The sequence below is a fragment of the Chryseobacterium sp. c4a genome (genome assembly GCF_009900745.1).
Taxonomy (GTDB): Bacteria; Bacteroidota; Bacteroidia; order Flavobacteriales; family Weeksellaceae; genus Chryseobacterium.
Genome location: NZ_WXVU01000016.1, coordinates 57672 through 115050 on the forward strand (window position 1 = coordinate 57672; position 57379 = coordinate 115050).

Below are 57379 nucleotides of genomic sequence, written 5' to 3' on the forward strand. Positions count from 1 at the left end.
TCCCGGAGGCTCACAAGTATTCAATGGATTTAGACCAGAAAATGCTGTGAACAAAAACAGACAGTCATTAGCAGCTTATGCAGATGTGGAACTTAACTTCACCCATTGGCTTTTGGTAGATGCTGCGGCGAGATATGAGAACTATTCAGATTTTGGATCTACATTTAATTATAAACTCGCTTCAAGAATTAAAGTAGCTCCTAATTTTAATGTAAGATTTGCAGGATCTACAGGATTCAGAGCACCATCTATTCACCAGATTTACTATAATGTAACTTCTACCTTATTTACCGGAGGACAACTTCTTGAAGTAGGAACATACAGCAATGACTCTGTATTGGCGGAAAAGCTCAATATACCGAAACTAAAACAAGAGACTTCTAAATCTGCAAGTGTAGGATTTACCTATAAAATTCCATCTGTCAACTTAACATTTACCGCTGACGGATATTTTACTAAAATTGATAACAGAATCATCTTGACCGATCAGTTCTTAAGAAAAGATGTTCCTGTCGAAGCTCAAATAGAGTTTGATAAATTAAACGTGAATGGAGCTCAGTTTTTCACCAATGCCATTGATACGGAAACAAAAGGTTTGGATGTTGTTATCGCTCATAATGCAAGATTTTCAGGCGTAAAACTGGATAATAGTTTTGCCATCAACCTGAATCAAACGAGACAGGTAGGAGAAATTCACTCTGCAGGATTGTTAAAATCTCCAACCCTTGAAAAAGTATATTTTTCTGAAAAATCAAGAGTATATCTGGAAGAAGCAGTACCTAGAGTAAAAGCGAGTTTATCACATACTCTAACATGGAAAGGGGCTACATTCTATCTTAGAAATACCTATTTCGGAAAAGTGACCGGAGCAGATGTTCTTGATGCAAACGGAGATGGAATCATTGGATTTGATGAGCACCAAACAATAGGAGATAAAATTATTACTGATATTTCAGCAGCCTACCAGTTTACAAAGAATGTAGGATTAACTTTAGGAGTAAACAACCTGTTTGATATTTATCCTACCAAAAACTTACCTGCGTCAAGTAATAACGATCAGTTTATTTACTCTCGTTCCACTTCACAATTTGGACAGAACGGGCGTTATGTTTTCGCAAGACTTAATTTCAATTTTTAATTATAATTGATCCTTATAAAAAAACGGAACCAAATTTCAGGTTCCGTTTTTTATTATGGTAAATATTAACTTCTGAATTATTTATAAAATAATACCAAAACACCGGTAGGATTTCAATAGCTTCCTTACTTCCAGACTTTCAAATCATAAGCCGCTTCCCAGAAGTGATATTCCATTCTGGATGCAGTAATAAAGGCTTCTGTCATCCTTCTTCTGGTTTCTTCGGTACTGTTTTCAGCTATTTTATCACAGATAGCAATTGCCTGATCCACTGCTGCTGAAAACTCTTCTCCAGCATACGTTGCAATCCACTTTTCATAAGGGTTATCAACTGTATTTTGGATCTCATAAATGTAATTTCCAACTTCACGATAAATCCAGAAACAAGGGAGAACTGCTGCAACCGCAATTTCTACAGATTCCAGTGCTGCGGTACTTCTTAAGAAGTGAATATAATGATGACACGCTGGCTGTAAAATACCTTTATCAGTGAGCCCAAAGTCTTTGAAATAAGATTCGTGAAGAGCATTTTCAACAACGATGGTATTTTCAGCAAAACGCATAAAAGTAAGGACATCCTGAAGCTCAGTAATTTTGGCTGCTATAAGGGAAAGCGTTCTTCCAAAGTGCTCCAGATATAAAGAATCCTGAGCCATATAAAAACGGAATTTTTCCTGTGGCAGACTCCCTTCTGATAATTCTTTGATAAAAGGCATATCCAAAATAGATTGATAGCATTCTTGTATATCGTTCCAGGTTGATTCAGACCATTTCATTTTTGATAAGTTTTTGAGGGTTAAAAAAATGATTCAGCGGCCCGTTTCCATGTCCTGTTTGTACATCTATTCCGTTTTCTATAGCCTGATAGATATATTGCTGCCCAAGAGCAACAGCTTCATATAAGGTTTTTCCCTGAGCAATATAGGCTGCAATGGCAGACGAAAGCGTACAGCCTGAACCATGCGTATTATTAGTATTAAATTTCAATGTTTCGAAAGAATGAAAATTCTCCTGTTCATCATAGAATAGGGAGGTAATAGTTGAGGTTTCCTGATGTCCGCCTTTAAGAAGAATCGTTTTACATCCTAATTTTTTGATTTTGATTCCGGCGGTATATAGATCTTCCAGTGTTTCAACTTTTATATCTGCTAAAATTGCTGCTTCATCCATATTGGGAGTGATGACATCAGCAATAGGAAAAAGCATTTCAGTGAGTGCGGTAATGGTTTCTTCTTCAATCAAACGATGGCCGCTGGTGGCAACCATTACAGGATCAAAGACAACAGGAATTTTGGGGTACTCCGCCAATGTGGAAACAATGGTTTCTACCAGCTGCGGGGTATGAACCATACCAATTTTTATAGCATCTGGAACAATATCGTCCAGAATCGCTTTTATTTGATCAGCAACTGCTTCTACAGGAATAGGATATATCTTTCGTACTCCCTGAGTATTTTGTACAGGTAAAGCCGTTAATACTGATGTTGAAAAACAACCTAAAGCAGAAGCCGTTTTAATATCAGCCTGAATCCCGGCACCGCCGCTTCCATCAAAGCCGGCAATAGTTAAGACTGAAGGGTATTTGTATTTTTTCATTTTACAATTTCATTTTTTAATTCATAAGCAGCTTTCTGAGAATCAGCAGCACTGCATATAGCGGAAACTACTGCAAGACAATTTGCTCCTGCATTGATAACTGCTCTTGCATTGCCTAGATGAATATTGCCTATGGCTACTAAAGGTTTATCTGTAAGTTGTCTGATTTGGGAAATTCCTTCCAAGCCCCATTCTACAATAGTATCCGTTTTAGTATTGGTTTTAAAAACAGGGCTTATTCCCAGGTAGTCGGAAACTGCAGTTTGCTCGTTATTGAGCTGAGCGAGATATTCTATAGAGTAACCGATTATTTTACTGCCAATCAATGGTCGTTGTCTCAGATCCTGAGGAGTTGCATCGCTGTTGCCCACGTGTATTCCTGCTGAGTTTACTTTTTCGGCAACGATGACATTATCATTGATGATAAGAGGAATACCATATTTATCTGTAATTTCAATAAGTCGCAAGGCTTTTTGAAGAAATGCTTCAGTACTGTCATTTTTTTCACGAAGCTGTATTATATCCACCCCTCCTAATATGGCCTGTTCTGCAACTTCCAGAAAGTTTTTTCCCTTACAGTCGGCTTCAGAAATTACTAGATATAATGAGTAGGGGAAAGTAGCTGCATTCATGATTTTTCTATTTTCAAATGACCTGTAAATTCTTCTTCGGTAATATTGTACAGCTTATCAATCAAGTTGACCTGAAGACTGCCTGGGCCTTTACTTTCAAGAATAGCCAGTTCACCTGCAATCCCCAATAATGCCATAGCAGCAGCAGTTCCGGCTACTTTGTCTTCCGTAACTCCGATGAATGCACCAATTAGTGCAGTAGCAGAACATCCCAGACCTGTTACTTTGGTCATGAGAGGATGTCCGTTTTTGATTTGTATAGACTGATTTTTGCTTAGGATAATATCTGTTGCACCCGAAATGCATACAATCGTGTTGTATTGATCAACCAGGGTTTGTGCGGCTTCAACAGCATCACTACTGTCTGCGGTGCTGTCTACGCCTTTGGTTACTGTTGTATTGGTTTTAGCCAACGCAATAATCTCAGAGGCATTACCTCTGATTACAGTAGGATGAAATTGTAAAAGTTGGTGTAACGTCTGATCACGAAAAGAGGTAGCTCCTGCACCTACCGGATCCAAAACCCATGGTTTATGGATGGCATCTGCCGTTTCAGCGGCCATCATCATAGATTCAGCCCGGGATTCATCAAGGGTACCAATATTAATCACCAATGAATGGGCAATATTGATTATTTCTTTGATTTCAGAGCGGGCATGGGCCATAATCGGAGACGCTCCTGCAGCCAAAAGAGCATTAGCAGTATTGTTCATCACTACATAGTTGGTGATATTATGAACAAGAGGAGACTTTTGTCGTACAAGTTGAACTTGTTCCCAAAGATTTTTTTCCATTGTTATGATTAAAGATAAAAAATAGCTTTAGGAAAAAATCCGAGACAAAAGACATAAGGAAATCATGTCATTTTGCTTTTCCCTACGTCGGTGTAAGCCGTATCAGGTTCAAAGGGACTCTCTCAATTCTTTTCAGAATACCCCTAAAGCAAAACAAATGTATAAAAATTATCAGAGGAAGCAAAAACCTTTAACAGATTTTGCTGAAAGCATATTACCGCTCTACCAATTCTTTTACAGGTTCTCCGTAATAGTCAATTTTTGTGGTATTGATCTGAAGAAGCTGATACCATTTTCTGAAAGCTCCTATGAAAACAATCAACATCAATACCATTGCCGTTACGGCAAGAGCAGCCAGTAAATATTGTTCTTTTGGAATATAAATGCTAGTGACCTGAATATATCCCGCCCAAAACGTGATGATTGCCATAAAAACACCTGGAATTGCTGAACAAAGTGCATATTTCCCTCTGTTCATTCTAATGAGCATGGTAGTGCATACAATCAGTCCACAAGCTGCCAATAACTGGTTACTGATCCCAAATAATGGCCAGATGCTGCTCACATTTCCGGTATACACCAGATAGCCCCAGGCAAAAGTAAATAATAAGCTGCTGATGATAATTCCGGGAACCCAGTTTTTATCATTAAATTTAGGTACAACAGATCCTAACATCTCTTGTAGGAAAAAACGACCCACTCTGGTTCCGGCATCAATCGCCGTAAGAATGAATACCGCTTCAAACATAATCGCAAAATTATACCAGTAGGCAGTCAGTTGATCCATATAAGGGATTTTGTTGAAAATATGAGCCATTCCCACAGCCAGAGAAACAGCACCGCCTGTTCTTCCATAAAGATCAATACCTATTTTTTGAGAATAGTAATCAATGTCTACTCCATGTAATGAAGGGTGTGTGGCAAGGAATGAATCATAAGCCTCTTTCGGAGTGTTGATGGCAAAGTAATCACCAGGCATTAAAGTGCAGGCAGCAATCAAGGCCATAAGGGCAACAAAACCTTCTACCAGCATAGCACCATAGCCTACAAAAAGAATTTCTCTTTCTTTATTGAGCATTTTCGGAGTAGTTCCCGTAGCAATTACAGCATGAAACCCAGAAATAGCTCCACAGGCAATCACAATAAAAATAAAAGGAAGTACAGGGCCACCAATGACAGGGCCACCACCATTTACAAATGCTGTTATGGCAGGCATCTGTACCGTAGGATGGATGACAATGACACCAATAGCAAGCATAATAATCGTCCCGATTTTAAGGTAAGTAGAAAGATAATCTCTCGGAACTAAAAGAAGCCAGACTGGTAATACAGAAGCCAGAAAACCATAAAGAGGAATAGCAATGGAAATGGTTTTAATATCCCATGAAAATAGATTATTCATTGTAGGATTCTGCATCAAACTATGGCCGCCGATAATTCCGGCAATTAATAGAATCCCTCCGAGGATACTGGCAAAAAGAACACTGTTTTGTCTATAACGCATAATCAATCCCATGATGATCGCAATAGGCATTGTAATGATTACTGTAAATAGCGACCAGGAGGCTTCGTGCATTGCATTAATACAAGCAAGTGATAACCCCGCCAATGTAAGAATTAAGATAAATAAGATGGCAAAACCGGCTACAGTGCCAGTTGTTTTCCCAATTTCTTTGGAAGCAATAGTGGCAAGGCTTTGCCCTTTATGCCGAACAGAAGCAAACAAAACAACCATATCATGCACTCCGCCACCTAATACACACCCAATTAAAATCCAAAGAGCACCGGGCAAATATCCGAATTGAGCAGCTAAAACAGGCCCTACAAGAGGCCCCGCAGCAGCGATAGCAGCAAAATGATGCCCAAAAAGTACATTTTTATTGGTAGCAACATAATCTTTGCCATCTGCGAATTCTACAGCAGGCGTGGTATGATGATCATTAAGTTTAAGTACTTTGTTGGCGATGAAAATACCATAAAATCGATATGCTATGGCAAAAATAAGTACAGATGCAAATATAAGAGTAAGCGCATTGATATTGTTCAAGAAATCCATATCCTTTAGTTTTTTTTAATTAATAATTCAAAACATTGGCTTTTTTATTGAAAATAAATTAAATATAAGCCAAGGTAATTATTTTTAAAATAAAAACGGATGATATGTATATCAATCTAGCAGATTTGTCACTTTATTTTTGATGGTATTTCTGATGATGGGCATTGAGGTTATTTCAGGAGATCCTATGTATAGTTTTATTTTTTTTGAGAAACAATAAAATCTACTGTTTGATCTACCATTTTATCAAGAGCAGCTTTATCTGTTGTGGAAAAACTGTGCACTCCATTATCAATGATAATTAATGAGGTTTCTACTTTGGCTCTTTTAAGTCTTCTGTATAATTTTTTAGATTGGCTTAGCGGAACGATTTTATCATTATTCCCTTGAACAATTAAGGTAGGAACACCTGTTTCGGTATACGTTGAAGGAGAGATGGTTTTTAGATAATCGATAGCTCTATCCTGATCTTTTTTCAAATCATATCCTGAGATACCTTTTACCAGTCCTTGTTGTAGGTTTACAATCTTTTTTGAAACCATTCCTACCAGAGCCACCGGAATTGTTCCCAGTCTGGTATGGAAAAGTTTGTTCAGATCAACAGGCCCATAATGATCCACTACATAATTTACTTTTGCTGAATAGGATGAAAGATCAGCACTTCCTTTGAATGTGTCATCTGGCGTATAGGCAGCTACGAGAGACAAGTGTGCTCCGGCTGATGCTCCGAAGAGACCAATATTGCTAGTGTCAAAGTTGTATTTTTCAGCATTTTTTCTTACCCATCGTACGGCATCTTTGGTATCTTCCAATGGAAGAGGAAAGTGAGTGTTGTCATTCAGGAGGGTATAATTGATACTGATCACTGCATATTGCTTTTCCATCAGTTTGGCGATCGTTGTTTCAAGATAATTGTCAGCGTAAACGGCTTTACTGCCTTCTATCCATCCGCCTCCGTGAACATAAATTAATACAGGAAGCTTACCGGAAAAATTCTTGGGTGTATACAAATCCAGAGCAAGAGAATCTCCTTTTTTACCTCTTTTATAGACGATATTCTCAGCTACGGTTGCTATTTCCGGTAGAAGTGTACTTTTTACCCGCTTAACTTTTTCAGGAGATTGAGAAAATGATTGGGAAAATACAATTGGAGAAGAACTTAAAAAGACAATAAAAAACAGGCTTATAAAAAACCTGTTCGTTGATATGGAGTTAAATAATTTCATACTATTTTTTTTGAGGGAATTTTATTTTACTAACTCCTCAAAAAGTTTACCAAAAGTAATATTTAAGTCTTTAGATTTTCCCGGATGAGGTCTGGAAGTTTGTACAACAGCACTTCTCACAGCAGTAAGCCAACGGAAACGCTCCGGAATATCGAGCAGGGCAATAGGGCCGCCATCTTTTTCGCCATTTGCTATTTTTTGGAAGCTTTCCAGATTTTGAATGATGTCATCATAATCCAGTTTACTGTGCATAAGTTTGAATTTATCAGGACATAAATAAAATTCTATTTTGATAAATTTTTCCTTTTTGGAAAACATGACCAGTCCGATATTGAAAAATTCTTCTCTCTCAACTTTTGGTACCAAGCGTATTACCGCGTATTCGTATATTTTATCCTCTTGCATTTTTAGCTTCGTTTAAAAAGATTTGAGAATTTTCGAATCGGGTCTTCAGGAACTGGAAATAAATTTCACGGATCTCGTCAGGAGTTTCATCCGCATCATTCCAGTGTAACCAATCTTCAGGAATAGCATTCACAATTTCTCTGAAAAGGTTTTCATTCAGTACCTCATGAGCAAACTTATCTGCTTCGTCCAACTTATTGGCTTTAGGAAGCAGAACATGGTCTTTCACATACTTGAATGGTGTTTTTGCCGCAGCATCAAAATTTTGCCATGAGTGGTGAAAGTAGAAAGAAGCTCCATTGTCTATAATCCAAAGTTCCTTATGCCACATCAGCATATTGGTATTTTTGAATGTTCGGTCAATATTCGTAATGAAGGTATCCAGCCATACTACTTTTGAAGCCAGTAGAGGATCAACTTTCACACTTGGATCATAAGTGATAGAACCTGATAAATAATGTAATCCAAGATTTAAACCTTCAGAAGATTTTAGCAGATCCTGTATTTCTTCATCAGCTTCTGTTCTGCCAAAATCCGCGTCAAGATTAATCAATACAAGTTCAGGAATTTTTAATCCCAGAGCTTCCGTAATCTTTCCGCCTATAAATTCAGAGATCAACATCTTAACTCCATGACCTGCGCCACGGAATTTTAAGACATATTTAAAATCATCATCAGCTTCTGCCAGAGCGGGAAGAGAACCTCCCTCTCTCAATGGCAGAATATAACGCATTACCGTTACTGTTCTTAAATTCTGCATGAAGCAAAAATAAGGTTATTTTTTTATAATTTTTTTAGTGAATTCCTTTTCTCCCACTTTATACTTTAAAAAATAAATTCCGGTAAATAAATGATGAAGCTGGACGGTATATCCTGCATCAGTTGTGTTCATCTGATAAGGTACTGTTCTTCCGCTGGCATCAGTAAGGGATAGAATTTCTGTTTTCTTTTTGGTAACAATGGTAATAAAGTTCTGAGTAGGATTAGGATAAATCTGAACAGCATCTTCAATATTGGTTTCCTTTGTGCTCAGATTGTTTAGAGTTATCAGTTTTGTTTTAGTAGTATTAGTGTTACATGAGTTACTGGTTAGTTTTACCTGATAGTTTCCTGTAGTAGTGTAGATGTGTTCAGGATTTTCCTGAGTGGAGGTTGTACCATCCCCGAAATCCCATAAATAAGTGGTAGCATTTTTTGTTTTATTAGTAAACTTAACAGTAGAGGTTCCGGTTATTTGATAGATGAATCTGCTGTGTACATCATTGGAAGGAATATTCCAGGTGTCCATTGAATTATAAACAACGGTTTTTACTGTATTTTTTATAAACTGTGCCTGCTCTGAAGTAAGTGTTCCATTGTAAGGAATAAGCGTAGGGTCTTTCTTAAATATAACAGTATAGAATGTATATGCTGCTACCATAGAACCTATATAGCTTGGATGTGATTTGTCGTGATCATAAAGTTCCATAGTCGGATCTTGTTGTCTGATCATGCGCCAAACTTTTCCTACCGGAGAAAGTATTCCTTCATTATCTTTTGCCATTTCTGTATAGTGACGAGAAATAAGATCATCCATTCCTTCATAGGTGCAAACCCCAGGTTGTACAGCACAACGTGAATCATCTCCGTTTTTTCGTCCCCAGGTCATATAAAAAATTACATTAGCACATCCGTTCATATTTTTTATATAGTCTGAAAGTTGGGTAGCATAAGGATATACCATAGTTTGAACCTGTTGATCAGTAAAAGAAGGCAACTGGCTTTGTTCCTGTAATACTACATAGTCCCAATTTCCTTGCATAAGCGTAGCTATTGTAGTACTGTTTACATGCTGTTGAAAAGTAGAACCGCCGGGGGTTTGGCTATTATGATCCAAGGTATCTCCTGTAGACTGAGCCATATTCTGAATCAAAATAGGTAAGTCGTTATAATAAGTATAACTGTTTCCAATAAAAAATACTTTCTTGCTGAGCTGTCCAAAGACTGCAGAAAAGGCAATTAAAAATAAAAAAAGTAAAGTTTTTTTCATAAATTTCTAATTAAATTAAGATTCTAAATATAGAGAATAATAAATAAAAGCCACTTATTTTATGAATTTGACTAGTGAAAAGAATATTTATTTAGAAAATAAAGAGAAAAAAGGTTTTCTTGCTGATGTTTTTTACAAAGACACTCAGGAAAAACTGCCCTTGGTCATTTTTGTTCATGGGTATAAAGGCTATAAAGATTGGGGTGCATGGGATTTAATGGCTGAAAAGTTTGTTCAAGCAGGCTTTTTCTTCGTAAAGTTTAATTTTTCCCATAATGGAACCACGGTAGATGATCCTGAGAATTTTGCTGATTTGGAGGCTTTTGGGAATAATAATTATTCTAAAGAATTATCTGATCTTGGAGTTGTTATTGATCATTTTATTCAGGATCCGCATGTAGATGGGGAAAAGGTTACTTTGATAGGACATAGCAGAGGAGGAGGGATTTCCATTATTAAAACTTTTGAGGACGAAAGAATTAACGGGTTGATTACATTGGCAAGTGTAGATACTTTAGATCGTTTTCCAAAAGGTGATTTTCTTGAAAACTGGAAAAAGGAAGGAGTATATTATGCTTTAAATGGACGTACCAAACAAGAGATGCCTCATTATTATCAGTTCTATGAGGACTATGAAAAAGATATCCATCGGTTTGATGTAGAAAGAGCGACCGAAATGGCTAAAGCCTACATGCTGATTATCCATGGAACAGATGATGAAGCTGTAGAAGTAAAGAACGCAGAGCATCTTCATATCCTAAATCCTAATTCGGAACTGTTTCTTGTTGAAAATGGGAATCATACTTTTGGAGCAAAAGAGCCGTGGACAGACTCTGATTTACCCAAGGATCTTAATATTGTAACAGAAAAATGCATTGATTTTTTGATCCAAAATATAAAATAGGAAACTGTTATGATAATATTCCAGAATAGAGAATTTAAAATAAAATCCTTTGGAATTACGTTATACTACATTAATCACATACTAAATATCATTATGAAAAAAGTTATTATGGGCGCATTAGCGCTAGCATTAGCAGGAACTGTTGTTTCTTGTAAAAAAGAAGCCAAAACAGAATCTTCTGTAAGCAAAGACTCTCTAGCTACGGTACAACCAAAAGATTCAACTGTGGCACCAAAGACAGATTCAGCATCGGTTGCAGCTCCTTCAAAGACTGCTGCGGTTGAAATTATTACCAAAAATGATGGAAAGTATCCTCATGATGTCAAATTATTTGAAGACAAGAGCCTAGCTGAAAGATTGAAAAAAGTGGTAGGAAAAGATTATGATGAAATGATAAAAAACTTCAATGTAGAAAGTCCTATTGTATCTGAAGGCGGAATCTATAAACTTCATGGATGTAAACAGCATGATTGCCCTGGCTATGCTACTTCCGTTTACTATGATTCCAAAAATGATAACCTAAATGTTTCCATCGATAAAAACGGTAAAGTAACTGAGTTTGCAGAAAAAGGAAAAATTACTGTTTCGAAAACATTAGATGCTAAATAGATATTTAAATTATGTCGAGTAATTAGCAGCTTTAATGATAACAAAAGAGGAGTGAATTTTTCACTCCTTTCTGTTATAGTATATATAGATTTTTATAGCATTTACTTACTTAACCAAAATCTTCCAGGCTTCTTCAATTTTACTTTCAAGTAATAGTTTTTGTGCATCCTGATGAGTATTTTCATCGGAATGGTACTCTCCCAAAGGCAGTACTTCAACATTAGCCAGCATTCCCAGATCATTGCCGGTAAATACTTTACTATATTTAATAGCTTCAGGTAAAAGATCAAACCCGATTCCTTTGGTTACCAAAGGTTTTGGAACTTCAAAAAGACTGTTTTCATTACTTCTGGAATACCAGTTGCTGCCTAAACGTGCTACCATATCCAGTTTTTGCTGATCTAAATTTCCGGCTTCATTCAGGTATTCTTCTCTGATATGAATCTTCTGAACTTCGCAGATTACCAAATTTCCTGCTCCGCCCTGATCTCCCAATGATTTTACTTCTAAAACTTTACATTCAAAGTTCACAGGGCATTCTTCAATGAGTTTAGGTTTTACAAGATCTGCATCTTTCATCGTAAGACCAGATTTCACAAATTCGTTTACTCCGGTTTCATATTCTGTAGAAGCCAAAGAAATCTGCTGTACAATAGGGAAGTTTACTGTTCCGATGACAACTTCCGGAACTTCCAGTACATTTTCAAGTGTATGTTTCGTGGTATTGTCACGCACTCTCCTCGATGGTGAAAAGATCAGAATCGGAGGAACTGTACTGAACATATTGAAAAAACTGAATGGAGATAAATTGCTGTTACCATCTTTATCCACCGTAGAAGCTAAAGCAATAGGACGTGGTGAAACGGCGGTCTGCATAATGGTCTGAAGCTGTACAGAGGTTATTTCAGAGGGGATTACTGTTTTCATATTTAAACTTAAGTATTCAATGTTGTTAAAAAAGATGCTTCGACTACACTTAACATGACAAATCTGATACTAACTGCTATTTTACAGCGTATTTCTAGCGATGTCATGCTGAACGAAGTCGAAGCATCTAATGGTTAAATTTTGATCTTAAAGTGTTGGGATAATTTTACCAGAAACTTCACCGAAACCTACTCTTACACCATCCTTTTCAGCCCAGGCCTTCATGGTAACGGTATCATTGTCTTCAATGAATTTTCTTTCTTCACCATTGCTTAATGATAAAGGATTCTGGCCTCTCCATGTTAATTCCATCATAGAGCCGAAAGATTTTGGATCACTTCCTGAGATGGTTCCACTTGCATACATATCACCCACTTCTACGTTACAACCGTTTATGGTGTGATGAGCAAGCTGCTGAAGCATATTCCAGTACATGTACTTGTAGTTGCTTTCGCAGATCAGATTGTGTTCCCCATTTTCAGGTTGAATATACACTTCAAGATTGATATCGTAGTTTTTGTCACCTTCAAATTTTAAGTAATCTAAAACTTCAGGATCCTGTGTAGGAGAAGCTGTTCTGAATGGTTCTAAAGCTTCAAGGGTAACTACCCATGGCGAAATTGAAGAGCCAAAGTTCTTCGCAAGGAATGGCCCTAGTGGAACATATTCCCATGCCTGAATATCTCTTGCAGACCAGTCATTGAATACAACCATTCCGAAGATAGCATCTTCAGCATCTTTAGTAGAAATACTTTCTCCCATCTCCGTGTTTTTGTTGACGATAAAAGCCATTTCCAATTCAAAATCCAATTGTTTACAAGGCCCAAAAACAGGCTTATCTGCATCAGCAGGTTTCGTCTGACCTTTTGGACGGTTGATTTCCGTTCCTGAAACAACGATAGAGGAAGCTCTTCCATGATACCCTACCGGTAAGTGTTTCCAGTTTGGTAATAAAGCATTGGCAGGATCACGGAACATTTTTCCTACATTGGTAGCATGTTCAATACTGCTGTAGAAATCTGTATAATTCGGAATGTGAACCGGCATCATCATTTTTACTTTATCAAGGTCGTAGAATGCTTCTTCAATTGTTTTTTGGTCTTTTGATAATGCAGAACCTTCCTGTAGTAATGTTTGGATTTTTGTACGAACGGCATTGGTAACAGGTTTACCTAGTTCGATAAATTCGTTGATGGTATAAGCTTCAAAAACATTGTCATCCAGACCTTCAATGTCTTCAAAATAGCCAAGGTCGTAAAGGGTTGCAAGATCAATAACCTGATCTCCGATTCTTGTGCAGCATCCGATATATTCTTTGTTGAATACTGCCACTCCGAAAGGAATATTGTGTATAGAAAAATCCGAATTTGAGGAATAGTCTACAAATGATTTCATAAGTTTAGATTTTAGTTAGATTCAAATATCATCCTGAGAAACTTTCCCCAGGATATTTATTTTGCCTTTTTTGAGTAGGAAGCTTCATCAATCCATCGATCTCTGGTATTGACATCAATAAGATAGAGAATATTGTCCTGTTGGGTAAGCAAAAGTGTTTTTGTAACAGGCATCGGGATTTTTTTACCCTCAAGTACATCTGCCCGTAAGGAAACGATGTTCTTTTTTCTGACAATATCGCCGGTAAAGACGTTGGAACTGCTTTCACCAGTTGCTTTATCGTCAAAAACCTCTACATAAGTTGCATTATTCCCTTTGATAACAATAAAATCTCTTTCCGTGTGGTCTGCTTCATCTTTAATGAAAACAAACTTCTTGTTATCGATATCTACCTTTTCAAGATTCTGATTAATGCCTCTTCTTGCTTCAAGTCTGTCCAGAATTGCGTTCAGTGATCCGTATTGTGCTTTTACACCTAAGGTTCCAAAGAATAAAATTCCAATTAAAAGTTTTCTCATTATGCTGTGTTTTATAAAAAAGTTTTGCCAGAATTCGGTATCCTGACAAAACTTAATATTTTTAAAATGTAAAATTAAAGATTACCTCTTCTTTCTTGTTCTCTTTCTAATGCTTCAAATAATGCTTTGAAATTTCCGGCACCAAAACTTTGTGCACCATGTCTTTCAATGATTTCGAAGAATAGAGTAGGACGGTCTTCTACAGGTTTAGTAAAGATCTGTAATAGATATCCTTCTTCATCATGATCAATAAGTATACCTAACTGCTGAAGTTTTTTAAGATCTTCATCAATATGGCCTACTCTTTCAGGAACCATGTCATAGTAAGCTTCTGGTGGAGCAGAAAGGAACTCTACACCGCGTTTTTTAAGCTCAGTTACCGTATGGATAATGTCTTTTGTAGCTACAGCAATGTGCTGTACACCTTCACCTTCATAGAAATCAAGATATTCTTCTACCTGAGATTTCTTTTTACCTTCTGCAGGTTCGTTGATAGGGAATTTTGCATATCCGTTTCCGTTTGACATTACTTTAGACATCAATGCAGAATATTCTGTGTTGATTTGCTTGTCATCAAAAGAAAGGATGTTTACAAATCCCATTACTTTTTCGTACCATTCAACAGTAGGGATCATTCTGTTCCAGTCTACGTTTCCTACACAATGGTCTACATACAATAAACCTGCTTCTTCAGGCTTGTAGTCACTTTCCCATTTTTCGTAGCCAGGCATGAAAGCTCCGTTGTAATTTTTTCTTTCCACAAACATGTGAACCGTTTCTCCGTATGTATAGATTCCGGACATTCTTACTTCACCGTGCTCATCAGTTAAAGTTACAGGCTCTAAATAAGGTTTTCCACCTCTTTTAGTTGTTTCTTCGAAAGCCGCATAAGCATCATCTACCCAAAGTGCTAAAATTTTTACTCCGTCACCATGTTTTTTTACGTGTTCGTTGATAGAAGAGTCTGATTTAAGACCTGTAGTAAGTACCAATCTGATTTTTCCTTGCTGAAGTACATAAGATGCACGGTCTCTCACTCCTGTTTCAGGACCAGCATATGCTACAGACTGAAAACCGAAAGCGGTTTTGTAATAATGAGCAGCCTGTTTTGCATTTCCTACATAAAACTCAATATAATCTGTACCGTTGATCGGTAAGAAATTCTCTGCTTGAGCAATCTTCTCGGCAAATGTAAGTGTTGACATATTTTCTCTTTTTACTTTTATTTTATTGGTATGCAAATTACAAAATTCTTGGACATAGCGAAAATATTAAGGCCGATTCATTGAATATATTTAACATAAAGCCTAAGAAGTGTTCACTTAAGTATATTTAAGTTTCTTAAGTTTGAAATAAGGTGACTACATTTGTAATACAAAAAACAAGTGAGAAAAAAATATTTCGAACATGAAAGCCGCAGAGATCATCTGCGGCTTTCTTATTTTATAGGGTTTCTATTTTTTTGTTGAGCATTCCTGCATCCGGATTATAATTGTCCCAGATCTTCCAGGTATTATCTATTTTTTTAAAGAAATAAATCTGTGTACTGAGTTGGTTCACAAAGTGTTCTTCTCCTGTTTCACCTACTTTGAACAATAAATTCCAGAATTCCTGAGTTTCCAGTATTTTCTTTTCGGGATCATCAGTAACGATATGGATATCAAATACCTCGTAATTGGATCGGTTGTTTTTAGTGACCAATTGAAATTCCTTATCACAGAGCTCTTTACTGAACTGCGAAATCCTTTCTAAAAACGGAGAATCATCAAATACAAAATCTTTGAAAAGCTCTGTATTATGATCAGGAAATTGTTTACAAAACTCAAAAGCTTGTGCACAATAATCATATACCAACCTGGTCATAAAGGACGGATCTTCAGCTTCGTTTTGATCTTTCCTTTTGTATCTTATGGAAAGGATGTAGTCATTAAGGTCTTTATAGCCCAGAAAAATGCATATTTTATCTAGGGTTTTTAAAAATCTCAGATCACTGTGAGTTTTGTCCTGGTAATCATTTTCAAAAAAACGTTGTAGAGTAACATGGGAAATCGTGTTCCCAATTTCAAATTTTTTACCTCCTTTAAGTTCTTCTGCATCAGATAGTTCTTCTTTAATAATTTCGGAAAGAATAATATAATGGCTTCTCTTCCATTCATTCACATTCCCCAAAACAGAATTCCTTACCTTCGAATGCTTTACAACTTCTTCTCGTATTGAATTATATATAGTCTTCAATTTCCTTGTTTTAAAAAGATTTTTATCAAAAATACTGCCAAAATGTTAAGGCTTTTTTATGATTTACTGGTATAAGTTAAAGATATATTTTTAAATTCTAAATAAAAAATAACGTTAAAATCTATTACTGTTTGATTATCAGTGTTTAAACCTTTCAAAAGCTGCTCTTTCAAGCATTTCTCTATCATCAGGATGAGCAATGCTAATGAGCTCCTGTGCTCTCTGACGAAGGTTTTTTCCATACAGGTAAGCTGTTCCGTATTCTGTAACTACATAGTGAATGTGACCTCTGGTGGTTACTACTCCTGCACCTTGTTTCAGGAAAGGAACAATCCTTGAAATCCCTTTTTTTGTCCTTGCAGTGATCGCAATAATAGGTTTCCCATCTTCACTTAAAGCAGCGCCGCGCATAAAGTCCATTTGACCGCCTATACCACTGTATTGCAGGGTTCCGATAGAATCGGCACAAACTTGTCCCGTAAGATCAATTTCAATAGCAGAATTGATGGCGACCAATTTTTTGTTCTTCATGATATTGATAGGGAAGTTCACCTCACTTACATCTCTGAAAGCAAAGACGGTGTTGTCATCTACGTAATCATAGAGCTTTCTGGTTCCGAAGCAAAAGCTGGTAATGGTTTTATTGTCGTTGTAGCCTTTGTATTTGTTATTGATTACATCGTTCTGAATAAGGTCGATGACTCCGTCACTCAGCATTTCAGTATGAATACCAAGATCTTTATGATTATGCAAACATTGTAAAACTGCATCGGGAATAGTTCCGATTCCCATTTGAAGGGTAGAACGATCTTCGATAAGTTCAGCAACATTTTTCCCTACAAGCATTTCTTCAGGGCCAACTTTGGAACTATAATCTACGGTATGAAGCTCTTCTTCATGCCATACAAGTTTATGAATCCTGCTGATGTGGATCATTCCGTCCCCATGGGTTCTCGGCATCCTCGGATTTACCATAGCAACAATGGTTTTCGCAGTATCTACGGCTGCTCTTGCAATGTCTACCGAAGTACCTAATGTACAGAAACCATGTTTGTCGGGTGGAGAAACAGTTACCAAGGCAACATCCAACGGCAGGATATTTTTTCTGAATAAAATAGGAATTTCACTTAGAAATACGGGAACAAAGTCACCTCTGTCTGAGTTTACAGCTTCACGAACCGGCGTAGATACGAATAAGGAATTGACAAAGAATTTGTCTTTATACTCCGGTTTTGCAATTTCTATATTTCCTTGTTGGGTAATAGAAACCATTTCTACATGGTCTAATCGATGAGCCTGCCTTGCCAGTTCATCAATCAGGTAATTGGGAGTACATGCACTGCCGTGAAAAAATACACGGTTACCACTTTTTATTGTATATATCGCTTCTTCTGCGCTGATGTAATTATTCATATTTTATCTTTTTATTATAAAATTCCTGACTAATTTTTATTTCATAAAATGCCTAACCTCTCTCAAAGATAATCTTTATATCTCTATTTATTTCAAATATTTTAAAGGTTGTTGAAAGACTTTTATCATATTCGAATCACATAAATTTAGTAAAAAAATAAAGGATCAGATGCATAACATCTGATCCTTTTATAGGGTGTAATTGGATTGTGATTTTTAATTTGAAATCTCAGCAGCTATTGTCTGCTTCATACTTCCTGTTTCAGAAAATCTTAAATGCCAACTAAAAGCTTCTTCGAGAAGATGAGGAGTATGTCCACCTCTCTCACAGGCTCTGTCAAAGTAAGACTGTAATTCTTCTCTGTAGTCTGGATGAACGCAGTTATCAATGATTTTTTGAGCTCTTTCTCTAGGTGCAAGCCCTCTTAAATCAGCCAAACCTACATCAGTAACTAAAATATCTACATCATGTTCAGTATGGTCTGTGTGAGAAACCATTGGAAGAACGTGGGAAATATTGTTTCCTTTGGAAGCTGCCTGAGTTACAAAAATACTTAGGTAAGCGTTTCTTGCAAAGTCTCCGGAGCCTCCGATTCCGTTCATGATTTTTGTACCGCCAATATGAGTGGAGTTCACATTTCCATAGATGTCAAATTCAATGGCTGTATTGATGGCAATTACTCCTAATCTTCTGATCAATCCGGGAGTATTTGAGATATTTTGAGGTCTTAGAACAAATTTGTCTTTATATTTTGAAAGATTCCCTAAAACTCTCTCGTAGCATTCTTTGGAAACGGTAATGGATGAGGCAGAGGCAAAACTTAATTTACCGGAATCTATCAGGTCAAAGGTGCTGTCCTGAAGAACTTCGGAGAACATCGTTAAATCATAAAAGTTGCTGTCCTTAAATCCTGTAAGCACGGCATTGGCTACCTTTCCGATTCCTGCCTGAAGTGGAAGTAAGCGGTCTGTAAGTCTTCCCAATTGTACTTCATTTTCAAAGAATCCAAGAAGGTGTTTTGCGATGGCTGTTGTTTTCTCATCCGGTTCTGCAATATCAGCAGGGCTGTCTTTAAGATTGGTGAAAACAATGGCTTCAATTTTATTGGGATCAACAGGAATACTTTTTCTTCCGATTTTATTCCAAGGAGCTACGATGGGAATAACATTTCTGTAAGGATAATCTTCAGCCTGGTAAATATCATGAATTCCGTATACTTCTTCAGGAACTTCCGTATTAATCTCAATGATTACTTTTTTAGCTAAAGCAGCAAATGTTACGGAATTTCCTACTGATGTGGTAGGTACAATACTTCCGTCTCTTTCGATATAAGCAGCTTCAATAATGGCTACATCAATGCTCTGAAGATTTTTGGTGTGAAGAAGCTCGGCACTTTCACTTAAATGCTGATCGATGAAGAGAATTTCACCTTTATTGATTTTGTTTCTTAACGTAGGATCTACCTGAAATGGCATTCTTTTTTTTAAGACATTAGCTTCTGCCAGTTTCCCGTCGGTACCATGGCCTAATGAAGCTCCGGTCATTAAAGTGACTTTAAGGTCTTCTGTTTTTCCTCTTTCAGCCAGTGCCGGCAAAATAGCTTTGCTATCGCCTGCTTTTGTAAAGCCGCTTGACCCGATGGTCATACCGTCTTTAATCATTTTTACAGCATTTTCTGCTGTAGTTACCTTTTCGTGTAGACTTTCTAATCTGATTCTTTCTAACATGTAATATTGATTTTTATTAAACCACCATTACTTAGGATGCGATATGAAAAATAATGATGGCCGTATATGTGAACCATACCTTACAAATTTACAAAAAAAGCTGCTTTAAATAAAGGATTTAAAGCAGCTTTTATATGTAATCAGTAATAGTTTTTCTTAATGATAAGAAAGGTCGTCTACTGTTTTATTCCAACCATGAAGTTTTGTAGGACGGATCTTCCACTTTTAAAGCTTCTTCCGTAATTTTTAAAGGACGGAAAGGGTCTACCATTACGGCATATTCTTCTGTGAATTTTTTACCGATACTTCTTTCCATTGCTCCCGGATGAGGCCCGTGAACAATTCCTCCTGGATGAAGAGTGAAATCCATTAAGTCGATATGATTACGGCTCATAAAATCACCTTCTGTATAGAACAATACCTCATCAGAATCTATATTCGAGTGATTGTAAGGTGCTGGAATAGCCATTGGGTGATAGTCATACATTCTTGCACAGAATGAACATACTACAAAGTTATGGGCTTCAAAATTCTGGTGAACCGGTGGCGGTTGATGAATTCTTCCTGTAATCGGTTCAAAATTTTTAATATTAAATTTATAAGGATAGAAATATCCGTCCCAGCCTACAACATCAAAAGGGTGTGTAGCATAGATGAAATCTGTGATCTGGTTTTCTTTTTTCACTTTAATTAAGAATTCTCCTTTTTCATCCTTTGGTTCTTTGAAAGCAGGAGCAATAATGTCTCTTTCGCAGAATGGAGAATGTTCCAATAATTGCCCGAATTCATTTCTGTATCTCTTCGGAGTGTAAATTGGAGAATGGCTTTCTAATACAAAGAATACTGTATTTTCAGATTGTAATTCTACCTGATAAATGGTTCCTCTTGGAATAATAAGATAGTCACCGACACCAAATTCAAGATCTCCCACAAATGTTTTTAAAATCCCGGTTCCTTCATGTACGAATAACAATTCGTCGCATTCTGCATTTTTGTAGAAATAATCCATTGATTTTCTTGGTTTAGCCAATCCCATTTTCAGATCGTTGTTCATCAAAAGGATCTTACGGCTGTCCATAAAATCGTCCTCAGGCGTTACATTCATTCCTTTGAACATTCTTGGTGTAATATTTTTCTCCACTGCAATTTTAGGAGTCACATCTTTCGGCTCTCCGATTGATTTGATCTGCGTAGGACGGTGGATATGGTATAACAGAGAAGAGATACCGTGAAAGCCTTCCGTTCCGAAAAGCTGTTCATAGTAAAATTTATCTTCCGGAGATTTAAAGACGGTATGTCTTTTTTGTGGGATGTTTCCCGATAGATGATATCTCATTTTACTTTCATATGTAGTTTCTCAAATTTAATCATTTTTCATGAATTGACTGAATCAAATATTTTTGATGATATATATTATTATGTTTCATGTTTGAAAAATAATTGTTAGATTTGCCTAACAATTTTAATTTCATGAAGCGAATATTATTTTCTATTACTTTTTTATCTTCATATTGTTTTGCCCAGGAAACAGACAGTTTAAGTATAAATCACTATAAAAACACTGATTCTATAAAGGTTTCTAAAAAGGAATTCAAGACAAGTAATATTGATGATGTAGTGGTTACCGGAACCATAAAACCGATGAGCAGATCTAAAAGCCCGGTGGCTGTTGAGATCTATAGCCAGAAATTTTTTCAGAAAAATCCTACTCCAAGTATTTTTGAAGCCATCAGTATGGTGAACGGAGTAAAACCACAATTGAATTGTTCTGTATGCAACACAGGAGATATTCATATTAATGGACTGGAAGGGCCTTATACAATGATTTTGATAGATGGGATGCCTATTGTAAGCTCGCTTTCCACAGTATACGGATTGAGTGGAATTCCTAATAGCCTTGTAGATAGAATAGAAGTGGTAAAAGGTCCTGCGTCTTCCATTTATGGCTCTGAGGCAATGGGTGGTGTGATTAATATCATCACCAAAAATGCGTTAACGGCTCCTAAGCTAAGCGTAGATATGATGACCAGCTCATGGGCTGAGAATAATCTGGATCTTTCCACCAAGTTTAATATAGGAAAGAATGCAGCTTCATTATTAAGTTTAAATTATTTCAGTTTTCAGGAAAGGATAGACCAGAATAAGGATAATTTTACCGATACCACTTTACAAAGCCGAATTTCGGTCTTTAATAAATGGAATTTTAAAAGAAAGGAAAACAGACAGGCTAGTTTTGCTGTAAGATATTTGTATGAAGATCGTTTCGGTGGTGAAATGCAATGGAATAAATCTTTCCGTGGAAGTGATGAAGTATATGGTGAAAGTATTTATACGAATAGAGCAGAAGTTTTCGGATTGTATGAGTGGCCGATGAAGGAGCATATTGTGACTCAGTTTTCCTATAATTATCATGATCAGAACTCTTTTTACGGAGCGAATCCGTTTAATGCTCTTCAGAAAGTAGCCTTTGTACAGACCTATTGGGATAGAAGTTTTGGAAAACATGATATCACGGCAGGGGTAACTTTTAAAAGAACTTTTTACGATGATAATACTCCCGGAACACTTGCTTCTGATGGGATCACCAATGCTCCGATGAAGTCTCCGATATGGGGGGTGTTTGTTCAGGATCAATGGGAGATTAATGATAAGAATACCTTATTATTAGGATATCGTTACGATTATGATAAGGTACATCACTCTGTGCATTCTCCAAGATTTGCATGGAAATTTTCTCCTAATCCGTATCATACTTTACGATTTAATTTTGGAACAGGATTTAGAGTGGTTAATCTATTTACAGAAGATCATGCTGCATTAACTGGTTCCAGAGAAGTGATCGTGAAATCTGATCTTCTGCCTGAAAGATCCATCAACGGAAATTTAAATTATATCTGGAAAATTCCTGTTGGGAATCGTATGGTGAATCTTGATGCTTCTGCATTCTATACGTATTTCAGTAATAAAATCGTAGGTGATTTTGATTCTGATCCCAATAAAATCATCTATGATAATCTTCACGGATATGGAATTTCCAGAGGAGCTTCATTGAATGTGGATTTTAGTTTTTCATTCCCATTAAGCGTTAACTTAGGGGTTACTTATCTTGATGTGTATCAGAAGTATGATGATGAAAATCAAAAGACACAGCAGCTTCATGCTCCAAAGTGGAGTGGAACCTACAGTCTGACATATAAATTTCCAAGTAATCTAACCATAGATTTCACGGGGCAGTTTTATGGCCCAATGAGATTGCCTGTTTTACCGAATGACTTCCGACCAGAGTATTCACCGTTTTATTCGTTGGCTAATATTCAGGTTTCAAAGAGCTTTAAATCTGGATTTGAAGTGTATTGTGGGGTGAAAAACTTATTCAATTTTACTCCTAAAGACCCTCTGATGAGGCCTTTTGACCCGTTTGATAAACATGTTGATGATCCTATCAGCAATCCCAATCACTATACTTTCGATACCGCTTATGGCTATGCTCCAATGCAGCGTATCAGAGGGTTCTTGGGAGTGAAATATACCTTGAAATGAGAACTTTTATTTTATTTTTAATGTTTGTGCCCTGTCTTTATCTATCCCAGATGAAGACAGGGACTTTTTCTGAGCTGGAGCATGTACAGAAAACATCTCCAAAGCCTGTTGTGATCCATCTTTACACAGATTGGTGTACGGTTTGTAAAATAGAATCTTTCCGCTTAAATAAAGATAAAGATCTGGTGGAAATAATAAATGATCATTTCTACCTTATTAATTTTGAAGCTGAAAAAACAAGAGAAAAGGTCAGTTTTCAAGGTCATGAATTTGAATATTTATCGAATGGAAGCTCAGGAATTCATGAACTGGCGTTGGCTTTATCTAAAAATAAAGAACAGCCTGTGTATCCGTTATGGATTTTCCTGGATAAGAATCAGAATTTAGTGTATTATCAGGAGGGCTTACTTACACCGGAAAAAATGAAACAGAAATTGTTGGAGATTTCTGCTTTGTAAGAGGTTGGAAAACGCAAAGACACAAATTTCTTTATTTATACGTTGTATTTAAGGCGCTAAGATTTTATCTGCGATAAAATTGAACACCAATCATTTTAATTCCACGAATGCACGAATAAAATTATACTTTTTAGATTTTTGAGCTAAATAATATTTGTGGTAAAATATCAGTAGCACTCTTTACAGAATCTTTGATTTTCTTGCGCCCTAAAGAAGAATGTTATTTTGAATTCTTTGTGTCATGTGGTTTCCAACAAAATAAAGTTCCCACAGATTGCACAAATCACGCAGATTTTTTGCATCTGTGAAATTTGTGCAATCTGTGGGAAATCTTTTAATCTTTACTTTCAGCATCTATTAAAATAGCAAGCTGTATACAAGGTTCATCGGAACGATTACTCCATGCGTGGTTTGTTCCTCTTTGGATCACGATATCTCCAGGTTTCAAAAGGGTTTCACCTTCCTCCATAATCAGATAAAGTTCTCCTGAAAGAATGATGATGTAATCTAATGTTGGTGTCTGATGCATCATCGGATGAGGTTCTCCTTTTTTGAATTCAACTCCTAAATCTTTATCGGGTGGGACTACTACATATCGGAAATAAGTTCCATTTTTGGGTGTTTGCGGAAAACCTGTGTTGGGAATTTTGTTTTCAAAATCTAAACTTGCAGGCATGTTCTGAGTATTCCAGATATCTGAAATAATCAGCCCAGGAAAGTGTTCTATGGCATTTTCTACTTGCTGGTCTTCTGCAATAATGGATTTTCCATTTTTAATTCCTGTTACGATACGTCTTGGTATTTTGTTCATGGGTAGCTTATAAATTTTTCATGATAAGTTTATGGCCTTGGGTCTGATTATTTTTTAAGATGGAATGTGCCTGAAGAACTGTTTCCAGAGACAGGTTGCCCATTACTTTATATTGTGATGGAATCATTGAACCTCTTTCAATAAGCGCTGCAATTTCTTCCAGACTGTTTTTATAATAATCATATTTCTTGATCATACTGTAGGCGTAATTAGAGATATTCATAATCACAGTTCCCTTGTTGAAGAGAAGTTCATGCGCCTTCTTGGTAACAAGTGCTGTTACATCTACATAAGTTCCATTGATTTTTAATATTTCAGCAGTTACTTCAGCCATATAATTTCCAACCAGATCAATTCCAATATCGAATGGTTGATGATGGTTGGCCTTTAGAATGTTCTCTACAAGGTTTTCTTCTTTATAATTGACAATTTGATGATCTTTTACCCCCATATTTATGAGCATTTGTTTATTTTCATCACTGCCTACGGTAGCAATGAAGTTGTCAATTTGGTGAGCTAATAAAATTTTGATTAAAAATGAACCTACTCCTCCGGCTGCTCCGGAAATGAATATAGTTTGTTCTGGTTTTAAATTCAATCGTTTAAAAATTTGCAGGGATGTTAATCCTACTGATGGAATAGAAGCTGCCTGTTCAAAGGAAATGTTTTTTGGTTTGAGCGCAACAATGACTTCCGGAACCGAAATATATTCTGCATAAGTTCCATTACTTCCCATAGATCCACTGCCACAGAAGACTTCGTCTCCAATATTGAACTGGGTGACATCCGCTCCTTTTTCTACTACAATCCCGGAGAGTTCGCGTCCTAATATAGGTGAACTGATTAATTTTCTTTCCAATTCATTTTCCAGCATTTGATAATCAATAGGATTGAATCCGCTTGCTTTGATCTGGATTAATATTTCATTGTTTTTAGGTTGAGGTTTTTCAACAAAACCGTTTTCAAGTCTAAAATCTTTATTTAAAATTACCGCTTTCATAGGTAGATATTTGTTTTTAGTTAATGCAATTACATGATCATCATCTGTATGGATGAGAAATCATATCCTTCTTTGATGTACAAATGTAAAACGGGAATAGTTTATATTTGCTACTAGTTAACAAATGGTAACTAGTTACCTTAATGAAACTATTATGGCAAAAATTATTGAAAACGGAACTGAAAGAGAAGCAACTTGTACTGAGGAATTATTTGCTATGCGTGATAGCCTGGATGTGTTGGGGGGAAAATGGAAATTAATGATTCTACGATATCTGACCAACAGAACCGATCAACAGATTCATTTTAAAAAACTGGAGCGTGGTATTGATGGGATTTCTGCTAAAATGCTAAGCAAGGAATTGAAAGAACTTGAAATCAATCTTCTGATTACAAGAACAATTCAGGATACAAAACCGATTACAGTTACTTATGCTGTTACAGAATATGGAAAATCAGTATTTCCTGTGACAGAAACTTTGGTGAACTGGGGGATACTTCATCGGAAGAAGATCAAAGCTTCAATGGGATAATTTGAAACTGAAAAATTATAATCAAGTTAGATTGGAAAACGCTAAAGATTCAAAGGATTTAAGATAAAATCTTTGCGCCTTAGTGTTTTCCAACAAAATACCTGGGAAACTATTTTAGTAAGACTGCAATAATAGCCAATATTGCAGGTAACGCTTGAACAAAAAATATCTTCTTCGTAGCAGAAATAGCACCATAAATCCCGGCAATCGCTACGCAACCTAAAAAGAATAAAGCAATGTTATCCTGCCATTGTGGATCTTTAATTAGAAAAGACCAGATCAATCCTGCAGCTAGAAAACCATTATATAATCCCTGATTAGCTGCTAATCCCTTTGTTGGTTTAAACATTTCAGCAGGGAGAGCTGCTTTGAAAACTTCTTTGCCTTTGGTTTCCCATGCAAACATTTCCATCCAAAGAATATAAAGATGTTCCAGTGCAACGATAGCGATCAGTATTTTGGCAATGATTTCCATGATTTAATATTTTTGTCATTGTAAAACTAAAAAAATAAAGTTAAGTTTGAGTATTCAATTCTAAAGATGGATAATTTTAAAGCACATTTAAACAAATTCATTGCGGTATCTGACGATGAGTACCTGTCTATATTTTCCTTTTTTGACGTATTAAAGGTAAAGAAGAAGGAAAGTCTGATGCTGGAAGGTGAAATTTGCCGGAATATGTATTTTGTAGTGGAAGGTTGTCTGAGAAAATATTTTATTAATGAAAAAGGAGTAGAGCATACTACACAATTTGCTATTGAAAACTGGTGGATTACCGATACGTTTGCATATGAGCGACAGATACAGACCGATTTTAATATTCAGTCTGTGGAAAAGTCTACCATTCTTGTCATTGATTTTAAAAATCAGGAATTATTATTGGAGAAACATCCTGTAATGGAAAAATATTTCAGGATTATTTATCAAAGGGCTTATGCAGCTTCTGAAAGAAAAATCCGCTATCTGGCTGAATATTCTCGGGAAGAATTGTATGTTCATTTCAGTACGTTGTATCCTTGGTTTATTCAGAGAATGCCTCAATATCTTGTTGCTTCGTTTCTTGGTTTTACTCCGGAATATTTAAGTGAAATTAAAGCAAAATTACGTTCTTAAACCAGTTTAAGATTTTTACGGATTAGATATCGGAAATTTGTCATGTGATTAAAAGCTAACACAATGACAAATACACAAAATCAATTTCCACAGCTGTTTTTAAGGCTTGCTCTTGCCGTAACAATGCTTTCTGCAGTTGCTGACCGATTCGGGTTGTGGAGTGCAGAAAATTCTTCATGGGGAAATATGAAAAGTTTTGAAGAATACACAAGATCTCTGACTTTTTTTCTTCCGGAAGTATTGAGTATAATCTCCGCTTATGCTGCTACATTTTTAGAAATTCTATTACCATTGATGCTGCTTGTTGGTTTTAAAACCAGAATTGCAGCTTATGGAAGCAGTATTCTTCTATTGATTTTTGCGGTATCAATGACTGTTGCATTAGGTTCTAAGGCGCCACTCAATTATTCAGTCTGGGTGGGAAGTGCGGCAGCTCTTTTATTGGCTGTTCAGTCACAGTATTCTTTTAGTATCGATCAATTAACCAAAAAATAAATATAATGAGTGCAAGATTTAACATGGCAACTACAGATGCTGCCGCTTACAAAGCAATGTTGGGATTAGAAGGATATTTACAGAATACTTCTTTAACTCATATTCAAAAGGAATTAATTAAAATCAGGGCTTCCCAAATCAATAAATGTGCTTTCTGTCTTGATATGCATACCAAAGATGCCATCAAATATGGAGAAACACCACAGAGAATTTTCATTTTGGATGGCTGGACGGAAGCTAAAGAATTTTTTACAGAAGAAGAACAGGTGTTGTTGTTAATGACGGAGGAAATTACTTTGATCAGCCAAAAAGGATTAACTGATGAAACCTATCAAAAAGCTAAAACGTTCTTTGATGAAGCTCAGATTGCTCAGATCATTATGGCGATTATCACCATTAATGCATGGAACAGAATTGCAATCAGTACGCATTTGCCAATCGCTAAATAAAAAAAACAATGTCGGGTTATTAATAAAAAAGAGCTTTTCAGTGCTGAAAAGCTCTTTTTTATAATGTAAATAACAATGTGTAAGGCTCCGTGATATTAATTCTAAAATAAATCTTAATGGTAAATATTAAGTTTGTGTACGGAGTTTACTTCCTGCTTTGTTATTTGTTATGCATTATAGGTTCTTTCTCTGGAAAGGCCCTTGCGGAGCAATAATCTCAAGGTTGGTTCCGTCAGGATCCTGGAAATAGGCCACCGCAGTTCCGTATCCGGCTTTCAATCCGTCTGCTTCTTCAAATACAATTGGCTCTCCATCTGGTTCTACACCAATTTCCTTTAATCTCTGCATAGCTTCATCAATACTGTCTACTTCAAAACAAAGGTGCATGGCACTGATCTGATTGTTGGAGTAAGATGCCTGCTCAGCTTCAGGAATTACATATTCCAGGATATCGAGGTTGATGTTGTCAAGGCGAAGGTTGGCAAATTTTATTTTAGTATCGGTAAGACCTTGTGTTTTTGCCATTCTTTCCCCACCGATAACATCGATATTGGAGACTTTAGTTCCGGTCAATGCTTCATAAAAAGCAATTGATTTCTCTAAATTTTTTACAGTGATTCCTACGTGATTGGCGCGTGTGAAACCTTTTGTTATATTTTCCATTATTTTAAATTTTGTAATTGATATTTTAAAAAAATTGTGTGATCAGTAACTCAGGTTTGGAATATTAAATTAAGCATTATTCCCGAATACTGAGAAAGAAATTAATAAATAGCAACTGGATTCACATTCACCTGAGTAGAACCTACATAGAGAGGTTGTCCCAGTACAAACAGGAATTCCCATACTTTTTGTTTTACTAATGGACGGCTGTCAATCAATTCTAAATTATAGATCCCTTTTTTAGCCAACATATATTGGTTGATTGGAAATTCTTCTTTACTTTTTGGGTTTGGATATACCTCAGAAGCCCAGGTATCACCACCGAAAGCAACAATTCCTTGGTCAGCCAGCCATTTGGCAGCATCCATTCCGATTCCCGGTTCAGTTTCTAAGAACTGTTTGTTGTCTTTACCCACCAGTTCAAGCCATCCTGTATTGAAAAGAATAACATCTCCTTTTCTTAAGGTAAGACCTTGTTTCTTTAAAACAGCTTTAATGTCTTCAACGGTGAATTCTGTTCCACCAGGCACAATAGCTTTTCCATAGTGAGCTACCATATCAAGAACAACACCTCTGGTAACAAATGGAGGTACTTTTTCAACTCCTAATTTTTTCACTCCTTCTACGGTTACAAAATCAGTAGCTTTATTTCCGTTGTAGTAAACATTATCAATACCGATGTGTCCGATACCATTAAGCTGAGTTCCAACTCCTGTCCATCCATTCACCAATTCGTCGTTGAATGTAAATTTATTAGGGCCAATACTTTTTCCACCTTGTTCTCCCGGTTGAATGTTGTAAAGATTGAAGCTTCTGTGTCTGAAAGCTGGTAAGTTTTTATCAATAGGAACAGCCAATGCTAATGTTTTACCTTGTTTTACCAATCCTAGTGCTTGTTTTACCACTTCAGGGGTTAATAAATTGGCTGCTCCGATTTCATCCTGAGCTCCATAAGCGGACGGATACCATGATTTGTCTTCCGGATTTACAAGGGTTTGTGCGTTTAATGCAATACTGTTTATCGTCAATAGGGTTACTAACCCGAACATTTTGATCAGATTCTTTTTCATTTTTTTATGATGTATAGGTTGAAAAGAAGGGAAGTGGGAAGCTGGAAGAGGGAAGAGGGAAGTTGTTACAGTCTTTGAACAGCTGGCATTCCATTTATTGAATCGTGCTTCTTGTTTTACTTTCCTTTAAAGAGAAAGGAAGCTCTGGAGGAAGAGAAAGTGAAGTTTTTGAAGTCGGTCCACAACTGATATTTTATTGATTAAGTTGTTGTAATTATTCAAATTAACAGACTGTAAGTTAACAATACACGCTAGTGTGTTCAACTTCATATTTCCATCTTAAAGTCTGATAATTATTGGGTTCAAAGGGCTGAAAAGTCATCAATAACCTGACAGTACCTCCATCCTCCCTCTTCCAGCTCCCAGCTTATATATTAAATCTCGCTTAAAGCAGCGTTGATGAAGTTCAATTCTTCCTGAGAAAGGTTGATGTCCATTGCTTTCGCATTATCAATAGCTTGTTCCGCATTTCTGGCTCCGGCTAATACTACTGTAATGGCTGGTTGTAAAGTAGTCCATCTTAATACCAATTGAGAAAGGCTGGCTCCTTTTTCCTGAGCAATAGGTTCAATTTTTTCAAGGAACGTTTTTACTTTATTTAAATCAAACTGAGAGAAATAACCGTTTCTGTGGTCGTTGTCTTTTAATTTGTTATCCTTGAAATATTTACCTGTTAAAAGACCTCTTTCCATTGGGCTGTATACGATGATCCCTGAATTGTTCTCTAAAGAATAAGGAACAAGATCGTTTTCAATAGAACGGTTCAGCATACTGTAAGAAACCTGGTTGCTTGCTAATTTAAAAGTTCTGTTAGCCTCTTCCATTTGGGCAACACTGTAGTTACTTACCCCTGCAGCACGAACTTTTCCTTGTTGGATTAATAATTCCATAGCTTCCATTGTTTCACTGATCGCTGTTGTGCTGTCTGGCCAGTGAAGTTGTAAAAGGTCGATATAATCAGTTCCCAGTCTTTTTAAGCTTTCTTCAACTTCTTTGATGATGTTTGCTTTAGAAGCTAATTTATAGACAGGAATTACTTTTCCTTCGTCTTCAGCGTCAAAGAAAAATTCTCCTTTTCCGTTGTTACTTCCGTCCCATACCAAACCAAATTTCGTTAACAGTTGTATTTTTGAACGGTCTTTTCCTTTAATTGCTTCACCAATCATTTCTTCACTTAATCCGAAACCGTAAAAAGGTGCCGTATCAATAGAAGTTACTCCATGATCCAATGATGCGTGAATAGAGTTAATAGAATCTTGTTTTTCATTACCACCCCACATATTACCACCGATTGCAAAAGCTCCGTGTGTGATTGTTGATAATTCTAAATCTGTGTTTCCTAATTTTCTATATTCCATTTTTTCTTGTTTTTAAAATTTGTTATTTAATTCTTTTAAAATTGCTTCTCCAACGCTCTTTGCAGATTGTGGATTTTGTCCGGTGATGACTCTTTGATCAGAAACAACATGATTCTGCCAAAGTCCGGATTTTTCAAATTGTGCTCCTCTTTCTTTTAATTTGTTTTCCAGTAAGAAAGGAACAACATCCGTTAATTTTACTGCGGATTCTTCTTCATTAGTAAACGCATTGATCTTTTTGCCATCTACCAGGTATTTTCCGTTATTCAGTTTGATATTCACCAAACCTGCCGGCCCGTGGCATACTCCTGCTACAATTCCTCCGTTTTCATAAACTGTGGAGGCGATATCTGCCAATTCTTTATTGTCAGCCAAGTCCCACATTGCTCCATGTCCGCCTGCATAAAAGATCGTTGAGTAGTCTTTGGGATTTACCTGTGATGGCGTTAAAGAATGATCAATCTTGTTTCTGTATTCCTTGTTTTCCCAGAACTCTTTGTTGACAGGATCTTTTAAATCAAATCCGTCTACTGGTGGAGTTCCTCCTTTTGGACTTACAAAGTCAATTTCATATCCTGCTTTGTGAAGCACTTCCCATGGGTGAGAAACTTCGCCCAGATAATATCCTGTTTTTTCGTTTGTGCTACCTTTTTTGTCATGGCTGGTTACAACGAATAAGATTTTCTTTTTCATATCAATAGATTTTTGGTGTTGAGCCTGAATAAATCCTATTGTGAAAAGGCTTAGAAATAAAAGCGCCAGTTTTTTCATTCTTAAATGAGGTTGGTGATGTAAAGTTGAGGAACTTCCTGAAGTTTTTCATCAATTAAAACACCGAAAGCTTTAATATAAGGCTGCTCATTATGCTGTGCTAATCCTTCTTCGCTTTTCCATATTTCGTAGAATACAAAATGATTTTTGTCTTCAATTCCCTGATGAAGATTGTACAATTCACAAGCTTCTTCTTTTCTTGTTTCTTTTACCATATTCTGAAGAACTTCCAATACTTCTGAACGGTGCTCTTCTTTGGCTTTAATAACTGCGGTAAGGTGAATTTTCATTATACTAATTCTGGTGTTAATTCTTTTGCAAATACGTTTTTCACATGGTCTCTGTACAACTTCATATCACGTTCTACGTTGGCATTTTTTTCCACATCATGGAAGTGGAAGCTGTCCATTTTTTCTAACGATACGAAAGCGTTCATTCTGTGGAACCCAAATAGAGGTCCTTCGTCTACACTTTTCTCATCAAAAAATTCTCCAGGAAGGGTAAAGGCTGTAGCAGGAGCATTCCAGCTTGTGGTCAGCATATATTTTCTTCCGCCAAGCATTCCGCCTGTTCCGTAGTTGATTTCAGGATTGGCCGCATTTCTACCATCACTCATATAAATACCTTTAGCGTGGCCTGCTGTGAAAACTTCATCAATATATTTTTTCAATCCGTTCGGAAGTTGGAACCACCAGATGGGAGTGTGGTAAATGATATAATCTGCCCAAACGAATTTTTGTACTTCTTCATGTTTGTCATAATTTTCACTTACATTGGTTACCTTTATTTCTACATTATCAAATTCTTTAAGAACGGCTAATGTATTTTCTGCGATAGTCTGATTATATTTTCCTCCGGAATGCCCGAAGTTCTGTCCTCCGTTAATGATTAATACTTTTTTCATTTTTTTATGATTGTTTAAATTTTACTCTGCAAAGTTACTATGGAGTGTTGTATAATAAAAATAATATAAATTATAGGTAAGTATTATAATATTTATATGTTTGGGTTTTTAGTTTGAAAGTTATTGGTTGCTAGTTTTATACTGTGGTTTAAAGCCTGGTTTTTCCACGCTTTTATATAAAGTTTACTAGTTTTTATTGATTAATCTTTTTTTTCATGGTAAAATGTCATGCTGTATCTGAACTGGAATTTCTATTTGTCTCGTACATTTGATTAACAAATTGACAGACAATGATACAGATAGCAGTTTTTGGTGATGTGCATGGGAATCTTCCTGCATTGGAAGTAGTGTTGAAGGATATTGAAGAGAGAGGAATTCGTCAGAAGTTTTGCTTGGGTGATCTTGTAGATTTTGCTCCCTGGGGGAATGAAGTGATAGAAAGCATTAAAAGTTTAAATATCCCTTGTATATTGGGAAATCATGATGAAAGAATTGCTTTTGATTTACCTGTTTTTCCTTTATCTAAGCATTCTGAAGAAGAAACAAAGGCAAGGTTTGTTGCGATTGATCATTCGAAAAAACATATTACAGAAGAAAACAAAAAGTTTCTTTCCGAACTTCCTTTTCACTTGAAACTAAATTATAAAATAGGCAATAAGCATTGGAATATTCAGTTGGTACATTCCAGTCTGGAAAGCAATGATACTTACTTATACGAATCAGAAAATGATGAGGTTTTTACCAGTATGCTGGAAGATTCAAAGGCTGATATTATTCTGATGGGACATACTCATCTATCATTTACAAAACAGTTTGAAAATAAAAAATGGGCAGTCAATTGTGGTTCTGTTGGAAGGTCTAAAGAAACAAATAGATTAGCTTCTTATCTCATATTGACTTTGGATACTGAAAAGATTACCCCTGAAATTATACAATTAGCATATCCGCTGGAAGAAACTGCCCGTCAGATCGAGGAAAGCGGGATTCCGGATTATTATGCTTCCTTTTTAAGAAATGAAAATGTATTAATATTATAATTATTTTGTAAATTTGCATCAGAATATTAATAAATAAGTCATGGTCAATTTAGAATGGTATCGTACTTTTAAGGCGATCTATAAAACCGGGACATTGACAGGTGCAGCTGATGCCTTATTCATTTCGCAGCCCGGGGTGAGCTTACATTTAGGTTCACTGGAAGCGTATGTAGGATATAAATTGTTCGACAGAACCGGTAGAAAAATGATTCCTACAGAGAGAGGAAAAGTATTGTTCAATGCCATAGCAGAACCTCTTACCAAGTTGGAAGATGTAGAGAAGAATTTTCAGAAATCTACAGAAAAACATACCCCAACCATTAGCGTCGGAATGTGTTTTGAAACTTTTCAAACGACTTTGGAGCAATATGTTTCTTCACTACCTTTCAACCTGATTATAAGCTTTGGAGAGTATCCTGAAATGCTGGATCAATTGGATAAAGGAATCCTGGATCTTATTATTACTCCAAAAAAAGGATCTTCTCCTAATATAGAACATGAAGCATTTTCTTCTGAACAGATTATTCTGGTAGGTGGAAAGGATGTAGATACAGATGCTTTTAAGAAGGTTTTAAAAACAAAAGATATAGAGCAGATCGAAGCGTGGCTAAAGAATGAAAAATGGTATGGAACTACAGGAGATATGGAACATCTTTTCCAATACTGGACTTTAAACTTTGGGCACAAACCGAATTTCCGTCCGAATTATATTGTTCCGAACTTAAACTCCATCATCCGTTGTCTGAAAGGAGGAACAGGATTAGCGGTGGTTCCTGATTTTTTATGCAAAAATGAAATCGAAAGCGGAGAAATTAAGCTGATCTGGGAAGGAAAGAAAAAACTGGAAAACACTTTGTATTTCGGATGTAGAAAGAAAACCAATTATCAAACGGAGATAGAACATATTAAAGGTTTATTCCGTAAGATGATGGGTAAGTAAAACCATATCCCTCATCTGTAAACCGTTTTCATAAATCGGGGATGGGTAATTTTCAATAAAGAAATCTTTACGTATCCCTGTTTTTTTGAAATCGTTTTTCTCATAAAACCGAATCTGCTGAAATCCGGTATCTGAAGTTCCGACACTCAGGACTTCATAATGATTATCAAGGGCTATTTCCTTGGCTTTTTTTATTAAAATACTTCCGAGTCCTTTACTTCTGTAGCTTTCAATGACTGCCATATTTTTAATCTCAAGTTCAGTATCACTGTTTTTACATAAAGCCATAACGGCAATATTTTCTGTTCCATCCTGTAAGAGATAGATATCACATTTGAAAATGTATTGATCAATGGCTTCAGTGGTCTCGTCAGCTAACAATAGTAATTCATAAGGAATCTCCGAATCGTTGGCAATTTTGTTGAAAGTATATTGTTCCATCTATAAGCTTATATGAATAGTTTGAGAATCATCATTTCCACAAAAATAAGGAAAATAGAGACTTGAATCCAGTCATAGATTGAATCGTAAATATTGGAGGTTGGAAATCGCGAAGACGCAAAAAAATAAATAATACGCTGCTTTTAAGGCGCAAGAAAATCGAAGATTCTCAGCAATATTCTATTGCTGATATTTTGCTGCTAATGCACAAATAGATTTTATGCGTAAGTTCTGAAAGTATAATTTTATTCAGTAAGGGCATTAAAAATCATCGGTATTCAATTTTATCGCAGATAAAATCCTAGCGTCTTAAATACAACGCCTCAACGAGAGAAATCTAGCGTCTTCGCGGTTTTCCAACATCACTGCAAACACTCATTAAATAACATTTTTTTAACAAAAACAGTAAAATTGGTAAGCCGAAGTTCCGTTTTTTTGTCGCAAATTTGTTTAATCACTTTATATTAATCATTAAAATAAAGACTTATGCAAAAGAAAACCTATACAGGGCAACCTGTAGTAACCTTAAATAATGGAGTAGATATTCCTGCTTTAGGCTTTGGAGTATGGCAGATGGAAGATCTGCAAGAATGCGAAAATGCAGTAATCAAAGCTATTCAGACAGGATACAGAATGATTGATACTGCTGCTATTTATCAAAATGAAACCGCTGTAGGTGCTGCAGTGAAGAAAAGTGGAGTAGACAGAGATGAATTGTTCATTACTTCTAAAGTTTGGGTTCAGGATCATGGGTATGAAAAAGCAAAAAAGGCATTCCAGAGAACGTTAGACAGATTACAGATGGATTATTTGGATATGTATCTTATTCACTGGCCTTATGGTGACTTTTTGGGAACCTGGAAGGCTTTAGAAGATCTGTATCAGGAAGGAAAGATTAAAGCGATCGGAGTTTGTAATTTTACGGTTGAAAAGCTTGAAGAATTAAAAGCAAATTCAACAGTTCTTCCGGTAATTAACCAGATTGAGCTGCATCCTGTTTTTCAACAAAAAGAATTACAAGTTTATAACAGAGAAAATAATATCATCACTCAGCCATGGAGTCCGCTTGGAAATGGAAATGCAAATCTTTTGAGTAATCCTGATTTAAAATCAATCGCAGAGAAATATGGTAAAACAGTTGCTCAGGTCATTTTGAGATGGCATTTACAGGAAGGATTTGTGGTAATTCCAAAATCTGTTACTCCATCAAGAATTGAGGAGAACTTTAATGTATTTGATTTTGAACTTACAGAGGATGAAATGAATGTTGTTCGTTCTTTAGATACAGGAAAAAGACTATTCTTTGATCCAAAAGACCCTGAATGGGAACAGAAAATGTTGAATGCTGTAGCGGATATTTAAGCTTAATTAAAAATTATATCTCCCACAGATTTCCCAAATTTCACAGATTAAAAATCTGCGTAATCTCTGAGATCTGTGGGAATTTTATTTTCTGCTGGGTGTGAGGAATATCATATCCTATTGAAAATGAGGTGTACTTATTTTTTGTACCTTTTTATTTAAAATAATTTCTATGTTTTGGCCAGATATAATCAGCAAAAAATTAGGAGTGCAATATCCTATCATTCAAGCTCCGATGTTTGGAGTAAGTACTGTACCAATGGTTGCTGCTGCTGCCCGTGCAGGTTGCCTGGGATCTTTGGCATTGGCTGATCTTTCGGCAGATGAATCTATTGAACTGATACGAGAAACAAGAAAATTAACGAATAAACCTTTTGCTGCGAATATTTTTACTCATTATATTCCTGAAGTGACTGATGCTTTAAGGGCAAAATTCGCTCAAACTAGACCGTTTTTAGAACAGCTGGCAAAGGATAACAATATTGAAGTCAGCCTTCCTGATCTGGAAGATCTTAAAGTGAGATCTTACCATGAGTTGGTAGATGCAGTTATTGAAGAAAACTGTAAGATTTTAAGCTTTACTTTCGGAAATCTGGATGCCCAAAGTATTCAGAAACTGAAAGAAAATGGGGTAACACTCATCGGAACCTGTACCTCTGTGAATGAAGCTTTAATTTTAGAAAAATCAGGAATTGATATTATTTGTGTGCAAGGAACGGAAGCAGGTGGTCACAGAGGAACTTTTGATCCTGACCATGTTCTCCAAATCGGAGGATTGTCTTTATTATCACAGGTATATGATCATGTGAAAGTTCCACTAATCTATGCAGGCGGAATTTACAATGGTAAAACTTTGCAGGCAGTAAAAGAGCTGGGAGCCCAGGGATTTCAAGTAGGTAATCTTTTATTATGTTCTCAAGAAAGTGCTATGCAGCCTTTTGAAAAAGAAAGGCTTAAAAAGGTGAGAGAAGATGAGATTATTTTAACGAAAAGTTTTTCAGGTAGATATGCGAGAGGAGTGAGAAATAAATATATAGAAGCCGTTGAAAATTCTGAATATATCTTACCTTATCCTTATCAGAATAAACTGACTAATGCACTTCGTAAAGCTGCAAAGTCTAAGCAGGATCCAGATTTTGTAGGTATTTGGGCCGGGCAATCTATTCATGAGTATAGTGAGCTTTCTACGGAACAAATTCTGAGAAATCTCATATTTCAAATAGAGGAGAAGTAATTGAAATTGTATTATCTTCGGGGCTTAAATATAATTTTAAACTTTAATCATGAAAAAATTATTTCTGGCACTTGCCGCATTTTCTGCTATTGTATCATGCAGTAGTGATGATAACAATTCTAAAAAAGAAGAGGTATCTCCAATTGTAGGAACATGGAATCAGTATAAAGCAGATGTTTATACTACTTCTGATAATAAAACAAAAGCAGTTTATCCTTCAGGCTGCGAATCAGAAAATACTTTTGAATACAATAAAACCGAAGTGAATACTGTAGGCCATTCGTTGAATAAAGATGGTGCATGTGTTCCGTCTGATTATCATAATGCGAAATATACGTATGATCAAAATGCCAAGAAATTATGGTATAATAATTCTAACAGAGTTTATAAGGTTAATAAATTAACATCGACAGAATTAGTGACAGAAGATAATACAGAAGATAGAGATGGTGATGGGATGAATGATGTGGTGATAAGATATTTCAGAAGAGTTAAATAAAAAATAAAAAATTCCCTTTGGTTGTACTAAAGGGAATTTTTCTTTATATCAGGTTGTGAAACGAGTTATTTTAATGGATTGAAGAAATTATAGAAGTCTACATCACTAGAAATATTTAATCTTTTTTTATTACTCATTTGTTTTCAAATGGTATTATGGAATGGCTATAACATGAAAACCTCCTTTCAGCATCACTGAAAGGAGGTTTTATTTCTATACTTCAAATTGAATTATTTTGTCAGATCCAATCCGCCAAAATTTCCTGAACTCATCATGAGGTAAACTCCGTCTGTTTTATCCAAAGTATTCCAGTAAGCATGAAGATCTTCAGCATTGGTAAAAACCCTTAGATGATCATTCTTGAATTTTTCTTTAATAAATTCAGGAGAGATAGGTTCCATTCTTTTAATCTTTAAAGCATCTTCGGAATAGAAAACGATAGCTTCATCCAATCCGTCCATAGCATGATCATACTGCTCTAAAAAGGCAGGGTTTAAGCTGGAATAGGTATGAAGTTCAAGGAAACCATATTTTCTTTCGTTTTTGAACTGTTCTTTGAATGCTTTTACTGCAGCTTTTACCTTACTTGGTGCATGGGCAAAGTCTTTATATAATGTTCCTTTGTCTTCTCTTTCTACTTTTTCAAGACGTTTAGAAGCTCCTTTAAAGCTCATAATCGCCTCATAGAAGTCCTCATCCATGATTCCCAATTGTTGGCAAATATGTCTTGCTCCTTCCATATTCAGCAGATTGTGTGCGCCAAACACAGAAAGAGGAACATCTCCCATTTCGGTTTTTAAATATACTTTTCCGTTACTGATTTCATAATCAGGAGTTTTATAAGGGATTTTTCTAAAGTAGTTTTCTGCGTTTTCCACTACTTTCACTACTTCCGGGTCTTCTTCATTGTATACTAAAACCCCACCTGCTGTAATGCTTGCAACAAATTTTCTGAATTGATCGATATAGTCATCAAAAGTTTTGAAAACATTGATATGATCCCATGCAATACCACTCATTAAAGCAATATTCGGTTGGTACAATAAAAATTTTGAACGAAGATCAATAGGAGAGGAAAGGTATTCATCACCTTCCAATACCATGAAATCATTATCCTGAGTCAGTTTTACCATACAGTCGAAACCTTCCAATTGTGCTCCTACCATAAAGTCTACATCTTTCTGATGGAAATTCAGAACATGAAGGATCATGGAGGTAATGGTTGTTTTTCCGTGAGAACCGGCAATTACAACTCTTGTTTTATTTTTAGACTGTTCGTATAGGAACTCGGGATAAGAATATATTTTTAACCCTAATTCCTTTGCCTTTGCCAATTCAGGATTGTCCTGATGAGCATGCATACCAAGAATAACAGCATCAATGTCTGATGTGATTTTTTCCGGGAACCAACCCATTTCCTGAGGTAATATTCCCTTTTTCTCCAATCTGGATTTAGATGGTTCAAAAATAGCATCGTCTGAACCGGTAACCTGATATCCTTTATCTTTTAATGCGATGGCTAGATTGTGCATGGCGCTTCCGCCAACGGCAATGAAGTGGGTTTTCAATTGTATTTACTGTTTTTTAACATTAGTATTAATGATCTGCTGAAAAGCTTCAAGGATGTTATTCCAGTTTGTCTGATAATTGGGAATAATCAGGCTGGCATCTGTTTTACTGCCTTCATTGGGTCCTTTTTTAATATTGATCGAAGTAGAGATATTATCGTACAATTTTTTACGATCCTCCTGTATTCTCCTGAAATTATTCTGAGAAAGAACCTGATCCAGTTTCTTTAGATCTTCACTTGAAATTTTAAAATCTTGTTTGTATTTTTTTCCCTGTCCTTCAAAAGAGTAATGTACATTATTTCCTTTGATCAGCAGATTTTCATATACAGGAGCAAAGCCACCACTTTTTGAATAACTGATATCGAAATCAGAATATACTTTTTGGCTGTTGCACGAAACTAATACTATGATAGCGAATAAAATTCCGATTATTCTGTTCATAATTTTTAATTTACTTTAATTATTGGAGTCCTTTTGTTCTAATTTTTTAGCTTTAAGTTCTTCATCATAATTGTGTAATAGATTGAAGTCTTCCGTCTGCTCAATGGCAGTCATGATCTTCAATAAAATTTCCGGTGCTTTTTCATTATCATAATCGATATCCAGAGGAGCCTTAAATTCCATGGTAGGTTTTACACCGGTTACCTTTACACGGAGTCCTTTTTTATCAAAAGCTCTTCTGAACCCGTTTATTTTGATTGGAATAACAATAGGACGTTGGTTTTTTACGAGTTTAGCAGTACCTCTTCGTCCCTGGGCAAAGGCAGATGTTGTTCCTTGCGGGAATGTAGCTACCCAGCCATTATCCAAAGCTTTCATAATATTGTCTACTTCACTCATATCCACCATCCTGTTCACATTCTTTCCTTCTGCTCTCCAGGTTCTTTTTACAGTAACAGCTCCGGCAATTTTGAAAATTTTTGGAAGAATACCTTTATTCATGGTTTCTTCTGCTGCTACATAGTAGAAATCGATCTTTGGATTCAACAGGTAGATCGGGTTTTTAATCGTATTTAAATACCCATTATTTACGGCGCAAAACGCATGATACATTGCAGCTACATCTGCAAAATAAGTTTGATGATTAGACACAAACAATACATTGGAATCCGGAAGATCCACAAGATGTTCTGTTCCGGTTATTTTTAACTTATTAAAGCCGTTGAATCTTCTGTATGATACAACTCCTAAAATAAAAATAATAAACCTTTTTAAAAAATAAGGTGTTCCGAATGCATCGGTGAATATATTTTTTTTCGCCATTTTTCAATTAAACACGGTAGTGCAAAGTTACATTTTTTTCAACAACTGGCTGAATTCACTTAATATCATTGCTGTGGCACCCCAGATAATATATCCGTTGAAATTGATAACCGGAACCTCATTTCCGCCGGCACTTGGAAGCGCCATGATTTCAGGGGTATCAGACAGATTTAAAAAAGAAGTGATCGGAAATTCAATGGTTTCTACGGCTTCACTCTGCTGAAGAACGAAAAGAGGGTTCTTTTTAGTATATGAAATATAAGGATAGACATAGAAATTACTCGGTGGAATATAGATAGGAGACATTTCTCTGATAATTCTCACATAGTGCTTATCTATTCCAATTTCCTCGGAAGTTTCACGAACGGCAGTTTCTGCAAAATCCTGATCCATTTCTTCACGCTTTCCACCAGGCAATGAGATCTGTCCACTGTGTCGGTCGTGTTCATTGATGGTTCTTTGAATCAAAGGAAAATACCATTCGTTGTCCTTTAGATACAATACGATGTTGACAGCTGCAAACTTGGGGTTTTTAGCCAATACTTCATCGTACGTAAAAACGGGACGAGACGGAGGAGAGAATACTCCATGGGCTGGTGCACCGGGAAGGTCTACGCTTTTTATTTTCCGTAATAAATCTTTTCCAAAATTTTCCATAGCTCAAATTTAACAATATATTCCTGAAGAAATAAAGGACTTAACATTAATTAACCAATAGAAGCCGTCAATAGTCAATTTTGCTTCGCAAGTGAATGGTGAATGGTTGTTGTTTATTATTTTAACGGACAACCTTAATCAAACTTTAAACCTTGAACTTTAAATGTTAATAGTGAATGCTTGTTCTCTAAAATTGACAAGCGAAGCGAATTAACGATTCATCATTCACATCCAGTATACCGTATTTCTACGTAACTGAAATCCGTGACCTGATCAATCCCAAAAACAATGACTTTAGGAATGGTAAACAGTGACTTTTAAAATTTACACTTTGATGGTGGTTTTTCACTTTGATATAGCGTATACCTTTGTCTCACTATTAACCAATTAATTTTTACTAAAATGAAAAATTTACTTACAGGTGTGTTGACACTAATCGCCATGAGTTTCGGGTTTGCTCAAGCTAATATTGATGTAACTACCCAAACAGGAAACTTGAACGTTGCAACAGTAGACCAAACAGGTCTTGTGAACATTAATTCTTTGACACAGAATGGTAATCGTAATACGGCAGATATTGATCAGGTAGGTATTTTTAATAGAAATACTGCAATAAGTACCGGAAATAGAAACTCCGTTGATGTGGATCAAATTGGTATTGGAAACGTAAATACCGTAACCCAAATAGGAAATAGAAATGATGCTTCAACATGGCAGCTTGGTCTGTTTAATTCGACTGAACAAACTCAGATCGGAAGACGAAATGATGCTTCTTCAATGCAAGTAGGTATAGGTAACTCAGTGGTTCAATATCAGGATGGAAGACGAAACGTAGCTTCAGCTGTTCAGTTAGGAAGTGGTAATGCCGCTTATCAGGTTCAGTTAGGAAGACGAAACGAAGCCAGTGGACTTCAGATAGGAGCTAACAACTTGCTTATTCAATATCAGGATGGTAATGACAACAGTGCCAGTAATGTACAATTAGGTAGTAGTAATATTGCTGTTGCTGCTCAGGTTGGTAACGATAATACGAGTATGGGAGTACAAGTAGGAAGTGGAAACCAATTATATCAAGCACAATTAGGAAATTCTAATACAGCTATTGATCTTCAGATGGGTAATGGTAACTTCACTGGAGTAACTCAAACAGGTGATGCTCATGTTCATCTTGGTACTCAGATTGGTAACGGAAACTCTATGATTGTGAATCAGTCAAATTAAGCCCTTTTAGATACTGTAATCTTTAAAGTAGAAGGAGAAGCTACAGGTTGGTTTCTCCTTTTTTGCTAAAAAGATGAAATATACCGGGAATTGATACTCCATATTGATGGCTGCCGGGTGTATTTTTTCCATTGATGATGAATGTATCTTTAATTTAAATTAAACACGAATGTCATGTTTACCTTGAGATGGAATATTTTAATTTTTTGTATGATAATACCATTGCATGCTCAGGAAATTGATTGGGATAAGGTCAACAGCAATACAATCCTCAATCTTGTCACCAAACAATCTACAGATCAGAATATCGGTTATTCCAATATCATTCAAATAGGTGATAATAATAATGCAGAACTTTCACTTAACAGCAGAACATATATTACGGTAAAGCAGCTCGGAGACTTTAATGCTCTTTATTTTATGAATTCATTTACAGATAAGAGTACCAAAACTGCAATTACAGCCCAAGGAAATAATAATATTATTGATGTTATAGGGAGTAATAGCATTTCTGACGGAATTCAGATCAATGTGAAAGGTGATAATAAGACCATTTTCATGAGAAATTATTAAATCATAAATGATGAAATCCTTATCTATCCTGAGTTTAGTCACTTTTTTTGTCTTCCTGTCGATATTGGGTTATGGGCAGGAGGATAAAAAAGTAACCGCAAGAATTGAAAGCAGTATGCTGGAAAATCAGATTAAAATGAAGGCGGTTATTGTGAATAATACAGCTGTTTACAAAGAGTTGAATTATCTTTTGATATCGATAAAAAAAGGAAGCGGTGGAAATCTATCCAATAATCAGCAAAGTGGTAAGTTTTCTATCAATCCGAATGAAGTGAAGGTGCTATCCGAAATCAGTGTAAATCTTGAAACCCAAGATGCCTTAAAGGCTTTCCTTTACGTACGAGACGAGCAATCTAAAGTTCTAGTGGCTAAAGACAGTCTTGAATTGAATAGTGATCTTTTTAAAAAGAAAACTGCCAAAATAGAAGACGATGCTGTTTATGAGCTAAGGGGGCTTACTATAGACGAGACTAAAACCAAAGTAGGGAAAGACTTTTATGATATGTTTTATATTCAATACAGTCAGCTTCCGGACAAGAGCAGTAGTGCTATTACTATTTCTGAACTTCCTCTTCGCGGAACAAGCGGTCAGATCAATATCCAGATTGATGATAAAATCATTTACAGCTTTATGACCAACCCTGGAGAAGACTATTTACAAGAACAGCTGGCTTTTAGTTTAAAATATATCAAAGAATTTACAGCTAAGAAAAATCTTATAAAAAATGAATTTATCTACTAAAAACGTCTGCTATGAAAACTTTTATTATTCTTTTAATTTTTGTTGCGGGCATTTTCTTAGGAAAATCACAACAACTTGTTTATAAGCCTATAAATCCAGCATTTGGAGGTGATACTTTTAATTACCAATGGCTTTTAAGCTCGGCGAATGCACAGAATCAGTTTGATCAAAAAAACGATTACAGCAATCTGCTTGATAAAGTAAATTCCCTTGACAGTTTTACTCAGAGTTTAAATAGACAAATCCTTAGTGAGCTTTCAAGAAAACTCTTTGATCAACAGTTTGGTGATGGAAAGATACAGCCGGGTAATTACCTTTTTGGGTCACTTTACCTACAGGTTACTAATACCAATCAGGGACTTTTGATTAATATTTTGGATACTAGTACAGGTGATCAGTCCGAGATCGTCATTCCAAAATAAAATAAAAATTTTAAAACAAACTTATCATGAGAACTTACACTTACACCAGAATTTTTTTCTGTAGTTTTCTGCTATGTGTTTTGCAGGCTTGTAGTTCGATCTTTGGTTTACCCTCAGATCCTGAAAAGCCAACAATGGGAGAAATCACTTCTTCCACAGAGGAACTGAAAAAACTCCCTTTACCCAAAGAAAAAATAGTCATAGGGGTTTATAAATTCAGAGATCAGACTGGCCAGTACAAACCTTCTGAAAATGGAAACAACTGGAGCACTGCGGTTCCTCAGGGTACCACAACGATTCTTATTAAAGCACTTGAAGATAGCCGTTGGTTTATCCCTATCGAAAGAGAAAACATAGCTAATCTGCTTAATGAAAGACAAATTATCCGATCTACCCGTCAGGAATATATAAAAGATGCGGATAAAACCTCTCAAGCACTTCCTCCACTTCTATACGCCGGAATTCTTCTGGAAGGAGGAGTTATTTCTTACGACAGCAATATTTTGACCGGAGGCCTTGGAGCCCGTTACTTCGGTATTGGCGCTTCTACACAATACCGACAAGATAGAATTACTATTTATCTGCGTGCTGTTTCTACCCTCAATGGAGAAATTCTTAAAACGGTTTATACTTCTAAAACCATTCTCTCAACCAGCATTAATGGAAGCTTTTTCAGATATATAGATACAGAAAGACTTCTGGAGGCTGAGGTAGGCCTTACCCAAAACGAACCCGTTCAGTTGGCCGTAACCGAAGCTATTGAAAAGGCTGTAAAATCACTTGTCGTAGAAGGTATTCAGGATAAAATATGGGGGAAAGCAATTGATAGCACGGCAAACTATCAAGCATTAATCAATGAATACCGTAAAGAACAGGAGAATAATAACGGAAGGGTAATTGGTAACAGATATCCCGAAAATTATAGACAAAAAGTTTCCGTATTTGCGAATGTAGAGGCTCAGAAGGTAAAAGATGACTATGTAAATCCTAAAATGAATATCGGAGGAAAAGTAGGAATCAAATATTTCCTTACTCCAAACTTCAATGTTGAGGTAAATGGAAGCTATTTTACTCTTGAGAATGAGAATATAATAAAAAGGAATTTCTTCAGCCCTGAAGTTAACCTTGAATACCTGCTTTTCCCAAAATATAGATTCAGTCCATACATCTATGGCGGAGTAGGAGCTTTGTATTCTAAATATACTCCTCAATATAAAGGACAAGTTGGAGGCGGACTTGAATATATGATTAATCATAATTTTTCACTGAGAGCTTCTGCTCAATATGATCTTGGATTCAAAGATGATTGGGAAGGGCTTGTCAATGGAAAAAGGAAAGATCAGGCGTTGCGCTTTGCATTGGGAATCAATTTTTACCTTGGAAACAAATAAAAACACGAATTATGAAAACTTTAATCAAAATACTCAGCATATTCATCCTTACTTTTTGTCTGTTTTCATGTAATGAAGACCTTGTAGAACAGGCTCAAACAGGAACTTTAAAAGGAAAAGTAGTAAAAAGAGGAAGCAATGTACCGCTTGCTAATGTAAAGATATTTACAACCCCTACAACCCAAACGGTTTTCAGTGGTGCGGATGGCTCCTTTGAAATTACGGCAATGCCGGTAGGTAATTATTCTGTAAAAGCAGAACTTTCAGGATATATTACAAGCTTTCAGTCTGTCAACATGCAGAGTCAAAATCAGCTGGTAACAGTCGTATTTGAAATGAGTGATGATACCTCTCTGAACTCTCCGCCTACGACACCGCAGCTTTTAAGTCCGATAGATAACGCAGTTAATCAACCGTTAAGTGTTGAACTGACCTGGAGTGCAACTGATCCGGATACAGCAGATGTCTTAAAATATAGTTTAACAATTAAAAATAATCTTGACACTAATGTGATTCAGGTTAATGATTTGACAGCTAATCACTATACGCTTTCAAATCTGAAGTTTGGTGTAAGTTACTTCTGGCAGGTGTCTGTTTCGGACGGCATTCACCAGCCAGTTTTAAGTCTGATCAGTAAATTTACGACCAATACGGTTCCATCCAACAGGTATCATTATGTAAGAAAGCTGAATGGTAATTTTGTGATCATGTCAAGCGATGCACAAGGAAATAGTTTTCAGTTTACCGATTCTTCTTATAATAGCTGGAGACCAAGGATGAATAATAATGCAGGGCTTATTGCATTTCTTCGGACAGAAGGCGGAAGTACACATCTTTATACAGCAAATCCTGATGGTTCTAATCCTTTTAAAGTCACCACCGTATCGGTAGCAGGTTTCAATAATTATGAAATGGATTTTGCCTGGAGTACCAATGGTAAGGAATTAATTTATTCAAATTTTAACAAACTATATAGGATTAATAAAGATGGCAGTGGACTATCTCTGGTGTATACAACTCCGGATGGCAGTATGATATCAGAATGTGACTGGAGCTATGATGGAAGTAAAATTGCCATCAAAACCAATGATTATAACGGTTATAATACAAAAATTTATGTCATAGATATGATGGGGAATATTCTGAAGACGATATTATCTGGGTCTGCAGGCGCGAGTGGAGGTCTTAATTTTTCAGTAGACGGACAACTTCTTTTGTTTACTCATGATGTATCAGAGTATCAGGATGGAAGCGGAAATTATCGCCAGCTGGATTCCCATATATTTATTTATAATCTTACAGATAATACTGTAAGTGATATTTCTTCAGCAAGCGAAAAAGCAATGGGAACCAATGATCTGGATCCGAGATTTTCGCCTAATAATGCACAGGTTATCTTTATGAATACCTCTAATGATAATATTTCTCAAAGAAATGTAATGGTTATAGACTTGAATAGTAACCTTACTGACCTTTCACGGGCTGCGCTTTTCAGTAATGCTGAAATGCCAGATTATGAGTAAAGAAAAACAAAGAAAATGTAAGTTTTAAGGTATAAAGATTCTGACCTTTTATCTTTGGTCAGAAATCTTTATATCTCTTGTCTCATTATCATTCTAAGTTTAATGAATAGGTACAAAAAATTCCGGGTTATATGATCCGGAATTTTTATTATTTGATGGCTTCTATCTCAGTCGATGATATGGTTTTCAATCGCATATTTTACAACACCTGCTATGTTTTTTACATTGAGTTTCAAAAGAATTCTTTTTCTGTGTGTTTCTACCGTATTGATGCTGATAAATAGTTTTTCAGAAATATCTTTGCTGCTGAATCCATCGCATATATGTTTTAGAATTTCCATTTCGCGGCGGGTAAGGGGATCTCTGATATGAAGATTTTGTTTTCCTTGTTCACTGCTGATGAAGCTTATCATCCTTTCTTTTGCATGATCACAAATATAAATTTCATTCAATAATAATGCATTGATGGATTTTAGAAATTCCTCGTACCTGCAAGTCTTATCAAGATAGCTTTTGATGCCTTTGTTGAATAGCTTCCGAATATCAATTACATCATAGCAGTTGCCAATGATGATGATTTTGATATTGCTGTGCTCCGAGATAATGTTTTCTACAGATTTGCTCAGTTCAGTAAGCATGAGCATATTGGAACTCATGACGAGAATTTCAGGGGGGGCATCTTTTAAATGTTTAGAGAGAGTTTCTAAGGAATTACAGATGTCTATTGTATTAAAAATTTTGCTCTGCATCAGTAATTTTGATAAGCCTTCTGTATATAACATCGGTTCATCAAAAATAGTTAATCTTGGTTTCATCATAGTTAGTTTTTGTTTGTATAAATGTATGAAAAAAACTTCATGTTTTAAACAAAAATGATGAATATTTTAACTTTAATTATGATTATTATGTAATAAAATATTATTTTTATTGATTATTTGATAAATAAATCTCTTTTGTTTGAATTTTGACTTGTTATTTTAGAGTTATTGTTGCTGGATTGCGAGTTTTATTGATGTTTTAGAAGGATTGAAAAAAATATTTTTTTATTATTTAATTAACACAGTAGGGATATGTTTTACAGGGAAATTAACAGAGTTGGCAATAAAACAATATTCATTAGCCTTATGATGAAGTTGTTTTGCCTTTTCAATCATTGATTCCTCAGCAACTGTAACGGTAGGATGTAGGGTAACTTCTGTAAAATGACCGCTTCCAGTAGTTGTTTCCGTCATAATCCCGGTAGCTTCATCAATATATTCTACTATAATAATCCCTGCTTCAGAACAAAAATGAAGATACCAAAGCATGTGACAAGACGAAAGAGAAGAAAGAAACATATCTTCAGGGTTGTGCTTGGTTTTATCTCCCCGGAATGCCGGATCAGATGAACCTTCAATAATAGTTTTATTTTCTACCGAAATAGTGTGGCTTCTTTCATAATCTCTATAGCCACTGGTTCCGGTTCCTTTGTTTCCTGTCCATTGAATAGTGGTTTTGTAGTGGTGGTTTTTCATAATTAAAAGATAAAAGATAAAAGATAAAAGATAAAAGATAAAAGATAAAAGATAAAAGATAAAAGATAAAAGATCTTATCATTAAACCTCTATTGAGCATGAGGATATCAACATCAATAGAGGTGGGCTTTAGCTCACCTTAAAATATATAAAATAAATCCAATGGCTTTAGCCAAAACTTAAAAGGTATAGCATGTCTTTACTCATTAGGCTAAGATAATAAAAAACCTCCGGTAAAAACCAGAGGTATGTATTGAATTAATTCTTAATAAGTTTTTTTACAGTATTGCTTCCGTTTTCAAAAGTAACTTTAGCTATATAAGCTCCTTTAAGCAATTCTGGAACAGCAGTATTTGAATCTTTTATGATTTTTACAACCTTTCCATTCGGAGAATAGATTTCAATTTTGCTCACTTTTTCCTTTGATTGATAAACAAGCTTTTGTTGGACAGGATTTTCAAAATAAATACTTTGGTCTTCTTTTTTTATATCTACAGTTGATAAAGTACCACTGCTAAGCAAGTATTTTGCAATATGACCATTTCCTCTTATTATAATATGGCTATTGTTGATGATCATTTCTTCCACGTCAGAATCTGTTTGCAAATAATTGCCAAAAAGAGGATCTATTGAGCCGTTTTGAGTAAGCTTAGAAATTAAATTATTGGAATTGCCTGCACCTCCAATATAGTAGGAACCTCCTTTTTCAACAATACTTTGAACCCATGAGCCTCCATTCAGCCCGGAATCTGTATTTGAACTGTAATTAAATGTAGTGTCAAGAGTGCCATCTGGGTTAATTCTTAATAATTTATCCTCTGAAGCTAATGAGAAAAGGATTTTATTGTTAGTATCCACAAGTACGGCATTAGTGCTTCCATAGCCAGAGCCATTGGTATCTACTAAGGATACCATACCATTATTTCCGAAATTCGTTAGAGGCTGCCCATTTGAGTTAAATTTTTGAATAAATCCACCATTACTGCTAAAGCAAATAATATTAGATTGATAATCCATTCTTACAAATGTCCTGCCGGGAGGAGTTCCTTGTGTAGCCGTATAACCATTGTCACCAAAAGTGTGATCCAGGCTTCCGTCAGAATTAAGTCTGAAAATGACATGCCGATTCTGAATGTTTGGAATGTATTTGATCGCATGAACAAGTATTTTATCATTTTGTATAAGGATTCCATACGAAGCGTAATTCTGATCAGGAACTAAGTTGGGAACTACTACAGTACCATTGGTTCCAAAAGTAGGATCTGGTTGACCGTTTGGATGCATTCTGGATATTGCCAATGATTCTGTATTGATAAAACCAAAAACGATTAATTTCCCATCTGATTGTATTTTAGCTTCATTTAGGTAACTGTTGTGAGGTAATTGTAAGCTTCCGTTAACTCCAAAAGTTGTATCTGGTATCCCATTGGCTGTAAGCTTTTTTACATAAGATTCGGTAACATTCAGACCAGGATATGTATTTGTATTATGAGTAAAGTAAATTTCACCATTGGGATTTTGAACCATTGACCAAGTGTGATTTCCGGGCATAGTATATATTCCATTGGTCGCAAAATTCGGATCTTTGGAAATGATTTGTGCAAAAGCTGTTTGTACTACAAAGAGTAGTGCGATAAATATATTTTTTGTCATTTGTTTTTTTTAAAAGTCTAATAATACCTTTCTTATTTCTTTATCAGCTTTTTACTTGTTTCATTTCCATTGGTAAATCTGATCTTTAGCATATAAATTCCACTTGGAAGCTCAGAGAGATCCGAGTGGCTGTTTTTTACCGTTTTGATAAGCTTTCCGGTTGAAGAGTATATTTCTATAGATTGTACAGTTTCCTTTGTATGGTAAATTAAATCTTGCTTAATTGGATTTTCAAACGAAATGGCAGTTTTGCTGGCTTTAGAAAAATCTGCAGTGGCCAAAGTGGAGTTATTTAATAGAAATTTTAAAATTTGCTTTTCTCTTATTGCCAAAAGGCTTGCTTCGTTGATAATCATGTCTGTAATAAATAAAGAACCCACTGCATTTTCTGAATAATAATTAAAAGTAGGGTCCACGGCTCCTGTTGAAGTAAGCTTGGATATTAAAAAAGTTTCTCCACTTGGGCCTGTTATCCAGGATATATAATAGCTTCCGTTCTTTTCAGTAATAAAAGAGGAGAGAATACCATCATTAAATGGGGCCGCAGTATTGTCAAATGCAAAAGTATTATCGCGGATTCCATTAGGGGTTATTCTAAAAATTTCATTGTTAAGGACATTGGCACATACAATATAATTATTACTATCCATAAAGGCTGTTCCTACTGTTCCGGGACTATTCGTGAAAACAAGAGCTCCATTGTTTCCGAAGCTTGTCAAAGGTTGTCCGTTACTGTTATATTTTTCCATACCTCCATTAGGGTAGGTTGTGTTGGAGTTTGTGTTGGAGTAATTGGTGATAAGACTCACAATATTGGATTGATTGTCTAAAAATACAAAGTTCCCCATGGTCTTTATAGAACCATTGTACCCGAAAGTATTATCTATGCTTCCGTCATTGTTGAGTCTGTAAATACTTTTATAAAAATTAGATGGCCCTTCAGTTGACATTCCATAGATGATAATTTTATTATCCTGAAGGTATAAACCATAGCCTGTACCGTTGAAATCAGTGAAAATATTTGAAATTTTTGAAGAACCATTACTGCCAAATGTAGGATCAAGCTGTCCATTGGAGGTGATTCTGGTAATAACGGCACCATCCGTATTAAAGCCAAATATCAAAAGTTTACCATCAGATTGGCGGGTAAGCTGACTGTCTACAGCAGTATAATAATTACTGATGATCGTTTCTCCATTATTTCCAAAAGAAGAATCTACAGTTCCATTAGCATTAAGTTTTGAAATAACGCATTCAGCGTTGTTTGAAGATGAATTGTTTTTGGCATAAGTAAAATAGAGGCTCTTGTCGGGATTTTGAACTATTTTGGTGTTATAGCTAGTATTGGAGCCTGTAATAGTGTATTTTCCATTGGATGCAAAGCTGGTATCATAAGAAGTGATCTGTGCAGATACACTTTGAATCATCAAAATGCATGGTAATAATAAATGTTTAATCATTGTATTTAATTTTTAAAAGTTTTCAATGGTATTATTGTTTTTCAGAGCAGTCTTTTAGGGAGTAAAGCCTTAAATGTGCTTGAAAAACAGAAGTTTTTTAAACCGTAATCATATTACTTATGAAAATTTTTGAGTGGTTTAAAAGGAGGTTATTGATGTAAATAAGTAAGAAATAGGGTAGGATATTCCAAATAAAAGGAACCATCGAGGGTGTTTTTTTTCATTTGTATTTTATTTTGATGTGTTTTCACAAATATAATAAAAAAACCTTCAGTAAAAACTGAAGGTTTTAAATTTTGTCTTAATTAGAGAATTCTATCAATTCTTCCTTTTTGGAATTGTAAATTCTGTATTCTAAATATTTAAAAGAATCCCTTGGTACAATGGTTACCCATTTTTTATACTTCATGAACCATTTCATCTGGATACTTTTAAGGAAGCCTTTTGTTAAATAAGCTTCTACGAATGGATGTACATGCAGGTAGACTTTTCCTTTCTCTTTCTGTAGGATATTTCTTAGCGTTTCTCCCATTCTTTCCACGATGACAATAGGAGCTACAATTTCTCCGTCTTTGTTCGGGTTTTCTTCTTTGGTTTCGATCTGTTTTTCCGGACGGTTTCTTTGTCTGGTAATCTGAATCAGACCGAATTTACTTGGAGGAAGAATTTTGTGGCGAGCTTTGTCGCGCTTCATTTCCTCTTTTAAATGTTCAAAGAGCTCTCTTCTGTGCTCTGAGTTGGGCATGTCGATAAAGTCGATCACAATGATGCCTCCCATATCGCGGAGGCGAAGTTGTCTGGCAATCTCAGTGGCTGCCATTTTGTTTACTTTAAGAGCATGTTCTTTATTGACAGCAGTTCCGGTAGTAATATTATTTCCGGAGTTAACGTCTACGACGTGCAGGGCTTCTGTATGTTCAATAACAAGATAAGCGCCTTTGGAGCTTGGTATGTTTACATGCTTTCCGAAGCTCTGTTTAAGCTGTTTTTCAACATTGTAATATTCCAGAAGTGGAATATGAGAATCATAAAACTGGACAATATTTTTCTTTTCAGGGGCAATTACTTCAACGTAATTGGTCATTTCGTTCACCATTTGCTCATCATCGCAGATGATATTCACGAAGTCCTGGTTAAAATTGTCTCTTAAAATAGCTGAAGCTTTGTCTTCTTCGCTTAAAACTTTAGATGGAACTTTGTTTCGTTGGATATTTTTAAAGGTGGTTTCCCATTTTTGAATCAGCTGATTCATATCATTATGAAGGTCAGCTACCTTTTTTCCCTCGGCAACAGTTCTGATGATGACTCCAAAACCTTCAGGTTTGATGCTGTCAATCAGAGTTCTTAGTCTTTCTTTTTCCTCAAAACTTTTGATTTTTTTGGAAATGGAAACCTTATTGTCGAATGGAATTAAAACCAAAAAACGTCCTGTCAATGAAACTTGGGTAGAAATTCTGGGCCCTTTTGTAGAAATAGGCTCCTTGGTGATCTGTAAAAGAACAAGATCATCCTTTGCAATGACTTTGTCTACCGTTCCGTTTTTATCTATTTCGGGTTGTATCTCGAAATTTTTTAAGCTTGAAGTGTTTTGTTTCTTAGAGATCGTATCTTTTAAAAACTTTCTGTAGGTAAGATATTGTGGTCCCAGATCCTGGTAATGCAGGAATGCATCCTTGTCATATCCGATATTTACGAATGCGGCATTCAGATTGGGTGCCAGTTTTTTTACTTTTCCTATAAACAGATCTCCAACTATAAAATCGCTTTTGTCCTCTTGCTCATGAAGTTCACATAGTCTTCCGTCTTCCAGCAGTGCAATCTTTGTAAGATCATCTTCATGCGAAACTATTAGTTCTTTCTTCATTTTGTTATCAGATAAAAATTGTTAAGATTTTAGGAAATTGGTATTGTTCTCGATTAATTCATCTATTAAATATAAGGATTTAGAATGAAAGCCTTTATATTTTTGTTAAAATAATATTTGAAACCATCCGTTTTCCGCGGAATCTTATAGTTGCAAACAAAAATATAGTCGGTGAACCTTAAAAATTTAAAACCACCAACTATATTATTATATTGTAAATCTCGAGAAAAAGAGATTATTTTTTCTTATGTCTGTTTGCTCTTCTTCTTTTCTTTCTTTTGTGAGTCGCAACCTTGTGTCTTTTTCTTTTCTTTCCGCTTGGCATAATTTTAATTTTTTAGTAACTAGTTAATATTCAGTTAATGTTCTTATTTTACTGCAACTTTCGTTTTTACTTTCTCAACAAAAGATTTTGATGGTTTGAAAGCAGGAATGTTATGAGCAGGAATCTCAATCGCAGTGTTTTTAGAAATATTTCTTCCTGTTTTAGCAGCTCTTGTTTTAATGATAAAAGATCCAAAACCTCTCAGATAAACGTTATCCCCATTATACATAGAAGTTCTGATCTCCTGCATAAAAGCTTCTACAACTTTCTGTGTTTCATTCTTTTCTGTTCCCAACTTATTTGAGATGGTGTTTACCAATTCTGCCTTTGTCATTTCCTTATTTTAATTTTAAATTTTAGGTGTGCAAATTTAGTTAAAAAAATTGAATACTAGCAAATTAGTGGCAAAATATTTTTGTTCAATGAGTTGAGCTTTTAATGTATATGCTATATTAACACAGGTTATTGGTAATTTAACAATAAAATAATATTGTAATTTAATAATGAAAAAACACCCAAAATGATAAAAAAATAGAAGCTGTAATAGTAGACTTATCAGAGGTCATACTCTTACATTTCGTATCTCATAATCACTACATACTGGAGTTGTAGTACCCATTTTCCACACAAAAACGGATCAGATGAAGTTTTGTTTTCAGTCCTAATTTTTCCGTTAGGCGGTTGATGTAAGTGTCAATCGTTCTAGTACTCAGGTTCAGTTTTTCTGCAATTTCTTTATTACTGAAGCCTTCATAGCAGAATCTCATCAGTTGTATTTCAGCCGGAGAAAGCTCTTCCTGTCCTTTCTTTTGCCTGTCCATATATTCCTGTACGGCAAGTGGCTGTTGCTCCCATTCCTTTGAATAGGCTTCATAGTCAAACTCGTCAGAAGCTATACTTCCTTTAATAATGTCCTTAATAATGGTACTGTTCTTCTGGCAGTAATATATATTAGGAATTCTCGATAAAATCTCAGCCATATCTTCCTGGTAAGTCCCGGAATAGGTGATGATAGGGGTTTCTGCGTTGTTCTTCCTTATATATTTAATTGCTTCAATACCGCTTAATACCGGCATAAACAGTTCAATGATGAATACATCCTCCTGTCTTCTGTAGATTCTGTTCACGAGTTCGTGGCCATTGTTACAATCGTTCAAAAGCATATAGAAAGGGTTTTCCATCAAAGTTTTGATCATTATTTTTTTAAAATAAAAATCGCTGTCAGCTATGGAGAAACGCACGGTATTAGATAATATTTTACTCATTCTTAATATCGATTTGGCGAATGATATTTAAAATTCAGAGGCCTAATTTATGAAAAACTTATGAAAGTTAAAATTAATATTAATTTAAACCGGGATTTTACGAAACCGCCGCGGGGAAAATACGTATTGTGCATAAAAAATTTTTTTTATACTTTCACAGGCCAAACAAATCGCAAATATATGTCTTCTAACAGGGAAAAAAAATTGAACAAATCTGACGTCAGAATGGGCATTTGGAAGTTTATCCTTTCATTTGTTGTTTTGTCTATGGTATCCTTTAGCTGCCTCTATCTCTTCTTTAAGAGCTATGATATACAGCGTGAAGGGATAAGTCGAGAAGCAGAAGCTTACAAGGAATTAATGCGCCGAAGTGATCTATTGAAGATTAATGTGGATGATATTTACGAACGAATGACCCAGCTTGATATGAACAAGGTGCAAAATGATGTTTTTCTTAGAACAAACATTATGGACAACGTAAGAAATGTGAAAAGTATCATGGGAAAAGACAGTACCGGAAGCTTTAAACACTACGCTACATTAATGAAACAGATAGGGCCAATGATTAATTTAAAGACCAAAATCATAGGCGTAGAATTCAAAAAGAAAACAGTTCTCAGAGATCTGGATGAATGTATGGGTAAAGTAAACAGAGCCAATAATGAGCTTAGAAAAGACCCTACTCGAAATTTTACAGGAGGTAGAAAAAGATAAAAGATAAAGATATGCAAGGACAAATTACACTATCTAAGAAGGAAAGGCATTATCAGTTTTTTTATTTAATACTGATGCTTGTAACGGCAATGATATTTCTTGGGGTTCTCTTTTTAAAAGGATTTGAATCCCCGTTTTCGGATGAAGATGTGAGAGGTATTCAGAATCTTGAGCAGAAAGCCGAGTTTGAACAACACCAAAAAATTATTATCCCCATCATGGACAGTACCTACACCATGATTACCAAACTTACTGACGAGACCCCACAGCCTTTTGTAGAAAATAATATCTTTGTAGGGGTAAATGACCTGAATGGCTATTTTAAAGGCCACGATATTGTTGATACCCGAAAAGATGCTTATCCGCAGATTGCTAAATTTTATAAGATGTACTATGAAGATAAAAAGGTGATTTCCACTACTTCAGAAGACATCAAGCGGTTTGAAAAGCAAGTGGAGGAATGTAGAATAGGATTTAAAGATAAACAGGAAAAGATTTATCTGCGTAAAAATGAAATGAATGCTCGTACTCAGTAAACCAGCAATGAATTTAGGAACTTTAAATAAAACACATCACAATTATTAACTATGAATTATTTTCAAAAAAACAAAAAGAACATTATTATCGGTGTTATTGCAACATTGCTCATCGCGGCTCTTGTTGCACTATGGCTGCAGAAAAAGGTGATCCATTCTGCTGATGATATTGTCGGAGTAGTCTATCCATCTACATTGTCGGTAGGAGATACACTTTTATTTGAAGATAAAACCCAGTTTGCCAAAACCAAAAGATGGAATTTTGGAGACGGAACAACTTCTGATAAAAATAGTGGAATCCACTTCTACAATAAACCTGGATATTACCAGGTGAGTTTGATCGTTGACAACAAGTATACCAAGTCATTCCCTGTAATGGTATCTGCAAGAAGCATCAAACAG

The 57379-nt window shown here is 35.6% G+C and carries 61 protein-coding genes and 1 riboswitch (2 of these 62 only partly in view); of the genes, 23 read left to right on the top strand and 38 right to left on the bottom strand.

The window, feature by feature from the left end; genetic code table 11:
• Positions 1 to 1138: the final stretch of a TonB-dependent receptor plug domain-containing protein gene (locus GTR01_RS18610; protein WP_160139262.1), read on the top strand. Its footprint begins 1637 nt before the window's first position; the window shows 1138 of its 2775 coding nt (coding positions 1638–2775); its start codon lies off the left edge, out of view; the stop codon is at positions 1136 to 1138.
• A 125-nt stretch (positions 1139 to 1263) separates the two neighbouring features.
• On the opposite strand, the gene tenA is transcribed toward GTR01_RS18610, so the two are convergent.
• The 9 genes from tenA to GTR01_RS18655 all read right to left on the bottom strand — a co-directional run bounded on the left by tenA (position 1264) and on the right by GTR01_RS18655 (position 9876).
• Positions 1264 to 1914: a thiaminase II gene (gene tenA / locus GTR01_RS18615; RefSeq protein ID WP_160139263.1), complete on the bottom strand. Its 651-nt coding sequence runs from the start codon at positions 1912 to 1914 to the stop codon at positions 1264 to 1266.
• Positions 1901 to 2734, bottom strand: coding sequence for a bifunctional hydroxymethylpyrimidine kinase/phosphomethylpyrimidine kinase (thiD, locus tag GTR01_RS18620; RefSeq protein ID WP_160139264.1), 834 nt, complete (start codon positions 2732 to 2734; stop codon positions 1901 to 1903). The genes tenA and thiD overlap by 14 nt, the downstream gene beginning before the upstream one ends.
• The gene (thiE, locus tag GTR01_RS18625; protein ID WP_160139265.1) at positions 2731 to 3366 is read right to left on the bottom strand and encodes a thiamine phosphate synthase; all 636 of its coding nucleotides are present in this window, start codon (positions 3364 to 3366) and stop codon (positions 2731 to 2733) included. Before thiE ends, thiD begins: the two co-directional genes overlap by 4 nt.
• Positions 3363 to 4160, bottom strand: coding sequence for a hydroxyethylthiazole kinase (gene thiM, locus GTR01_RS18630; RefSeq protein ID WP_185155148.1), 798 nt, complete (start codon positions 4158 to 4160; stop codon positions 3363 to 3365). Before thiM ends, thiE begins: the two co-directional genes overlap by 4 nt.
• A 62-nt stretch (positions 4161 to 4222) precedes the next feature.
• Positions 4223 to 4315, bottom strand: a riboswitch (TPP riboswitch).
• 59 nt (positions 4316 to 4374) lie between these two features.
• On the bottom strand, positions 4375 to 6216 hold the full coding sequence (locus tag GTR01_RS18635) for a carbon starvation protein A (RefSeq protein WP_185155149.1): 1842 nt from the start codon (positions 6214 to 6216) through the stop codon (positions 4375 to 4377).
• A 197-nt stretch (positions 6217 to 6413) separates the two neighbouring features.
• Positions 6414 to 7442 carry an alpha/beta hydrolase gene (locus tag GTR01_RS18640; RefSeq protein ID WP_160139266.1) on the bottom strand — a complete coding sequence of 343 codons (1029 nt, stop codon included), beginning with the start codon at positions 7440 to 7442 and terminating at the stop codon, positions 6414 to 6416.
• Between the two features lie 21 nt (positions 7443 to 7463).
• Complete coding sequence (locus GTR01_RS18645) at positions 7464 to 7847, bottom strand: DUF3037 domain-containing protein (RefSeq protein ID WP_160139267.1); 384 nt, start codon at positions 7845 to 7847, stop codon at positions 7464 to 7466.
• Complete coding sequence (locus GTR01_RS18650) at positions 7834 to 8607, bottom strand: HipA family kinase (RefSeq protein ID WP_160139268.1); 774 nt, start codon at positions 8605 to 8607, stop codon at positions 7834 to 7836. Before GTR01_RS18650 ends, GTR01_RS18645 begins: the two co-directional genes overlap by 14 nt.
• Before the next feature lie 15 nt (positions 8608 to 8622).
• Positions 8623 to 9876, bottom strand: coding sequence for a PKD domain-containing protein (locus GTR01_RS18655; RefSeq protein ID WP_160139269.1), 1254 nt, complete (start codon positions 9874 to 9876; stop codon positions 8623 to 8625).
• Positions 9877 to 9937: 61 nt separating this feature from the next.
• Here GTR01_RS18655 and GTR01_RS18660 point away from each other — a divergent pair, with 61 nt between their 5' ends.
• Both GTR01_RS18660 and GTR01_RS18665 read left to right on the top strand, forming a co-directional pair.
• Positions 9938 to 10780 carry an alpha/beta hydrolase family protein gene (locus GTR01_RS18660; RefSeq protein WP_160139270.1) on the top strand — a complete coding sequence of 281 codons (843 nt, stop codon included), beginning with the start codon at positions 9938 to 9940 and terminating at the stop codon, positions 10778 to 10780.
• A gap of 93 nt (positions 10781 to 10873) precedes the next feature.
• Positions 10874 to 11389 (top strand): hypothetical protein, encoded by a 516-nt coding sequence (locus GTR01_RS18665; RefSeq protein WP_160139271.1) that lies wholly within the window; start codon positions 10874 to 10876, stop codon positions 11387 to 11389.
• A gap of 105 nt (positions 11390 to 11494) precedes the next feature.
• Here the strand turns inward: GTR01_RS18665 and GTR01_RS18670 are convergent, their stop codons facing one another.
• The 8 genes from GTR01_RS18670 to GTR01_RS18705 all read right to left on the bottom strand — a co-directional run bounded on the left by GTR01_RS18670 (position 11495) and on the right by GTR01_RS18705 (position 20941).
• A complete protein-coding gene (locus GTR01_RS18670) occupies positions 11495 to 12316 on the bottom strand; it encodes a flavin reductase family protein (protein WP_160139272.1) in 822 nt (273 codons plus the stop codon).
• A 147-nt stretch (positions 12317 to 12463) separates the two neighbouring features.
• A complete protein-coding gene (fahA, locus tag GTR01_RS18675; RefSeq protein ID WP_160139273.1) occupies positions 12464 to 13711 on the bottom strand; it encodes a fumarylacetoacetase in 1248 nt (415 codons plus the stop codon).
• 56 nt (positions 13712 to 13767) lie between these two features.
• Positions 13768 to 14229, bottom strand: coding sequence for a hypothetical protein (locus GTR01_RS18680; RefSeq protein ID WP_160139274.1), 462 nt, complete (start codon positions 14227 to 14229; stop codon positions 13768 to 13770).
• Between the two features lie 74 nt (positions 14230 to 14303).
• Positions 14304 to 15434 carry a 4-hydroxyphenylpyruvate dioxygenase gene (gene hppD / locus GTR01_RS18685; RefSeq protein WP_160139275.1) on the bottom strand — a complete coding sequence of 377 codons (1131 nt, stop codon included), beginning with the start codon at positions 15432 to 15434 and terminating at the stop codon, positions 14304 to 14306.
• Between the two features lie 238 nt (positions 15435 to 15672).
• Entirely contained in the window at positions 15673 to 16464 is a 792-nt protein-coding gene (locus tag GTR01_RS18690; RefSeq protein ID WP_160139276.1) for a hypothetical protein, read from the bottom strand.
• A 138-nt stretch (positions 16465 to 16602) separates the two neighbouring features.
• On the bottom strand, positions 16603 to 17877 hold the full coding sequence (locus tag GTR01_RS18695; protein WP_160139277.1) for an acetyl-CoA hydrolase/transferase family protein: 1275 nt from the start codon (positions 17875 to 17877) through the stop codon (positions 16603 to 16605).
• Positions 17878 to 18093: 216 nt separating this feature from the next.
• Positions 18094 to 19605: a succinate CoA transferase gene (locus GTR01_RS18700; protein ID WP_160139278.1), complete on the bottom strand. Its 1512-nt coding sequence runs from the start codon at positions 19603 to 19605 to the stop codon at positions 18094 to 18096.
• A 184-nt stretch (positions 19606 to 19789) separates the two neighbouring features.
• Positions 19790 to 20941: a homogentisate 1,2-dioxygenase gene (locus GTR01_RS18705; protein ID WP_160139279.1), complete on the bottom strand. Its 1152-nt coding sequence runs from the start codon at positions 20939 to 20941 to the stop codon at positions 19790 to 19792.
• A gap of 134 nt (positions 20942 to 21075) precedes the next feature.
• On the opposite strand from GTR01_RS18705, the gene GTR01_RS18710 reads away from it, so the two are divergent.
• Both GTR01_RS18710 and GTR01_RS18715 read left to right on the top strand, forming a co-directional pair.
• Complete coding sequence (locus tag GTR01_RS18710; protein ID WP_160139280.1) at positions 21076 to 23145, top strand: TonB-dependent receptor plug domain-containing protein; 2070 nt, start codon at positions 21076 to 21078, stop codon at positions 23143 to 23145.
• 50 nt (positions 23146 to 23195) lie between these two features.
• The gene (locus tag GTR01_RS18715; RefSeq protein WP_228452285.1) at positions 23196 to 23603 is read left to right on the top strand and encodes a thioredoxin family protein; all 408 of its coding nucleotides are present in this window, start codon (positions 23196 to 23198) and stop codon (positions 23601 to 23603) included.
• 334 nt (positions 23604 to 23937) lie between these two features.
• Here GTR01_RS18715 and GTR01_RS18720 read toward each other — a convergent pair whose 3' ends face one another.
• Positions 23938 to 24414, bottom strand: a complete 477-nt coding sequence (locus tag GTR01_RS18720) for a cupin domain-containing protein (RefSeq protein WP_185155150.1) — start codon at positions 24412 to 24414, stop codon at positions 23938 to 23940.
• 7 nt (positions 24415 to 24421) lie between these two features.
• A complete protein-coding gene (locus GTR01_RS18725; protein ID WP_160139282.1) occupies positions 24422 to 25414 on the bottom strand; it encodes an NADP-dependent oxidoreductase in 993 nt (330 codons plus the stop codon).
• Positions 25415 to 25568: 154 nt separating this feature from the next.
• Here GTR01_RS18725 and GTR01_RS18730 point away from each other — a divergent pair, with 154 nt between their 5' ends.
• On the top strand, positions 25569 to 25946 hold the full coding sequence (locus tag GTR01_RS18730) for a winged helix-turn-helix transcriptional regulator (protein WP_160139283.1): 378 nt from the start codon (positions 25569 to 25571) through the stop codon (positions 25944 to 25946).
• Between the two features lie 109 nt (positions 25947 to 26055).
• On the opposite strand, the gene GTR01_RS18735 is transcribed toward GTR01_RS18730, so the two are convergent.
• Positions 26056 to 26421, bottom strand: coding sequence for a DUF1304 domain-containing protein (locus GTR01_RS18735; protein WP_160139284.1), 366 nt, complete (start codon positions 26419 to 26421; stop codon positions 26056 to 26058).
• Positions 26422 to 26487: 66 nt separating this feature from the next.
• Here GTR01_RS18735 and GTR01_RS18740 point away from each other — a divergent pair, with 66 nt between their 5' ends.
• The 3 genes from GTR01_RS18740 to GTR01_RS18750 all read left to right on the top strand — a co-directional run bounded on the left by GTR01_RS18740 (position 26488) and on the right by GTR01_RS18750 (position 28004).
• A complete protein-coding gene (locus GTR01_RS18740; protein WP_160139285.1) occupies positions 26488 to 27060 on the top strand; it encodes a Crp/Fnr family transcriptional regulator in 573 nt (190 codons plus the stop codon).
• Between the two features lie 63 nt (positions 27061 to 27123).
• Positions 27124 to 27555, top strand: a complete 432-nt coding sequence (locus tag GTR01_RS18745) for a DoxX family membrane protein (RefSeq protein ID WP_185155151.1) — start codon at positions 27124 to 27126, stop codon at positions 27553 to 27555.
• Positions 27556 to 27560: 5 nt separating this feature from the next.
• Complete coding sequence (locus GTR01_RS18750; protein WP_160139286.1) at positions 27561 to 28004, top strand: carboxymuconolactone decarboxylase family protein; 444 nt, start codon at positions 27561 to 27563, stop codon at positions 28002 to 28004.
• Positions 28005 to 28178: 174 nt separating this feature from the next.
• Here GTR01_RS18750 and GTR01_RS18755 read toward each other — a convergent pair whose 3' ends face one another.
• The 6 genes from GTR01_RS18755 to GTR01_RS18780 all read right to left on the bottom strand — a co-directional run bounded on the left by GTR01_RS18755 (position 28179) and on the right by GTR01_RS18780 (position 32770).
• The gene (locus GTR01_RS18755; protein WP_160139287.1) at positions 28179 to 28667 is read right to left on the bottom strand and encodes a VOC family protein; all 489 of its coding nucleotides are present in this window, start codon (positions 28665 to 28667) and stop codon (positions 28179 to 28181) included.
• Between the two features lie 101 nt (positions 28668 to 28768).
• Positions 28769 to 29737 carry a cyclase family protein gene (locus tag GTR01_RS18760; RefSeq protein ID WP_160139288.1) on the bottom strand — a complete coding sequence of 323 codons (969 nt, stop codon included), beginning with the start codon at positions 29735 to 29737 and terminating at the stop codon, positions 28769 to 28771.
• Positions 29738 to 30111: 374 nt separating this feature from the next.
• Entirely contained in the window at positions 30112 to 31095 is a 984-nt protein-coding gene (locus GTR01_RS18765; protein WP_160139289.1) for an aldo/keto reductase, read from the bottom strand.
• Positions 31096 to 31107: 12 nt separating this feature from the next.
• Positions 31108 to 31788 carry a type 1 glutamine amidotransferase domain-containing protein gene (locus GTR01_RS18770; RefSeq protein WP_228452286.1) on the bottom strand — a complete coding sequence of 227 codons (681 nt, stop codon included), beginning with the start codon at positions 31786 to 31788 and terminating at the stop codon, positions 31108 to 31110.
• Positions 31789 to 31868: 80 nt separating this feature from the next.
• On the bottom strand, positions 31869 to 32156 hold the full coding sequence (locus tag GTR01_RS18775) for a putative quinol monooxygenase (protein ID WP_160139291.1): 288 nt from the start codon (positions 32154 to 32156) through the stop codon (positions 31869 to 31871).
• Positions 32156 to 32770, bottom strand: a complete 615-nt coding sequence (locus GTR01_RS18780; RefSeq protein WP_160139292.1) for an NAD(P)H-dependent oxidoreductase — start codon at positions 32768 to 32770, stop codon at positions 32156 to 32158. Before GTR01_RS18780 ends, GTR01_RS18775 begins: the two co-directional genes overlap by 1 nt.
• Before the next feature lie 290 nt (positions 32771 to 33060).
• On the opposite strand from GTR01_RS18780, the gene GTR01_RS18785 reads away from it, so the two are divergent.
• Positions 33061 to 33807, top strand: a complete 747-nt coding sequence (locus GTR01_RS18785) for a metallophosphoesterase family protein (protein WP_160139293.1) — start codon at positions 33061 to 33063, stop codon at positions 33805 to 33807.
• A gap of 40 nt (positions 33808 to 33847) precedes the next feature.
• Positions 33848 to 34747, top strand: coding sequence for a LysR family transcriptional regulator (locus GTR01_RS18790; RefSeq protein WP_160139294.1), 900 nt, complete (start codon positions 33848 to 33850; stop codon positions 34745 to 34747).
• On the opposite strand, the gene GTR01_RS18795 is transcribed toward GTR01_RS18790, so the two are convergent.
• Positions 34721 to 35188, bottom strand: coding sequence for a GNAT family N-acetyltransferase (locus tag GTR01_RS18795; RefSeq protein ID WP_160139295.1), 468 nt, complete (start codon positions 35186 to 35188; stop codon positions 34721 to 34723). The two genes, GTR01_RS18790 and GTR01_RS18795, sit on opposite strands and share 27 nt — an antisense overlap.
• A gap of 486 nt (positions 35189 to 35674) precedes the next feature.
• Between GTR01_RS18795 and GTR01_RS18800 the strand changes: the two genes are divergently transcribed.
• The 3 genes from GTR01_RS18800 (at position 35675) to GTR01_RS18810 (ending at position 38283) form a co-directional block, all read left to right on the top strand.
• Complete coding sequence (locus GTR01_RS18800) at positions 35675 to 36550, top strand: aldo/keto reductase (RefSeq protein ID WP_160139296.1); 876 nt, start codon at positions 35675 to 35677, stop codon at positions 36548 to 36550.
• A gap of 172 nt (positions 36551 to 36722) precedes the next feature.
• On the top strand, positions 36723 to 37784 hold the full coding sequence (locus GTR01_RS18805; protein WP_160139297.1) for an NAD(P)H-dependent flavin oxidoreductase: 1062 nt from the start codon (positions 36723 to 36725) through the stop codon (positions 37782 to 37784).
• A gap of 49 nt (positions 37785 to 37833) precedes the next feature.
• Complete coding sequence (locus GTR01_RS18810; RefSeq protein ID WP_160139298.1) at positions 37834 to 38283, top strand: lipocalin family protein; 450 nt, start codon at positions 37834 to 37836, stop codon at positions 38281 to 38283.
• A gap of 230 nt (positions 38284 to 38513) precedes the next feature.
• On the opposite strand, the gene GTR01_RS18815 is transcribed toward GTR01_RS18810, so the two are convergent.
• The 4 genes from GTR01_RS18815 to GTR01_RS18830 are packed head-to-tail and all read right to left on the bottom strand — an operon-like array spanning position 38514 to position 41774.
• Positions 38514 to 39851, bottom strand: a complete 1338-nt coding sequence (locus GTR01_RS18815; RefSeq protein WP_160139299.1) for a UDP-N-acetylmuramate--L-alanine ligase — start codon at positions 39849 to 39851, stop codon at positions 38514 to 38516.
• A gap of 6 nt (positions 39852 to 39857) precedes the next feature.
• Positions 39858 to 40295, bottom strand: coding sequence for a hypothetical protein (locus GTR01_RS18820; RefSeq protein ID WP_160139300.1), 438 nt, complete (start codon positions 40293 to 40295; stop codon positions 39858 to 39860).
• A gap of 15 nt (positions 40296 to 40310) precedes the next feature.
• Positions 40311 to 41117 (bottom strand): lysophospholipid acyltransferase family protein, encoded by an 807-nt coding sequence (locus GTR01_RS18825; RefSeq protein WP_068939518.1) that lies wholly within the window; start codon positions 41115 to 41117, stop codon positions 40311 to 40313.
• Between the two features lie 27 nt (positions 41118 to 41144).
• A complete protein-coding gene (locus GTR01_RS18830; protein ID WP_160139301.1) occupies positions 41145 to 41774 on the bottom strand; it encodes an NUDIX hydrolase in 630 nt (209 codons plus the stop codon).
• A 402-nt stretch (positions 41775 to 42176) separates the two neighbouring features.
• On the opposite strand from GTR01_RS18830, the gene GTR01_RS18835 reads away from it, so the two are divergent.
• The 6 genes from GTR01_RS18835 (at position 42177) to GTR01_RS18860 (ending at position 47646) form a co-directional block, all read left to right on the top strand.
• Positions 42177 to 42995 (top strand): hypothetical protein, encoded by an 819-nt coding sequence (locus tag GTR01_RS18835; RefSeq protein ID WP_160139302.1) that lies wholly within the window; start codon positions 42177 to 42179, stop codon positions 42993 to 42995.
• Positions 42996 to 43205: 210 nt separating this feature from the next.
• Complete coding sequence (locus GTR01_RS18840; RefSeq protein ID WP_160139303.1) at positions 43206 to 43568, top strand: hypothetical protein; 363 nt, start codon at positions 43206 to 43208, stop codon at positions 43566 to 43568.
• A gap of 7 nt (positions 43569 to 43575) precedes the next feature.
• Complete coding sequence (csgH, locus tag GTR01_RS18845) at positions 43576 to 44310, top strand: curli-like amyloid fiber formation chaperone CsgH (RefSeq protein ID WP_228452287.1); 735 nt, start codon at positions 43576 to 43578, stop codon at positions 44308 to 44310.
• Positions 44311 to 44321: 11 nt separating this feature from the next.
• Positions 44322 to 44732 (top strand): curli production assembly/transport component CsgF, encoded by a 411-nt coding sequence (locus GTR01_RS18850; protein WP_160139304.1) that lies wholly within the window; start codon positions 44322 to 44324, stop codon positions 44730 to 44732.
• 26 nt (positions 44733 to 44758) lie between these two features.
• Positions 44759 to 46123 (top strand): CsgG/HfaB family protein, encoded by a 1365-nt coding sequence (locus tag GTR01_RS18855; RefSeq protein ID WP_160139305.1) that lies wholly within the window; start codon positions 44759 to 44761, stop codon positions 46121 to 46123.
• Between the two features lie 11 nt (positions 46124 to 46134).
• On the top strand, positions 46135 to 47646 hold the full coding sequence (locus GTR01_RS18860) for a carboxypeptidase-like regulatory domain-containing protein (RefSeq protein WP_160139306.1): 1512 nt from the start codon (positions 46135 to 46137) through the stop codon (positions 47644 to 47646).
• A gap of 167 nt (positions 47647 to 47813) precedes the next feature.
• On the opposite strand, the gene GTR01_RS18865 is transcribed toward GTR01_RS18860, so the two are convergent.
• The 7 genes from GTR01_RS18865 to GTR01_RS18895 all read right to left on the bottom strand — a co-directional run bounded on the left by GTR01_RS18865 (position 47814) and on the right by GTR01_RS18895 (position 55727).
• Entirely contained in the window at positions 47814 to 48461 is a 648-nt protein-coding gene (locus tag GTR01_RS18865) for a response regulator transcription factor (protein WP_160139307.1), read from the bottom strand.
• Between the two features lie 231 nt (positions 48462 to 48692).
• Entirely contained in the window at positions 48693 to 49160 is a 468-nt protein-coding gene (locus tag GTR01_RS18870; protein ID WP_160139308.1) for an OsmC family protein, read from the bottom strand.
• A 258-nt stretch (positions 49161 to 49418) separates the two neighbouring features.
• The gene (locus GTR01_RS18875) at positions 49419 to 50813 is read right to left on the bottom strand and encodes a T9SS type A sorting domain-containing protein (RefSeq protein ID WP_160139309.1); all 1395 of its coding nucleotides are present in this window, start codon (positions 50811 to 50813) and stop codon (positions 49419 to 49421) included.
• Positions 50814 to 50845: 32 nt separating this feature from the next.
• Entirely contained in the window at positions 50846 to 52273 is a 1428-nt protein-coding gene (locus GTR01_RS18880; RefSeq protein WP_160139310.1) for a T9SS type A sorting domain-containing protein, read from the bottom strand.
• 301 nt (positions 52274 to 52574) lie between these two features.
• Entirely contained in the window at positions 52575 to 54137 is a 1563-nt protein-coding gene (locus tag GTR01_RS18885) for a ribonuclease E/G (RefSeq protein ID WP_160139311.1), read from the bottom strand.
• Positions 54138 to 54505: 368 nt separating this feature from the next.
• Entirely contained in the window at positions 54506 to 54796 is a 291-nt protein-coding gene (locus GTR01_RS18890; protein ID WP_002984212.1) for an HU family DNA-binding protein, read from the bottom strand.
• Between the two features lie 259 nt (positions 54797 to 55055).
• Positions 55056 to 55727 (bottom strand): response regulator transcription factor, encoded by a 672-nt coding sequence (locus tag GTR01_RS18895; RefSeq protein ID WP_160139312.1) that lies wholly within the window; start codon positions 55725 to 55727, stop codon positions 55056 to 55058.
• Positions 55728 to 55931: 204 nt separating this feature from the next.
• Between GTR01_RS18895 and tssO the strand changes: the two genes are divergently transcribed.
• The 3 genes in view from tssO to GTR01_RS18910 are tightly spaced (at most 51 nt apart) and all read left to right on the top strand, a layout consistent with a single transcriptional unit that may run on beyond the window.
• The gene (gene tssO / locus GTR01_RS18900) at positions 55932 to 56441 is read left to right on the top strand and encodes a type VI secretion system TssO (protein ID WP_228452288.1); all 510 of its coding nucleotides are present in this window, start codon (positions 55932 to 55934) and stop codon (positions 56439 to 56441) included.
• Between the two features lie 11 nt (positions 56442 to 56452).
• A complete protein-coding gene (locus GTR01_RS18905) occupies positions 56453 to 56977 on the top strand; it encodes a type VI secretion system transmembrane protein TssO (protein ID WP_160139314.1) in 525 nt (174 codons plus the stop codon).
• Positions 56978 to 57028: 51 nt separating this feature from the next.
• Positions 57029 to 57379, top strand: partial view of a PKD domain-containing protein gene (locus GTR01_RS18910; RefSeq protein WP_160139315.1) — the 5' end (the start) only. Its footprint extends 561 nt past the window's final position; only the first 351 of its 912 coding nucleotides appear in the window; it begins with the start codon at positions 57029 to 57031; the stop codon falls past the right edge of the window.

Bases quoted from the DNA above. Each gene is read 5' to 3' on its own strand.
- tenA (WP_160139263.1), bottom strand. From the start codon at position 1,914: ATGAAATGGTCTGAATCAACCTGGAACGATATACAAGAATGCTATCAA.
- thiD (WP_160139264.1), bottom strand. From the start codon at position 2,734: ATGAAAAAATACAAATACCCTTCAGTCTTAACTATTGCCGGCTTTGAT.
- thiE (WP_160139265.1), bottom strand. From the start codon at position 3,366: ATGAATGCAGCTACTTTCCCCTACTCATTATATCTAGTAATTTCTGAA.
- thiM (WP_185155148.1), bottom strand. From the start codon at position 4,160: ATGGAAAAAAATCTTTGGGAACAAGTTCAACTTGTACGACAAAAGTCT.
- GTR01_RS18635 (WP_185155149.1), bottom strand. From the start codon at position 6,216: ATGGATTTCTTGAACAATATCAATGCGCTTACTCTTATATTTGCATCT.
- GTR01_RS18640 (WP_160139266.1), bottom strand. From the start codon at position 7,442: ATGAAATTATTTAACTCCATATCAACGAACAGGTTTTTTATAAGCCTG.
- GTR01_RS18645 (WP_160139267.1), bottom strand. From the start codon at position 7,847: ATGCAAGAGGATAAAATATACGAATACGCGGTAATACGCTTGGTACCA.
- GTR01_RS18650 (WP_160139268.1), bottom strand. From the start codon at position 8,607: ATGCAGAATTTAAGAACAGTAACGGTAATGCGTTATATTCTGCCATTG.
- GTR01_RS18655 (WP_160139269.1), bottom strand. From the start codon at position 9,876: ATGAAAAAAACTTTACTTTTTTTATTTTTAATTGCCTTTTCTGCAGTC.
- GTR01_RS18660 (WP_160139270.1), top strand. From the start codon at position 9,938: ATGAATTTGACTAGTGAAAAGAATATTTATTTAGAAAATAAAGAGAAA.
- GTR01_RS18665 (WP_160139271.1), top strand. From the start codon at position 10,874: ATGAAAAAAGTTATTATGGGCGCATTAGCGCTAGCATTAGCAGGAACT.
- GTR01_RS18670 (WP_160139272.1), bottom strand. From the start codon at position 12,316: ATGAAAACAGTAATCCCCTCTGAAATAACCTCTGTACAGCTTCAGACC.
- fahA (WP_160139273.1), bottom strand. From the start codon at position 13,711: ATGAAATCATTTGTAGACTATTCCTCAAATTCGGATTTTTCTATACAC.
- GTR01_RS18680 (WP_160139274.1), bottom strand. From the start codon at position 14,229: ATGAGAAAACTTTTAATTGGAATTTTATTCTTTGGAACCTTAGGTGTA.
- hppD (WP_160139275.1), bottom strand. From the start codon at position 15,434: ATGTCAACACTTACATTTGCCGAGAAGATTGCTCAAGCAGAGAATTTC.
- GTR01_RS18695 (WP_160139277.1), bottom strand. From the start codon at position 17,877: ATGAATAATTACATCAGCGCAGAAGAAGCGATATATACAATAAAAAGT.
- GTR01_RS18700 (WP_160139278.1), bottom strand. From the start codon at position 19,605: ATGTTAGAAAGAATCAGATTAGAAAGTCTACACGAAAAGGTAACTACA.
- GTR01_RS18705 (WP_160139279.1), bottom strand. From the start codon at position 20,941: ATGAGATATCATCTATCGGGAAACATCCCACAAAAAAGACATACCGTC.
- GTR01_RS18710 (WP_160139280.1), top strand. From the start codon at position 21,076: ATGAAGCGAATATTATTTTCTATTACTTTTTTATCTTCATATTGTTTT.
- GTR01_RS18715 (WP_228452285.1), top strand. From the start codon at position 23,196: ATGAAGACAGGGACTTTTTCTGAGCTGGAGCATGTACAGAAAACATCT.
- GTR01_RS18720 (WP_185155150.1), bottom strand. From the start codon at position 24,414: ATGAACAAAATACCAAGACGTATCGTAACAGGAATTAAAAATGGAAAA.
- GTR01_RS18725 (WP_160139282.1), bottom strand. From the start codon at position 25,414: ATGAAAGCGGTAATTTTAAATAAAGATTTTAGACTTGAAAACGGTTTT.
- GTR01_RS18730 (WP_160139283.1), top strand. From the start codon at position 25,569: ATGGCAAAAATTATTGAAAACGGAACTGAAAGAGAAGCAACTTGTACT.
- GTR01_RS18735 (WP_160139284.1), bottom strand. From the start codon at position 26,421: ATGGAAATCATTGCCAAAATACTGATCGCTATCGTTGCACTGGAACAT.
- GTR01_RS18740 (WP_160139285.1), top strand. From the start codon at position 26,488: ATGGATAATTTTAAAGCACATTTAAACAAATTCATTGCGGTATCTGAC.
- GTR01_RS18745 (WP_185155151.1), top strand. From the start codon at position 27,124: ATGACAAATACACAAAATCAATTTCCACAGCTGTTTTTAAGGCTTGCT.
- GTR01_RS18750 (WP_160139286.1), top strand. From the start codon at position 27,561: ATGAGTGCAAGATTTAACATGGCAACTACAGATGCTGCCGCTTACAAA.
- GTR01_RS18755 (WP_160139287.1), bottom strand. From the start codon at position 28,667: ATGGAAAATATAACAAAAGGTTTCACACGCGCCAATCACGTAGGAATC.
- GTR01_RS18760 (WP_160139288.1), bottom strand. From the start codon at position 29,737: ATGAAAAAGAATCTGATCAAAATGTTCGGGTTAGTAACCCTATTGACG.
- GTR01_RS18765 (WP_160139289.1), bottom strand. From the start codon at position 31,095: ATGGAATATAGAAAATTAGGAAACACAGATTTAGAATTATCAACAATC.
- GTR01_RS18770 (WP_228452286.1), bottom strand. From the start codon at position 31,788: ATGAAAAAGAAAATCTTATTCGTTGTAACCAGCCATGACAAAAAAGGT.
- GTR01_RS18775 (WP_160139291.1), bottom strand. From the start codon at position 32,156: ATGAAAATTCACCTTACCGCAGTTATTAAAGCCAAAGAAGAGCACCGT.
- GTR01_RS18780 (WP_160139292.1), bottom strand. From the start codon at position 32,770: ATGAAAAAAGTATTAATCATTAACGGAGGACAGAACTTCGGGCATTCC.
- GTR01_RS18785 (WP_160139293.1), top strand. From the start codon at position 33,061: ATGATACAGATAGCAGTTTTTGGTGATGTGCATGGGAATCTTCCTGCA.
- GTR01_RS18790 (WP_160139294.1), top strand. From the start codon at position 33,848: ATGGTCAATTTAGAATGGTATCGTACTTTTAAGGCGATCTATAAAACC.
- GTR01_RS18795 (WP_160139295.1), bottom strand. From the start codon at position 35,188: ATGGAACAATATACTTTCAACAAAATTGCCAACGATTCGGAGATTCCT.
- GTR01_RS18800 (WP_160139296.1), top strand. From the start codon at position 35,675: ATGCAAAAGAAAACCTATACAGGGCAACCTGTAGTAACCTTAAATAAT.
- GTR01_RS18805 (WP_160139297.1), top strand. From the start codon at position 36,723: ATGTTTTGGCCAGATATAATCAGCAAAAAATTAGGAGTGCAATATCCT.
- GTR01_RS18810 (WP_160139298.1), top strand. From the start codon at position 37,834: ATGAAAAAATTATTTCTGGCACTTGCCGCATTTTCTGCTATTGTATCA.
- GTR01_RS18820 (WP_160139300.1), bottom strand. From the start codon at position 40,295: ATGAACAGAATAATCGGAATTTTATTCGCTATCATAGTATTAGTTTCG.
- GTR01_RS18825 (WP_068939518.1), bottom strand. From the start codon at position 41,117: ATGGCGAAAAAAAATATATTCACCGATGCATTCGGAACACCTTATTTT.
- GTR01_RS18830 (WP_160139301.1), bottom strand. From the start codon at position 41,774: ATGGAAAATTTTGGAAAAGATTTATTACGGAAAATAAAAAGCGTAGAC.
- GTR01_RS18835 (WP_160139302.1), top strand. From the start codon at position 42,177: ATGAAAAATTTACTTACAGGTGTGTTGACACTAATCGCCATGAGTTTC.
- GTR01_RS18840 (WP_160139303.1), top strand. From the start codon at position 43,206: ATGATAATACCATTGCATGCTCAGGAAATTGATTGGGATAAGGTCAAC.
- csgH (WP_228452287.1), top strand. From the start codon at position 43,576: ATGATGAAATCCTTATCTATCCTGAGTTTAGTCACTTTTTTTGTCTTC.
- GTR01_RS18850 (WP_160139304.1), top strand. From the start codon at position 44,322: ATGAAAACTTTTATTATTCTTTTAATTTTTGTTGCGGGCATTTTCTTA.
- GTR01_RS18855 (WP_160139305.1), top strand. From the start codon at position 44,759: ATGAGAACTTACACTTACACCAGAATTTTTTTCTGTAGTTTTCTGCTA.
- GTR01_RS18860 (WP_160139306.1), top strand. From the start codon at position 46,135: ATGAAAACTTTAATCAAAATACTCAGCATATTCATCCTTACTTTTTGT.
- GTR01_RS18865 (WP_160139307.1), bottom strand. From the start codon at position 48,461: ATGAAACCAAGATTAACTATTTTTGATGAACCGATGTTATATACAGAA.
- GTR01_RS18870 (WP_160139308.1), bottom strand. From the start codon at position 49,160: ATGAAAAACCACCACTACAAAACCACTATTCAATGGACAGGAAACAAA.
- GTR01_RS18875 (WP_160139309.1), bottom strand. From the start codon at position 50,813: ATGACAAAAAATATATTTATCGCACTACTCTTTGTAGTACAAACAGCT.
- GTR01_RS18880 (WP_160139310.1), bottom strand. From the start codon at position 52,273: ATGATTAAACATTTATTATTACCATGCATTTTGATGATTCAAAGTGTA.
- GTR01_RS18885 (WP_160139311.1), bottom strand. From the start codon at position 54,137: ATGAAGAAAGAACTAATAGTTTCGCATGAAGATGATCTTACAAAGATT.
- GTR01_RS18890 (WP_002984212.1), bottom strand. From the start codon at position 54,796: ATGACAAAGGCAGAATTGGTAAACACCATCTCAAATAAGTTGGGAACA.
- GTR01_RS18895 (WP_160139312.1), bottom strand. From the start codon at position 55,727: ATGAGTAAAATATTATCTAATACCGTGCGTTTCTCCATAGCTGACAGC.
- GTR01_RS18905 (WP_160139314.1), top strand. From the start codon at position 56,453: ATGCAAGGACAAATTACACTATCTAAGAAGGAAAGGCATTATCAGTTT.